General features: G+C 67.1%; 64 protein-coding genes. 57 read left to right on the top strand and 7 right to left on the bottom strand.

What is annotated here, in order from left to right:
• Positions 1-303 (bottom strand): helix-turn-helix domain-containing protein (locus ACLJPD_RS32905; RefSeq protein ID WP_410877408.1); only part of this gene is annotated, 303 nt, incomplete at its 3' end.
• Positions 304-384: 81 nt separating this feature from the next.
• Here ACLJPD_RS32905 and ACLJPD_RS32900 point away from each other — a divergent pair.
• The 56 genes from ACLJPD_RS32900 to ACLJPD_RS32625 all read left to right on the top strand — a co-directional run bounded on the left by ACLJPD_RS32900 (position 385) and on the right by ACLJPD_RS32625 (position 36,778).
• The gene (locus tag ACLJPD_RS32900; protein WP_410877406.1) at positions 385-666 is read left to right on the top strand and encodes a helix-turn-helix domain-containing protein; all 282 of its coding nucleotides are present in this window, start codon (positions 385-387) and stop codon (positions 664-666) included.
• Entirely contained in the window at positions 663-959 is a 297-nt protein-coding gene (locus ACLJPD_RS32895; protein ID WP_410877405.1) for a hypothetical protein, read from the top strand. Before ACLJPD_RS32900 ends, ACLJPD_RS32895 begins: the two co-directional genes overlap by 4 nt.
• Positions 953-1,246, top strand: a complete 294-nt coding sequence (locus ACLJPD_RS32890) for a hypothetical protein (protein WP_410877403.1) — start codon at positions 953-955, stop codon at positions 1,244-1,246. Before ACLJPD_RS32895 ends, ACLJPD_RS32890 begins: the two co-directional genes overlap by 7 nt.
• Before the next feature lie 34 nt (positions 1,247-1,280).
• Positions 1,281-1,610 (top strand): hypothetical protein, encoded by a 330-nt coding sequence (locus ACLJPD_RS32885; protein ID WP_410877402.1) that lies wholly within the window; start codon positions 1,281-1,283, stop codon positions 1,608-1,610.
• Entirely contained in the window at positions 1,607-1,846 is a 240-nt protein-coding gene (locus ACLJPD_RS32880) for a hypothetical protein (protein ID WP_410877400.1), read from the top strand. Before ACLJPD_RS32885 ends, ACLJPD_RS32880 begins: the two co-directional genes overlap by 4 nt.
• On the top strand, positions 1,846-2,454 hold the full coding sequence (locus tag ACLJPD_RS32875) for a hypothetical protein (protein ID WP_410877399.1): 609 nt from the start codon (positions 1,846-1,848) through the stop codon (positions 2,452-2,454). The genes ACLJPD_RS32880 and ACLJPD_RS32875 overlap by 1 nt, the downstream gene beginning before the upstream one ends.
• A gap of 518 nt (positions 2,455-2,972) precedes the next feature.
• Positions 2,973-3,239, top strand: a complete 267-nt coding sequence (locus tag ACLJPD_RS32870; RefSeq protein WP_410877398.1) for a hypothetical protein — start codon at positions 2,973-2,975, stop codon at positions 3,237-3,239.
• A gap of 2 nt (positions 3,240-3,241) precedes the next feature.
• A complete protein-coding gene (locus ACLJPD_RS32865; protein ID WP_410877396.1) occupies positions 3,242-3,487 on the top strand; it encodes a DUF6011 domain-containing protein in 246 nt (81 codons plus the stop codon).
• A 33-nt stretch (positions 3,488-3,520) separates the two neighbouring features.
• On the top strand, positions 3,521-4,681 hold the full coding sequence (locus ACLJPD_RS32860) for a hypothetical protein (protein WP_410877395.1): 1,161 nt from the start codon (positions 3,521-3,523) through the stop codon (positions 4,679-4,681).
• Positions 4,617-5,429, top strand: coding sequence for a hypothetical protein (locus ACLJPD_RS32855; RefSeq protein WP_410877394.1), 813 nt, complete (start codon positions 4,617-4,619; stop codon positions 5,427-5,429). Before ACLJPD_RS32860 ends, ACLJPD_RS32855 begins: the two co-directional genes overlap by 65 nt.
• Complete coding sequence (locus ACLJPD_RS32850; RefSeq protein WP_410877393.1) at positions 5,429-5,725, top strand: hypothetical protein; 297 nt, start codon at positions 5,429-5,431, stop codon at positions 5,723-5,725. The genes ACLJPD_RS32855 and ACLJPD_RS32850 overlap by 1 nt, the downstream gene beginning before the upstream one ends.
• Complete coding sequence (locus ACLJPD_RS32845) at positions 5,722-6,918, top strand: hypothetical protein (protein WP_410877392.1); 1,197 nt, start codon at positions 5,722-5,724, stop codon at positions 6,916-6,918. The genes ACLJPD_RS32850 and ACLJPD_RS32845 overlap by 4 nt, the downstream gene beginning before the upstream one ends.
• Before the next feature lie 26 nt (positions 6,919-6,944).
• Positions 6,945-7,250 carry a hypothetical protein gene (locus ACLJPD_RS32840; RefSeq protein WP_410877391.1) on the top strand — a complete coding sequence of 102 codons (306 nt, stop codon included), beginning with the start codon at positions 6,945-6,947 and terminating at the stop codon, positions 7,248-7,250.
• Positions 7,247-7,450, top strand: coding sequence for a hypothetical protein (locus ACLJPD_RS32835; RefSeq protein WP_410877389.1), 204 nt, complete (start codon positions 7,247-7,249; stop codon positions 7,448-7,450). The genes ACLJPD_RS32840 and ACLJPD_RS32835 overlap by 4 nt, the downstream gene beginning before the upstream one ends.
• Positions 7,447-7,857, top strand: coding sequence for a hypothetical protein (locus ACLJPD_RS32830; RefSeq protein ID WP_410877388.1), 411 nt, complete (start codon positions 7,447-7,449; stop codon positions 7,855-7,857). Before ACLJPD_RS32835 ends, ACLJPD_RS32830 begins: the two co-directional genes overlap by 4 nt.
• The gene (locus ACLJPD_RS32825) at positions 7,854-8,816 is read left to right on the top strand and encodes a hypothetical protein (RefSeq protein WP_410877387.1); all 963 of its coding nucleotides are present in this window, start codon (positions 7,854-7,856) and stop codon (positions 8,814-8,816) included. The genes ACLJPD_RS32830 and ACLJPD_RS32825 overlap by 4 nt, the downstream gene beginning before the upstream one ends.
• Complete coding sequence (locus ACLJPD_RS32820; protein WP_410877386.1) at positions 8,813-9,013, top strand: hypothetical protein; 201 nt, start codon at positions 8,813-8,815, stop codon at positions 9,011-9,013. The genes ACLJPD_RS32825 and ACLJPD_RS32820 overlap by 4 nt, the downstream gene beginning before the upstream one ends.
• A 2-nt stretch (positions 9,014-9,015) precedes the next feature.
• Complete coding sequence (locus ACLJPD_RS32815) at positions 9,016-9,348, top strand: hypothetical protein (RefSeq protein ID WP_410877385.1); 333 nt, start codon at positions 9,016-9,018, stop codon at positions 9,346-9,348.
• Positions 9,338-9,712: a hypothetical protein gene (locus ACLJPD_RS32810; RefSeq protein ID WP_410877384.1), complete on the top strand. Its 375-nt coding sequence runs from the start codon at positions 9,338-9,340 to the stop codon at positions 9,710-9,712. The genes ACLJPD_RS32815 and ACLJPD_RS32810 overlap by 11 nt, the downstream gene beginning before the upstream one ends.
• Positions 9,709-10,032 carry a hypothetical protein gene (locus ACLJPD_RS32805; RefSeq protein WP_410877383.1) on the top strand — a complete coding sequence of 108 codons (324 nt, stop codon included), beginning with the start codon at positions 9,709-9,711 and terminating at the stop codon, positions 10,030-10,032. Before ACLJPD_RS32810 ends, ACLJPD_RS32805 begins: the two co-directional genes overlap by 4 nt.
• 156 nt (positions 10,033-10,188) lie before the next feature.
• On the top strand, positions 10,189-10,491 hold the full coding sequence (locus ACLJPD_RS32800; RefSeq protein ID WP_410877382.1) for a hypothetical protein: 303 nt from the start codon (positions 10,189-10,191) through the stop codon (positions 10,489-10,491).
• A 164-nt stretch (positions 10,492-10,655) separates the two neighbouring features.
• A complete protein-coding gene (locus tag ACLJPD_RS32795; protein WP_410877381.1) occupies positions 10,656-10,985 on the top strand; it encodes a hypothetical protein in 330 nt (109 codons plus the stop codon).
• Positions 10,986-11,302: 317 nt separating this feature from the next.
• The gene (locus ACLJPD_RS32790; RefSeq protein ID WP_410877379.1) at positions 11,303-11,491 is read left to right on the top strand and encodes an HNH endonuclease; all 189 of its coding nucleotides are present in this window, start codon (positions 11,303-11,305) and stop codon (positions 11,489-11,491) included.
• Positions 11,492-11,502: 11 nt separating this feature from the next.
• Complete coding sequence (locus ACLJPD_RS32785) at positions 11,503-11,787, top strand: hypothetical protein (protein ID WP_410877377.1); 285 nt, start codon at positions 11,503-11,505, stop codon at positions 11,785-11,787.
• Between the two features lie 97 nt (positions 11,788-11,884).
• Complete coding sequence (locus tag ACLJPD_RS32780) at positions 11,885-12,370, top strand: phage terminase small subunit P27 family (protein ID WP_410877376.1); 486 nt, start codon at positions 11,885-11,887, stop codon at positions 12,368-12,370.
• Positions 12,345-14,093 (top strand): terminase large subunit, encoded by a 1,749-nt coding sequence (locus ACLJPD_RS32775; RefSeq protein WP_410877374.1) that lies wholly within the window; start codon positions 12,345-12,347, stop codon positions 14,091-14,093. The genes ACLJPD_RS32780 and ACLJPD_RS32775 overlap by 26 nt, the downstream gene beginning before the upstream one ends.
• The gene (locus tag ACLJPD_RS32770) at positions 14,090-14,335 is read left to right on the top strand and encodes a hypothetical protein (protein WP_410877372.1); all 246 of its coding nucleotides are present in this window, start codon (positions 14,090-14,092) and stop codon (positions 14,333-14,335) included. The genes ACLJPD_RS32775 and ACLJPD_RS32770 overlap by 4 nt, the downstream gene beginning before the upstream one ends.
• A complete protein-coding gene (locus tag ACLJPD_RS32765) occupies positions 14,335-15,651 on the top strand; it encodes a phage portal protein (protein ID WP_410877370.1) in 1,317 nt (438 codons plus the stop codon). Before ACLJPD_RS32770 ends, ACLJPD_RS32765 begins: the two co-directional genes overlap by 1 nt.
• A 6-nt stretch (positions 15,652-15,657) precedes the next feature.
• Positions 15,658-16,449, top strand: a complete 792-nt coding sequence (locus ACLJPD_RS32760) for an HK97 family phage prohead protease (RefSeq protein WP_410877369.1) — start codon at positions 15,658-15,660, stop codon at positions 16,447-16,449.
• A 22-nt stretch (positions 16,450-16,471) separates the two neighbouring features.
• Positions 16,472-17,785, top strand: a complete 1,314-nt coding sequence (locus ACLJPD_RS32755; RefSeq protein WP_410877367.1) for a phage major capsid protein — start codon at positions 16,472-16,474, stop codon at positions 17,783-17,785.
• A 29-nt stretch (positions 17,786-17,814) separates the two neighbouring features.
• Positions 17,815-18,018 (top strand): hypothetical protein, encoded by a 204-nt coding sequence (locus tag ACLJPD_RS32750; protein ID WP_410877366.1) that lies wholly within the window; start codon positions 17,815-17,817, stop codon positions 18,016-18,018.
• Complete coding sequence (locus tag ACLJPD_RS32745) at positions 18,015-18,560, top strand: hypothetical protein (protein ID WP_410877364.1); 546 nt, start codon at positions 18,015-18,017, stop codon at positions 18,558-18,560. Before ACLJPD_RS32750 ends, ACLJPD_RS32745 begins: the two co-directional genes overlap by 4 nt.
• Positions 18,557-18,877 (top strand): hypothetical protein, encoded by a 321-nt coding sequence (locus ACLJPD_RS32740; protein WP_410877363.1) that lies wholly within the window; start codon positions 18,557-18,559, stop codon positions 18,875-18,877. Before ACLJPD_RS32745 ends, ACLJPD_RS32740 begins: the two co-directional genes overlap by 4 nt.
• Before the next feature lie 3 nt (positions 18,878-18,880).
• A complete protein-coding gene (locus ACLJPD_RS32735; protein ID WP_410877361.1) occupies positions 18,881-19,144 on the top strand; it encodes a hypothetical protein in 264 nt (87 codons plus the stop codon).
• Positions 19,141-19,548 carry a hypothetical protein gene (locus tag ACLJPD_RS32730; protein WP_410877360.1) on the top strand — a complete coding sequence of 136 codons (408 nt, stop codon included), beginning with the start codon at positions 19,141-19,143 and terminating at the stop codon, positions 19,546-19,548. Before ACLJPD_RS32735 ends, ACLJPD_RS32730 begins: the two co-directional genes overlap by 4 nt.
• Positions 19,549-19,636: 88 nt before the next feature.
• The gene (locus tag ACLJPD_RS32725; protein WP_410877359.1) at positions 19,637-20,470 is read left to right on the top strand and encodes a hypothetical protein; all 834 of its coding nucleotides are present in this window, start codon (positions 19,637-19,639) and stop codon (positions 20,468-20,470) included.
• Positions 20,471-20,564: 94 nt separating this feature from the next.
• Positions 20,565-20,894: a hypothetical protein gene (locus tag ACLJPD_RS32720; protein WP_410877358.1), complete on the top strand. Its 330-nt coding sequence runs from the start codon at positions 20,565-20,567 to the stop codon at positions 20,892-20,894.
• Positions 20,863-21,417, top strand: coding sequence for a hypothetical protein (locus ACLJPD_RS32715; protein WP_410877357.1), 555 nt, complete (start codon positions 20,863-20,865; stop codon positions 21,415-21,417). The genes ACLJPD_RS32720 and ACLJPD_RS32715 overlap by 32 nt, the downstream gene beginning before the upstream one ends.
• A 152-nt stretch (positions 21,418-21,569) precedes the next feature.
• Complete coding sequence (locus ACLJPD_RS32710; protein WP_410877356.1) at positions 21,570-21,830, top strand: hypothetical protein; 261 nt, start codon at positions 21,570-21,572, stop codon at positions 21,828-21,830.
• Position 21,831: 1 nt separating this feature from the next.
• Complete coding sequence (locus ACLJPD_RS32705) at positions 21,832-26,361, top strand: hypothetical protein (RefSeq protein WP_410877355.1); 4,530 nt, start codon at positions 21,832-21,834, stop codon at positions 26,359-26,361.
• The gene (locus tag ACLJPD_RS32700; RefSeq protein ID WP_410877354.1) at positions 26,361-27,203 is read left to right on the top strand and encodes a hypothetical protein; all 843 of its coding nucleotides are present in this window, start codon (positions 26,361-26,363) and stop codon (positions 27,201-27,203) included. The genes ACLJPD_RS32705 and ACLJPD_RS32700 overlap by 1 nt, the downstream gene beginning before the upstream one ends.
• Before the next feature lie 4 nt (positions 27,204-27,207).
• Positions 27,208-28,815 carry a hypothetical protein gene (locus ACLJPD_RS32695; RefSeq protein WP_410877352.1) on the top strand — a complete coding sequence of 536 codons (1,608 nt, stop codon included), beginning with the start codon at positions 27,208-27,210 and terminating at the stop codon, positions 28,813-28,815.
• Positions 28,815-29,252: a hypothetical protein gene (locus ACLJPD_RS32690; protein ID WP_410877350.1), complete on the top strand. Its 438-nt coding sequence runs from the start codon at positions 28,815-28,817 to the stop codon at positions 29,250-29,252. The genes ACLJPD_RS32695 and ACLJPD_RS32690 overlap by 1 nt, the downstream gene beginning before the upstream one ends.
• Before the next feature lie 5 nt (positions 29,253-29,257).
• A complete protein-coding gene (locus ACLJPD_RS32685; RefSeq protein WP_410877349.1) occupies positions 29,258-29,800 on the top strand; it encodes a M15 family metallopeptidase in 543 nt (180 codons plus the stop codon).
• Positions 29,797-30,741, top strand: a complete 945-nt coding sequence (locus ACLJPD_RS32680) for a hypothetical protein (protein WP_410877347.1) — start codon at positions 29,797-29,799, stop codon at positions 30,739-30,741. The genes ACLJPD_RS32685 and ACLJPD_RS32680 overlap by 4 nt, the downstream gene beginning before the upstream one ends.
• Positions 30,741-31,106: a hypothetical protein gene (locus ACLJPD_RS32675; protein ID WP_410877345.1), complete on the top strand. Its 366-nt coding sequence runs from the start codon at positions 30,741-30,743 to the stop codon at positions 31,104-31,106. The genes ACLJPD_RS32680 and ACLJPD_RS32675 overlap by 1 nt, the downstream gene beginning before the upstream one ends.
• A gap of 52 nt (positions 31,107-31,158) precedes the next feature.
• On the top strand, positions 31,159-31,410 hold the full coding sequence (locus ACLJPD_RS32670; protein ID WP_410877343.1) for a hypothetical protein: 252 nt from the start codon (positions 31,159-31,161) through the stop codon (positions 31,408-31,410).
• Positions 31,400-31,996, top strand: coding sequence for a hypothetical protein (locus tag ACLJPD_RS32665; protein ID WP_410877341.1), 597 nt, complete (start codon positions 31,400-31,402; stop codon positions 31,994-31,996). Before ACLJPD_RS32670 ends, ACLJPD_RS32665 begins: the two co-directional genes overlap by 11 nt.
• Before the next feature lies 1 nt (position 31,997).
• Positions 31,998-32,747 (top strand): hypothetical protein, encoded by a 750-nt coding sequence (locus tag ACLJPD_RS32660; RefSeq protein ID WP_410877339.1) that lies wholly within the window; start codon positions 31,998-32,000, stop codon positions 32,745-32,747.
• Positions 32,747-34,036 (top strand): hypothetical protein, encoded by a 1,290-nt coding sequence (locus ACLJPD_RS32655; protein WP_410877337.1) that lies wholly within the window; start codon positions 32,747-32,749, stop codon positions 34,034-34,036. The genes ACLJPD_RS32660 and ACLJPD_RS32655 overlap by 1 nt, the downstream gene beginning before the upstream one ends.
• Before the next feature lie 16 nt (positions 34,037-34,052).
• The gene (locus ACLJPD_RS32650; protein WP_410877336.1) at positions 34,053-34,445 is read left to right on the top strand and encodes a hypothetical protein; all 393 of its coding nucleotides are present in this window, start codon (positions 34,053-34,055) and stop codon (positions 34,443-34,445) included.
• Positions 34,442-34,684 (top strand): hypothetical protein, encoded by a 243-nt coding sequence (locus ACLJPD_RS32645; protein WP_410877335.1) that lies wholly within the window; start codon positions 34,442-34,444, stop codon positions 34,682-34,684. Before ACLJPD_RS32650 ends, ACLJPD_RS32645 begins: the two co-directional genes overlap by 4 nt.
• Before the next feature lie 19 nt (positions 34,685-34,703).
• Positions 34,704-35,420, top strand: coding sequence for a hypothetical protein (locus ACLJPD_RS32640; RefSeq protein ID WP_410877334.1), 717 nt, complete (start codon positions 34,704-34,706; stop codon positions 35,418-35,420).
• Complete coding sequence (locus ACLJPD_RS32635) at positions 35,420-35,905, top strand: hypothetical protein (RefSeq protein WP_410877333.1); 486 nt, start codon at positions 35,420-35,422, stop codon at positions 35,903-35,905. The genes ACLJPD_RS32640 and ACLJPD_RS32635 overlap by 1 nt, the downstream gene beginning before the upstream one ends.
• A complete protein-coding gene (locus ACLJPD_RS32630; RefSeq protein WP_410877332.1) occupies positions 35,902-36,558 on the top strand; it encodes a hypothetical protein in 657 nt (218 codons plus the stop codon). The genes ACLJPD_RS32635 and ACLJPD_RS32630 overlap by 4 nt, the downstream gene beginning before the upstream one ends.
• A 13-nt stretch (positions 36,559-36,571) precedes the next feature.
• Positions 36,572-36,778 (top strand): hypothetical protein, encoded by a 207-nt coding sequence (locus ACLJPD_RS32625; RefSeq protein WP_410877331.1) that lies wholly within the window; start codon positions 36,572-36,574, stop codon positions 36,776-36,778.
• 165 nt (positions 36,779-36,943) lie between these two features.
• Here ACLJPD_RS32625 and ACLJPD_RS32620 read toward each other — a convergent pair whose 3' ends face one another.
• From ACLJPD_RS32620 to ACLJPD_RS32610, 3 genes are read right to left on the bottom strand one after another with little or no spacing between them, the layout of a single operon-like run.
• Positions 36,944-37,228, bottom strand: coding sequence for a hypothetical protein (locus ACLJPD_RS32620; protein ID WP_410877330.1), 285 nt, complete (start codon positions 37,226-37,228; stop codon positions 36,944-36,946).
• Positions 37,229-37,263: 35 nt separating this feature from the next.
• Positions 37,264-37,455: a hypothetical protein gene (locus ACLJPD_RS32615; RefSeq protein WP_410877329.1), complete on the bottom strand. Its 192-nt coding sequence runs from the start codon at positions 37,453-37,455 to the stop codon at positions 37,264-37,266.
• On the bottom strand, positions 37,452-37,781 hold the full coding sequence (locus ACLJPD_RS32610) for a hypothetical protein (RefSeq protein WP_410877327.1): 330 nt from the start codon (positions 37,779-37,781) through the stop codon (positions 37,452-37,454). Before ACLJPD_RS32610 ends, ACLJPD_RS32615 begins: the two co-directional genes overlap by 4 nt.
• A 713-nt stretch (positions 37,782-38,494) precedes the next feature.
• Here ACLJPD_RS32610 and ACLJPD_RS32605 point away from each other — a divergent pair.
• Positions 38,495-39,742 (top strand): helix-turn-helix domain-containing protein, encoded by a 1,248-nt coding sequence (locus ACLJPD_RS32605; protein WP_410877325.1) that lies wholly within the window; start codon positions 38,495-38,497, stop codon positions 39,740-39,742.
• Positions 39,743-39,887: 145 nt separating this feature from the next.
• Here the strand turns inward: ACLJPD_RS32605 and ACLJPD_RS32600 are convergent, their stop codons facing one another.
• The 3 genes from ACLJPD_RS32600 to ACLJPD_RS32590 form a co-directional block, all read right to left on the bottom strand.
• Positions 39,888-40,178 carry a hypothetical protein gene (locus ACLJPD_RS32600; RefSeq protein ID WP_410877324.1) on the bottom strand — a complete coding sequence of 97 codons (291 nt, stop codon included), beginning with the start codon at positions 40,176-40,178 and terminating at the stop codon, positions 39,888-39,890.
• A gap of 232 nt (positions 40,179-40,410) precedes the next feature.
• Positions 40,411-41,202 carry a hypothetical protein gene (locus ACLJPD_RS32595; RefSeq protein WP_410877322.1) on the bottom strand — a complete coding sequence of 264 codons (792 nt, stop codon included), beginning with the start codon at positions 41,200-41,202 and terminating at the stop codon, positions 40,411-40,413.
• Between the two features lie 92 nt (positions 41,203-41,294).
• On the bottom strand, positions 41,295-42,245 hold the full coding sequence (locus ACLJPD_RS32590; protein WP_410877320.1) for a tyrosine-type recombinase/integrase: 951 nt from the start codon (positions 42,243-42,245) through the stop codon (positions 41,295-41,297).
• Positions 42,246-42,471 lie beyond the last annotated feature (226 nt).

The raw sequence follows: 42,471 nt of genomic DNA, 5'->3' as shown, positions 1-42,471 counted from the left end.
GTAATGAAAAGGTCGGGGGTTCGATTCCCCCAGGCGGCTCAAGTACTGCGGGGGGTCCGCTGTGAGTGATTCCAGCGGAACCTCGAACATGAGCGCGATCGCGTCCAAATCCTCTATGTCCCAAGCGGTTTTGCCGCTCATCCGGCGTGACATGTACGCCTGAGACCACCCCAGCACGTCCGAGACGCGTGCGGCACTCACGTTGTGGCGCGCGAACAGAGCCCGCACATTGGCCGTGACTTTGTCGGTACGCCGCGCCGGTGCGACATGGTTATTCCGGCGAGGGATCTGCGTGACTTTCATGCGACCAGCGTAAGGCCCATTGAGCGACACGGCAATAGAACATGCTTGCGGATAGTCGCTCAGCGCCTTACTGTGACGTCCATGGGAACGTCTCAAACGTCATCGCTTCGCCGGGTCGGTAACCGCCGACACCTGGCGCCTATCGTGCTGGGCGAGATCAAGGCGGAGATGGCGCGGCAAGCCCGTAGCCAGGCCTGGCTCGCGCATGAGCTCAACCTCACCCAAGCGGCGATCTCGCGCCGATTCCGCGGTGAGGTTTCGCTCTCGCTCGACGAACTCGACTCGATTGCTGACGTGCTCGGATGCGCGCCGGTGGACTTCGTTCTGGCCCCCGAACGCCACTCCGGACAGGTTGCGTCATGAGCGCCCCGGCCCCCGAGGTTGGCCAGGTCACTTTCAGCGGCCCGATTCCTGGGTTCCTGGTCGCGTTCGATCTGCGCCACGAGCACCGGCACCAATGGGAGGGGACCGACCTAGCGTTCACGGACCGCGCGGCCGCCGAGGCATTCCTGGCCGACCGGTTGCGTGCCTTGCCTGAGAAGCCGTTTCGGGTGTACGCGCTGGTTGCCCTGCCCGATCATCGGGAGGGGCTGACCGTCACGTCGATGCGTGCCAGCGTCAACGCCGAACCCGTCGCCAGTGGTGGCCCGTGCTGACGCCGGTAACCCTGCCGCTGGGCCTGTGGATCGCCGCGGGCATCGCGTGGATGGTCGAATTCGCGCTGATGTGGCGCGCTCAGTGGCGCTACCGCCGCACGATGCGGGACTACCGGGCCGCATCCAAGCGCCTGGACACCGCGGCCGCGGCCGTCGACGACAGCCCGCCCGGCACCGTGACCCCGCTGCGCTCACCCCGCGATCACCGCGTGCGCCCCCTGCACGAACTCGGTTACGCCGACCAGTCCGGGGGAGTGCGACGTGACTCGCGCGACGAAACCTACTGACGCCGGTGCCCGCTCCCGCTCCGGAAGGAATCCCATGCTGACCTACCCCCAAGCCACCCAGCGCGCGCTACGCGCTTTCGTACTCGCGATCGTGTTCGGGTTCGCCGCCATCGCCGCCACCCGCCTGCAGCTCGCCGCGGGATACTCCACCCCGCTCGCGTTCGACATGGTCGTGTGGACCGCCATGTTGGTGGTCGCGATGACCGCGGTCGCCGGCGCCGGGGTGTGCGCGTGGATGCGTGTGTCGGACCTGGTCGCGTTGCGCCGGTACCGGCTGCGCATGACCACCGACCCCGACACTGAGCCTTTGATGATCGCTGTCCGGATGACCGGCGGCCGCCACCGGACCGAGGCCGGGCTGTGAGCCGCATCGCGCCGCGCTCAACGTGGCTCACGCTGACCAGTCCCACGGCCAGGGCGGCCGCCCCGTTGACGCTGCTCGCCGGGTGGGTCGGGTTCCTCAGCGGCTGGATCGATGTCGGCGCGTTCCTCGGCGTGAGCCTGTGGGCGATCCTGCTCGGTGCCGCCGTCGTGGTCGCGCACCTGTACCTGTTCGCGCGGCGTGCGGTGATCCAGCTCGCACGGAGGTGGCGCGCGTGATGGACACCCACGAGCTGCAATGGATCGGCGAGCACGCCCCGGCGGCCGCCGAGATGGCCGCGGTCGTCGACAAGGCGTTGGCCGCGCATACCCAGTGGGACAGCCTGCATCACTTCATGGTGCTGGGAGCCGACAAGACCACCGGGCGCGTATCGCCGATCGAGATTGCCGCGATCCACACCGCCATGCGTCCAGAGCTGTATCCGACGCTGATGGATCGGCTGATGCGTACCCACCTGGCCACGATCACCAACACCAACACCAGCACCCACACCACGGTCGGTGCCCTGTTGCAGATCGAAGGCCACATGGTCGTACATAGCCCAGCCGATCCGCTGACACTCGGCGAGCAGGCGGCGATCGAGCGGCGCGAGATGAAAACGGTGGACCGCAGCGTCGAACTCGCCGTCGTGTATGCCGCCGATCCCGGTGGTCGTATGTGGATGGCACGCAAGGCCCGCGAGGGCGACATAAACGAGCCCGCGGCCATCGTGGCGAACTACTCCGGCGGTTTCGCCGACGGCTTGCGCCGGTGCGTGGACCTGATCGCACCCGCCTACCTCGCCGCTCAGCGCTCGCCCTGGGCACGACCGAAGGGGAGGGGGTGATTCCTGTGTTCGATCTCGACGTATGCGCGTGGGTGCGTTCTCTGCTGCACCTGACCCCCCAGCCGATCCCCTACGAGACGCCGACCGGGTTCTGGTCGCAGCCTTGGTGATCGCCTGAGTTTCCTCACCGCGGGATGAATCCCGTGCTCGCGGTGAGGCGTCCGAGGGGGCGGCCCCGCGAGCCGCCCGAAAGCGGCTGGAAGGCCCAGTTTCCGGGCTACCCCCTCGGCTCCCAACCTCGCTCGCGCCAGCGCGAGCCGGGGCGAGTGTAGCGAGCAAGAACCCCCGGCACGGTATCCGGCCGACCGGGGGCTACCAGCGAACAGAAATAACCACTACGACCAGGAAGTATACCCGTGAAACGCGAATCACACTACCGCGCAACAGGATTCACGAACCGGACGGTCGGTAACGCGCTGTGAAGCACCCAGCCACCACCGCCCCCGCCCACTGCCGTACCGGCCGCGTGGCCGCACCGAGCCGGGCCGCACCCCGGCACTGATCCCCAGGAGGCCCCAGTGCGTGCAGTGATCGCCGGTCCCGACGGCCCCGAGCCGCCACCGGTGAGAGTGATCCGCACCCCGAGGGCCCCCGTACCCCACCGGTACCGCGTCGGCCGCCACGGCCCGCTGGTGCTGATGGAGTGCCGGACCTGCCGCGCCCCGTTTCACCGCGACGCACCGGTACCCCGAGACCTGCTGTGCCGGACCTGTCGCCCCGATGACAACCAGTTAGCCCTGTTCGACGTCGCCGACGCCGACGAGGGCACAGACCGAGACGAGTAGCGATGCACGCCGATGAGGCCGACGACACGACCCTCGAGGACGGGACGCCGGTCCGGCTCGCCGTGCAGTGCCGTCGCTGCCGCGGCTGGATGACCTCGCCGGCATCGGTGTCCAACCGGATCGGCCCGGTATGCGCCCGGCACGAACGCGCTGCCGCCCAGCGGGCCGCGCGTCGCGCCGAGCCCGGCCTGTTCGACCTCGAAGACACGGCCGCGCCAGCGGCCACCACCGCGCCGCCGCAGCAATAGCCGCGGCCCACACACATCTTGGAAGGGGCACCCATGGGACGACCGATCGAATTCGGCAAATCGTGGAAGGACCTGTTTCGTCGTGACGATTTCTGCGCGCAGCCACTGCTCGACAAACTGCTGTTCACGCTGCTGATCCACCCCGACGAGTGCGACCACGCCGGGCTGGGGCGGATCACCATTCGCCGCTGGCTCAAGCCTCTGGCACCGGCCACCGAGGACGAGATCAGGGCCGCGCTCGACCGCCTCGATCGCGCGGGTTCCGTCATCGTCGACTGGGACACCGAAGAGTACTTCGCGCGTGAGTTCATGGTCCGCGACCAAATCGGCAAGATGCCCAACACGCTCGCGAACGCCGCGAAGTCGGCGGCCGCGGTATGCAGCCCCAAAATCGCGGCCCGCATACCGGCCGAACTCGCCCGCGCCGATGTCTACCCCCGGTCCGGCAACGCAGCGACCGCCGAGCGTCTGCAAGCCGCGCTGCTCGCCGCCGAGGAGCACTGCCGCAGCCTCGCCGACCGCTCACCGACACCCCCGCGCGATCCCATCCCCGATGGGATCACCGATCCCATCCCCGATCCCATCGCCGCCGACCACGAATCGGGGCCCATATCGGCCGAAATCGATCCCATCGCCGATCCCATCGCCGATCCCTCAGTTGTAGTTGCAGTTGAAGTTGCACCGTCCCGTTCTGTTCTTCAACCGACTAAAGAAACTGATTACCTAACGCAACCAGTTACTTGTGCTGGTGGCCGCGAATCGAACGAACGGCCCTCGGTGTCGGTTGTCGAGCTCGATCCGCCGCCGACCCCGCCCGCGCACGTCCCCGGTCCCGAGTGCGCCACCGCGCCCTGTGGCCCGTGCGCCGACACCGCCCGCGCCACGATCACCGACCTGGCCACCCACACCGCCGAACGCGGCGCGTGCGGGCTGTGCGACCACCACGGCCGCCGCATCGAGCCGCCCGCGCTCGTGAGCCTGAGCCTGCCCGCGATCCGCTGCGACCACACCCCGCTCTCGCTCGACGACTGGCGCCGCCGCGCCACCGCTCCCGTGCCGGTGCGCCCCGGCGACTGGCAGTCTCGCGCATCCCGCAAATCTCGCAACTCGACGAAATGGACCCGCACCCATGCCGCAGCAGCAGCACACGACGTTCCTGCACATCGAAACGACCGCGAACCACTTGCGTCGTAGGCCCTGGGAAATCGCGATGATCCAGCGCGTCACCGACGGGCACGCCCCGCCCGTCGACCGCGAAATCCTGATCCAGATCACCGGCGTCGACCTGACCGACGCCGACTTCGCCACCCTCGAGAGCAACCGGTTTCACAAGCGCCACATCGAACACCGGTTCGACGAGGACACCGCCCCCGCGGTGTGGTTCCCGCCCGCCGCGCCCCACCCGGTGATGAACCTCACCCACCGCGATGCGATGCGTAGGCACGCCGGGGCACTGGTCGACCTGGTCTACCAGCTCACCAACACCTGCGAGCCTGGCACGGTCATCGCGGTTCCGGAGTCCGACGCCGCCACGATCGTGGCGGCCTGGACCGGGGGCACTAACGTGGTCGGACTCGATCCGGAGTTCGACCTGTTGACGCTGTCGCTGATGTTGGACCGTCACGGCTACCGCCCCCAGCCGTGGAACCAGCACCTGACCAACATCGCCACCGAGGCCGCCGGGTGGCTGCGCGCCAAAGTGTTCTACGCGACGGGTTTCATCGCGGCTACCGCCCGGGAATTCGATGTCCAGACCAATGCCGAGACCATGGGCGGACGACTGCTCGGCGAGCTCACCCAGCTCCCGCGCCACACCGGACGCCTGGCGGAACTGTGCGACGTCGCCGCCATCACCGACGAGGAAACCCAGACCGCCCTCGGTGGTGCGCGATGGATTCGCCGCTGGTGGGACGCGATCACCCCGCAGCAGGTGAACCGCTGATGACCGAACCCGCACCCACCTACGACGCCGGTGGGGTACTTCCGCGCGGCGCGTGGGTTCCGTACCGCTCCGACTGGGTGGCGCACGGAGTGCGCTGGACCGACGAAACCGGCGCCGTTCGCGTGCACCAAACCCATACCGCGGCCATCGCGCCGCCCCTCGCGTCGATGCTGCGCGCGATCCAAGCCGACCGCGGTGCCGTCCCCGACGCCGGTGTCATCACCCGCCAGATGTCGGGAGACCAGCCGATCGGGGAATGGGTCGCGGCCGGACCGAGCACGGGGCCGACGGCATGAGCACCGACAACGTCGTCGACGACCTGGCCCAGCGCGTCACCCGGGCCCGAGCCCAGGTCGCGCACCAAGACGATCCGGCACTGACCGCTGCCTACAGCCCCGCCGAACTCGACGCCGAGCGCGACCTGGCCGAGTCCATTCGTCGGCTGGACCGCGAACAGCGCCGCGCCGAAGCGACCACCGCGGCCGCGGCCGCCGCCCGTGTCCGCCGCACCGGCGACGCGATCGCCGCGATCGAGCTGCGCGACGAACTCGCCGCCGCGGCCGCCCTGGCCGCGCACCGCCGCGCCGCCAGCCCCACCGCCCAACTGGCCGACCTGCACCGCTACCGGGTATGGGCTGGCCGGGCACTCGGTGGTGTCGTCGCCGCGGGCATGGCCTGGTCCGCGGTCAACGTCCAGCAGAACATCGCCGGCGGGGCGCCGGTGACTGACCCGCTGTTCTGGTTCAGCTATCTGATCGAGGCCATGATCAGCGTCTGTTTGATCGTGGTGATGGCCGGTGCGCCCCGGCTCGCTGGGCACGGAATCACGGTGTCACGGCGCACCCTGACCGCGGCGGAACTCGCGCTGCTCGCGCTCACCGTCGTACTCAACACCTACCCGCACCTATCCGACGGCCATTTCTACGACGCCGCGGTGCACGCCGTCGCACCCGCCATGATCGCGATCGCGCTGGCCATCCATCACGCCATGTCCACCCGCGTCGCCGCCGCACTGGCCAACGCGGCACCCGCCGCGACGACACATGCCGCCGCCGCTCCCGCTGCTGCGACGGCACCCGCTCCGGCACCTGCCGCAGCACCCGCCGCAGCTACGTCACCCGCTACGGCACCCCGCGCGACGACGGCACCCGCCGCAGCATCCGCCCCGGTCACGGCACCTGCCGCAGCACCCGCCGCCACCACGGCACCCACACCCGCCCCGGTCCGCGTTCACGCACGCCCATCGGTACGTGAGCTCGCCGAACAACTCATCCAAGGAGGCATCCGCACACCCATCGACCAAGTCACCGCGATCATCGCCGCCGCCGACGCCGACATCGAGGCCGGGCACACGCGCCCCCGCGTCACCCGCATCGCCACGGCGAACGGCGTAGGCCACAACACCGTCAAACGCATCCTCACTGCCGCCGCGGACATCCGCGGTGCAGGCGCCCAGGTGATCACCCTGCACGCCGCCTCTCAACCCTGACCACGCACACACCAGAAAGCCGCACCATGAGCAACTTCGCCCTGATGATCCCCACCGAACTGCACCCCGCCGACACCATCCGACTCAACGCCGCCCTGTCCGCCCTCGGCGCCGTGTTCGGGCCCATCACCGTCGCCGCGCGCGCCGCCCGACTCAGCCACCCCACCACCGCGACGGAACCCGTCCCCGACCGCGAGACCCGCCTCAACGCCGCACTGTCCGCCCTCACCGACACGTTCGGACCCATGACCGTCGCCGCGCGCGCCGCCCGACTGAGCCACCCCGCCACCATCGCCGCGGCCGCCGCCCACACACGAGAAATCCCCGCATGACCTACGGCTACCGGTACCGCCCGGGCTCTCGAGTATTCGAGCTGCCCGGGCTGGGCCCGGACCAAGCCCACGCCGAAGTCGAGCGGTGCCGCACCGCCCAACGCAAGTACGGCGGGACGGCCACCGTCGAACTGGTGCAGCACACCCCCGACGGCTGGCACCCCGTACCCGAGTCCGCCCACACCCAGGAGAACCCATGACTTCGCGCGATCACCTGCACGATGGATTCGCCATCGACGACCCCCTGGGCCGCGGAATCGACGGGCCCTTACTGAGCCATCTCATGGGCGCTGCGTTCGACCGCTGCGCACCGTGCCAGGCCGACCTACTCGCCGCGGTCGCCGATCACCCCCCGACTGCCGCGCGCGCCGTCGAGCTGGCGTGCATCGCGGTGCACGAGAAGGTAGGCGGGTTGCCGGGCAACCTCACCGAACCCGACATCCACGCGATTGCGTCACGGGCATTTCGTCACCTCGCCCGAACCGGCGTGAACCACGGAAACGAACAGATGTTCGAAGCGGCCGCGGTGATGTCGATCACCGACCGCGCCGCCGCCGTCGACAGCGCGCTGGATCTGCTAGTCGGCATCCTGTCGACCCCGGCATGAAGACGAAATGCGGTCGCGTCCCGTGCAAGGTCCGGGGCCCGGCGACGCTGTGCCAGCGGTGCGCCCGCGACCTGGTCGAGCGCCTGCAATCGATACCCGGGCTGGTCGCCGACGTGATCATCATGCGATCCGGCGAGCAGCGCCTGGGCGCACCCGACACCCCGCGCGTACACCTGACCGCCACACCCCGCATCCCGGTACAGCTCATGCCCCGCAACGGCGCCCCCGCGCTGCGCGGGGACCGCGAACTGACCGGGCTACGGGATGCGGTGATCGACACCACCCAACGCCTGGCCGCTGCGCTGGGTGTGGCCGGCGCACCGGTCGGGCACGGCCTGGCCCAGCTGGTGCTCAACAACCGCGGCTACACCCGGGCCGGTACCGACCTGCTCCGGCTCGATTCCACCCCGGCGACGCCGATGGAGATGGCCGCGATCTGGTGCGCGTGCCACCTCAAGGACCTACGCAACCACCCCGACGCCGCCGTCATTTACCGGCGTATCAGTAACGCGGTAAGCCGCGTGGAAGCCGCGATAGATCCCGAACGGCGCCGCTACCTCGGACCGTGCCCCACCGAGGTCGGCGACGCGGGCCAAACCTGCGGCGCCCGGCTGCTCGCCGCACCGGACCGGGCCACTGTGCGCTGCACCCGATGCCATACCAGCTACGTCGTCGCCGATCTCGAGGCGGACGCGATGCGCCGCGCCGAGGACGGGCTATGGACCGCCGCCGAGCTGCTGGAACATGTGCTGCCCAGCATCGGCCACCACATCCCCCGTTCGACGCTCTACTGGTGGACCCGCAAGCGCGTCGTCCCACCGCGCGGGCACATGAGCAGCGACGGACGCATCACCGACCACCAGCGCTGGCCCGGCGACCCCGAGGTCTACCGCCTCGGCGACGTCCTGGCCGCCGCCGCCCGCGATACCAACCCCACCCCACGAAAGGCCAACCCATGACCGTCCCCGAACTCACCGCCAGCGAAACCGCCCAAATCCGCCAGCACACAGTCGATCTCGTCGTCACCGCGTGGTTCACGAACAAGTCGGTGACCCCGAAAACCGCCGTCGAAGTGGCCGAGGTGTTCGCCAACTTCATCATCAACGGCAAGATCGCCGACCCCATCGGCACCAACGACACAACCCAGGAGAGCTGACGATGAGCCGCGGCCAACTCGCCCGCACCCCCGAGCACTTCCCGAACATGAAGTACCGGGCATGGAAACGCCACTGCGTGCGCTGGATATCGACCGTCATAGCAGTCCGAGTGATGCAGACCCTGTGCATCGAGCTGCCCGCCGCGCTCGCGACGTTCGCCGCCCGTATGCGCGTCGCGCTCGCCCGCAGCGCCAACCTCACCGCCATTCCCCGCCGACCCTGGTACCTCGCCCTCGACCAGGCCCATGCACGCGGCGCCCGAGGCCGGACCAACCCCTACTACCAGGCCGCACTCCCCGCCGCCGACACCGAAAGGTTGCACGATGACGCCTGACATCGAAATGGACCAGGACGCATTCGACGCCGCGGTCAACCTGATTCCCCGCACCGGCGCCCGTGAGCTCGAGATCGGCTACCTGCACGACGACGTACCCATGAAAGAGGCAGGCTGGTACGCCCACGCCCAATACCAGGGCGCCCGCATCATCGCCGAGGACCACCCCGGCCCCCTCGAGGCCGTCGAGGCGCTGGCTCGTCGACTGCTCGCCGGCGGACAGTGCACCCATTGCAAGCGCACCATCACCCTGTCGGGATCGAGTCAAAAGCCGAAGCCCGGCAAGTGGTGCCGATGGACCAGACAGGGCGACCGGTGGGAACGCGGGTGCGCATCCGCCACGCCCCCGAAGGCAACCCCATGATCAACACGACGGAGCAGTTGACCCCGTTTGTGAGTGGCTACTGCGTGCGCCGCCTCGACGAACACCGATGCCTCGACGTAGTGGAGCAGCTGTACAACCAGCGCCTGGTCGTCACCGAACGCCCCGCCGACCAACCACACAGCGGGTACGAGTCGATCGAGCAGGGCTGGTGCTACTACGGATTCGGCACCGACGACAACGGCACGCCCCGCACCAAGCGAACCGCGTTCATCGCCGCCGTCGCGGCCGCGAGGGTGTGGGACGGCACCGGCAACCCGCCCGGCGCGAACAAGCGTGCCGGTGCCGAGAAAGAGAGCTGACGATGATCGTGTGGTGGTTCGTGCGTGGTCTGCTGTGCAAGTGGGGCCTGATGGGGTGCAAGCCCGTGCCTACCGCGCCCCCATGGGATCAGGAACTAGGCCCGAAAATCTGCGCCTACTGCTGGGAACCCACGCGCTGATGGAACCATCAGCGGTATGAGCTACGTAACCAACTTCCTGCTGTACGCGCCCATCGACGATGAAGGCACGGCCGGATTTCTGGCCGCTGTAGGCGCCCTGCCGGGAGGTGTTGTGCCAGCGCGCGTTGACGATGCGGCATTCCCCGGGTCGAAGGGGTTCGAGGGAGAGGTATACGCAGCAGCCGGAAACCGCTGGCACCTCGACGAATTGCAATCAATGCTCGATCAGGCCGAGTGGGAGGTTCCGCACCAAGTCGCGGTGATCTGCTGCACCGAAGATGAACCCATCGAGGTGTACCGACCGAGCAAGGGAACATGAATCCAGCGGGGTGGTACGAGATCCGTTGCCCCTGGTGCGGCGTGAAGTTCACGCCGTACGAGTGGAGTCATCACTTGCCCGGTTGCCCGCATGGACCTGAGCCTGCAGACGTCAACGACCCGGATCGGAATGAGTTGTAAGTCCGAACAGGAAAGGCCACACCCATGGGATACGGCATCTGCATCGTTCTCGAACCCGACTACCTGATCACGCAGAACAGCAACCCTGAGCACACGGCGGTTCTGCTGCGCCATCTCGCCTCCGATGCCGACCCTGTCGTCACCCCTCACGGCGGCCGCACCGTCATCTCGCACACACCCAGAGCGGTACCACCGATCGCACATGTGAACGTCTGGGTGGACCAGGCCGGGCCCGACCTACGGACCGCGATGACGACCGCGGCAGACCTATCGGTCACGCTGCAAGACCGAGGGCTGATCGTGTCAGTAGTCGAGGTACTGGACTGGCGACACAATCCGATCCATGCAGGATGAAACGCCCCATCTACCAGGCACAACACATCTAACAAACCGACCGGTTGCTATAGTCGTTAGACAACCGCCGCTACTGACGACCCGACCCCGGAAGTCGCCAGTGGCGGTTTTTTCATGCCCGAAGCAGACCCACGGGAAGGCCGACAACGATGCCCGTTCGGCCACCCCGGGTGTGCAACAAGTGCCGCAAGACAGTGCCCGCCCGGCAACGGTGCTCGTGCTCGCCAGCGTGGAACAGCAACCGCAACGACTACACCGGCAGCGGTAGCACTCGACGATGGCGCGTACTCCGTGCGGCCAAACTCGAGGCTGACCCAGTGTGTGAGTCGGCCCGGTGTCGGCGCCTGGCCGTCGAGGTCGACCACATCACGCCGGTCTCACAAGGTGGCGACCGCTACGACTGGGCCAACCTGCAGTCGCTGTGCCACGACCACCATGAGCACAAGTCGCTGCTGGAAGCCCAGGCCGCGGCGGCGGCCGCACGCGCGGCCGGACCGACTACGTGAGGTGAACCTGAATGCCGTTGCCTGACCTGACCGCCCGCGAGCAGCAGGTGGCCGCCGACGAGTGCGACACGATCGCCGCCTACCTCGACAACATGGCGGCGACGGTCGACGGTCTGCACTCCGTCATCGTGGGCAGCGCGTACCGGCGAGCGGCGATGGCCGTGCGGAACCGTGCGGCACGGCTTCGTGAGCTCGCCGAGCAGCAGGCCGGCGAGCTGTACAACCGCAACGCCGTCACGATCCGCAACCCTCACGCGGACGAACCTGGCGAATCGCCCTTCATCCGCCTGCCATAGGGGTAGGGGGGTCCGCATCACGAGGGATGCGGCCGCCGGACCACGGCCGGGTAACTCCATTTTTCCGCGCTCAACTCGCCACACATGGGGGGTATCGATGCCAGCACCGTCACCGCAGCCCGCCAACCTGCGATTACTGAACGGCCGCGCCCCCGGGCGCGACTCCGGTGGCCGAAAAGTGGTGCCACCACCGGACTTTCGGCGCATCCCGCCGAAACCGCCGACGTGGCTCAGCCGTGAGGCCAAGGCCGAGTGGCGGCGCGTGGTGCCCGGCCTGGCCCGCCTCGACCTGCTGAAAGAGGAAGACCGCGCGGCGCTGTCGAACTACTGCGAGACCTGGGCCACCTACGTCGACGCGATCCGCCAGGTGCGCGAACAGGGCATCGTCGTCGAGAACCGCTCGACCCGCAAGGACGGCACCGAGTCGGTCTGGCTGACCAAGAACCCCGCCGTCGCCGTCGCCGAAGCAGCGTCCAAGATCCTGCGATCGTGGTGCCACGAATTCGGCCTGACACCGTCGGCCGAAGCGCGCGTAACGCGCGGTGCCGGTGGCGAAGATGACCCGGACAACCCGTTCGAGTAAGGCCGGGCCCGATGTCGAGCTACCCGATGCCGCCGAGCTAGACCGGCTGCAACTCAGTCCCGAGGTCGCCTGGTACCTGCTCAGCCGCGGCATTCCGTTGCCGGATTGCCCGCCTCGGTGGAAGACACCGGAACCGCGCGACCAGCCTGGCGCACGGTTCGATCCGGACCGGGTCGACCGGGTGCTGAGCACGTTCCGCAATCTTCGGCACACGAAAGGTCGGCTAGCTGGTCGACCGCTGGTGCCCGACCCGTGGCAGGTCGCCTACGTGATCGCGCCAGCTTTCGGGTGGGTCCATCTCGACGAGGATCTGGGCATCTATGTCCGGATCGCGCGAACGATGTACGTCGAGCTGCCCCGCAAGAACGGCAAGAGCACCCTCGCCGGTGGCATCGGGATCTACCTCACCTGCGCCGACGGTGAGGAAGGCGCCCAGGTGATCGCCGCGGCGACCCGGCTGGAACAGGCCGCGTTCGTCTTCGCACCGATCAAGCAATTGGCCGAGCGATCGCCAGCGCTGGCCAAGCACGTCAAGCCGTACAAAGCCAAGATCGTGCACGGCCGGACCGGTTCCTACTTCCAGCCGGTCGCCTCCGCCGGCGACGCCCAGCACGGCGCCGACCTGCACGGCGGCATCGTCGACGAACTGCACCTGCACAAAACCAACGACCTGGTCGAGGCGATCGAGACCGGCACCGGTTCACGTAGCCAGCCGCTGATTCTGTTCATCACCACCGCGGATGCGAGCCGAAAAGAGACGCCGTACGACCGCAAGCGCACGCTGGTCGAGCAGCTGGCGCGCGGTGCGCTCACCGATCCCTCGGTGTACGGGGTGATCTGGGCCGCCGATCCGGAGGCCGATCCGTACGCCGAGGAAACCCAACGCGCGGCGAACCCCGGTTTCGGGATCTCGCCGACGCGGGCGTATCTGCGATCGGCGGCGACGCGCGCGGCACAGTCACCCGCCGATCACGCGTCGTACCTGCGTCTGCACCTGGGCATCCGGACCAAGCAAGAGACTCGATACCTCGATATCGCGGCGTGGGATCGCAACGCGTCGATCGTCGACGAGTCGCGGCTGGTCGGGCGGGCGTGCTTCGGTGGGCTCGACCTGGCATCGACGAGCGACCTTACGGCGCTGTGCTGGCTGTTCCCCGACGACGACGCCGGATTCGATGCGCTATGGCGGCTGTGGGTGCCCGAGGGTGCGCTACCGGATCTGGACCGGCGCACCGCCAAGGCCGCCAGCCTGTGGGCCAAACGCGGGCTACTCACCGTCACGCCCGGTGACGTCACCGACTACGGGTACATCCGGCGAACGATCGGCGAGGACGGCGCGAAATTCGACGTCCAGGAGATCGCCTACGACCGCTGGAACTCGTCGCAGCTGGTCAACGATTTGGTCGCCGACGGCGCCCCGATGGTGACCATGGGCCAGGGCTACGCCTCGATGTCGGCGCCGACCAAGCAGCTACAGCGGCTGATCCTGCTGGGCACCGAGGAAAAGCCGGTGATCCGTCACGGTGGCAATCCCGCTGTGCGATGGACCATCGACAACTTCGCCATCTCGATGGACCCGGCCGGAAATGTGAAGCCGGACAAGAAGAACGCCGCCGACAAGATCGACCCCGGGGTGGCTCTGATCATGGCGCTGGGTCGGGCGATCGAGTCCGAGCCGCCCCAGGAAAGCGCATACGAGCACGACGGACTGTTGGTCGTGTGACCAGGAATCTGACGAAAGGATGGTGGCCGTTGCGGTACCTACGGCGCGATATCGGCTCGCGGGTTGTGGTGCAGCTCGACGATGTCGTCTGGTCCGGCACGCTGTCCGCGTGTGGACGTGACCACCTCGAGCTGACCCACGCATCCGCGGGCGTAGTCGGTCCGACCCCGGCCGATGGGCGCATCGTCATTCCGGCGCTGCAGGTCCACTACGTGCAGGTGTTGGCCAAGGTGTTGGGCTGATGGTTGCGTTCGCCACGCTGGGCCAACTCGGCGAGTACGTCGCGAGCGCGAACCCCGCGATCGAGCTGGTCGACCCCGGCTACCCGCTGGGCCAGGCCCCGGATATCAATGCTGAGAACGTGTTGCGCAACCAGCCCTCGGTGCGCAAGGTGACCGGGTTCATCGCGCGCAACCTGTCATCGATCCCGCTTCACCTGTTCGAGCGGATCAGCGATACCGACCGCCGACGCGTCACCGATCACCCGCTGGCCAAGCCGTTGGGTCAGCCGCGGCCCAAGGTCAGCGAATACAAGTTCTGGTTCGACACGATCATGGACTGGCTGTTGCACGATCGGTACGCCATCACGTTCACCCTCGATGACCTCGGTGACCTGGTGCTGACTCGCCTGCCGGCCAACCGCACCCGGTTGATCGGCAACGATTTCGATGTCACTGAGATCCGGTACACCAACCTGCGCGGCGAGCGCGTCACGTTCGATCCGGCGGTGTGTATCTATGACGCCGGGTACGCCCCGCGCGGGCACAACGGTTTGTCGCCGATCGACACGTTGCGTCACCTGCTCGCCGAGTCCACCGAGGCTGTGGAGTACCGGCGTTCGGTGTGGCGCAACGGGGCCAGGGTGCCCCAGGTGATCGAGCGTCCCGCCGGGCCGAAGTGGGAAGACTACGCGCGCGACCGGTTCAAGGCTGACATGGGCAACTTCCGGCGCGGCGGCGGCGCCGAGGGCGGCATACCGGTACTCGAAGACGGAATGACGATCAAGGAAGTGACCAGTTTCCGCCCCCGCGACACTCTCGACTTGGAAGGCCGCCGCCTCACCGATGCCGAAGTGGCGTCCGCGTACTTCATCGCTCCGGAACTGGTCGGCGCCCGTGAGGGTACGTACAGCAATCTCGAGGCGTTCCGGCAAATGCTGTACCGGGATTCGCTGGGCCCGTGGATCACCGCGCGAGATCAGGCGCTCAACATCCACTTGGTGCCCCCGTTCGCCGAGGACCGCCGTCTGTACGTGGAGGCCAACATCGAGGCCAAGCTGCGCGGCAGTTTCGAGGAGCAAGCCCGGGTGATGCAGACCTCGACGGGCGCGCCGTGGCTGACCCGCAACGAGGCCCGGGCCCGCGCGAACCTGCACGCCATCGACGGCGGCGACGAACTGGTGGTGCCGCTCAACGTGCTGATCGGCGGGCAAGCCTCACCGACCGATTCCGCGCCCGAACCGAAGTCCATCGACGAGGCGCTACGGGACCCCGATTTCGCCGACTACGTGCTACGCGGACTGCGAGCGCGCGGCGTGCTGGCCACTAGGGAGGACTGAAAAGCCATGCATATCAAGCAATTCCGATCCCAGGTCAAAGCCGCCGGGGCCGCTGATGGGCTCAAGGAGGGCCAGGTGCGCGCGCTGGTGAGCGTGTTCGGCAACGTCGACAGTGTGGGCGACATCGTCATGCCCGGGGCGTTCACCGAGGATCTGGCCGCGTGGGCGGCCAAGGGTGACCCGATCCCGGCGATCTGGTCGCACGACTGGCGCGACCCGTTCGCCCACGTCGGTGTCGTGCTCGACGCGAAAGAGACCGACGCCGGGCTGGAAACGCTGTACGAGATCGACCTCGACAATCCCAAGGCGGCCCAGGTGTACCGGCTGCTCAAGGGCCGCCGGGTCACTCAGAGTTCGTTCGCTTACGACATTCTCGAGCACGGCTGGGCCAAGCGCACCGATGCCGCGACCGGCAAGGAATACGAGGTGTTCGAGCTGCGCAAGCTCCACATCATCGAGGTCGGGCCCACCCTGGTCGGCGCGAACGAAGAGACGGAATTGCTGGCGGTCAAGTCGGCCGCGCTCGCCCGCGGACTCGGCGGCGGGCGGATGCTCTCGACCAAGAACATCGAGGAATTGACCACCGCGCACGACGCGATCGGCGAGATGTTGGCCAATGCCGCACCGCCCAAGTCTTCCGGCTCCACGCCGGACGCGCCCGTCCAGGGCGCACCCACCTCCACCGGCACCGGCCAGCCTGGCGCCGACGCGGCCGCCGACTCTGAAAAGTCGGCCGCTCAGTCGTCGGTGATCAGGTCCGCCCAGGCGCGCGGGTGGCTCGAAATGGTCACCGTGTGACGATGAAAGGACCTGGTACACAATGAATCCCAAGCAGCAACTCGCGGCATTCCGTAAGCGGGCCGGTGAGCTGGCCAAGCTGGGCGCCGAGCGTGAGTTCACCGAGGACGAGCTCACCGAGATCGACACCCTGAAATCGTCGATCACCGAGCTGGAAACCAAGATCAAGCGGATGGACGCGGCCGCGGCCGCGCTCAAGTCGGTCACCGACGACGACCCCGGCGACGAGGACGACGACGAGGACGACCAGCCCGCCGGCACCAAGGGCGGGGCCCGCTCCCGTCCGCGTGACGAGGCCGACGCGGTCAAGACATTCGGCGAGCGCTTCACCAAGTCCGAGGCGTACGTGGCGTTCCGCAAGGAACACCCCAGCGGGGTCGGCACCGGCACACCCATCGAGATCGGCCGCGTCAAGGTCGGTTCGATGGGCGATTGGATTTCGCGCCGCGGCGGGCGCAAGGCGACGCTGGGCACACCGGTCGCGCGTATCCAGCCGATCCGGATGCCCACGATCGACATGGTCGACCGCAACCGGCTCACCCTGCTGGACCTGATCGACCGCGGCAACATGGACGGCAATTTCGAGTACGTCCAGATCACCGGCGTCACCCGCAACGCCGCGATCGTGCCGGAGTCGACCGGGCCCGCCGACGCGGCGGCACTCAAGCCGGTGTCGGATATGACTACGACCCTGGCTGACTGCAAGGCCTACACCTACGCCGACGGCTACGACGTCACCAATCAGTTGCTGTCGGACGCGGCTGCCTTCGCCACGTACATGAACGCCGAACTTGAGTACTCCCTCGACAACGTCGTCGAGGAAAAGCTGTTGAACGGCACCGGCACCGGCGGCGAGCCGAAAGGCATTCTCACCACCACCGGTGTGCAGGAACAGACCTACATCAACGCCACTGCCGTGGTGAACCCCACCACCGCGATGGCATTCGTCAAGGCGGTGCGGTCCGCGATCACCAAGGTGGTTCGCCTGCCCGGCGGCAAGGTCGACGCTGTCGTTCTGTCGCCGGAGATGGACGAGGCCATCGACCTGTTGCAGGACGCGAACGAGCGGTTCTACGGTCAGGGTCCGTTCGGCGCCGGTCCGGGCACGCTGTGGGGCCGCCCCCGCGTGACGTCTGAGCGCCTGGTCGACGTCCAGGCCCTGCTCGGTGACTTCAAGCAGGTCGCGCTGCTCGACCGTGAGGGCCTGTCGGTGCTCGCATTCAACCAGCACAAGGATTACGCACAGCGGAACATGACCTACGTGCGCGCGGAATTGCGTGCGGGACAAGTCATTTGGAAGCCTAACCGCCTGGTCATCGTCAAGCCCGCCGCCTGATCGTCGAACCGATACGAGAGGAATTCGCCATGGCAAACACCCCCGACGAGCACGGCATGGTTGTCGTTGACGGTGTCCGGTACCGGCCCGAGGACGCACCGAAAACGGCCGACGGTGACGCCCCGGCCAAGAAGGCCCCGGCCAAGAAGGTCGCCCCGGCGGCCGAGAACAAGGCCAGGGTTCCCGAGACCGGCACCGGCGCCGGTGAGTCCGGGACGGTCCCGACCAAGTGAGCACCCCGGGGCCGCTGCTGTCGGTCGACCAGTACGACGAACTGGGCGACGCCGACACAGTGAAGGCGATGCGGCTCGACTCCGTGATCCAAGACATCCGCGACTACTGCGGCTGGCACATCGCGCCGTCGATCACGCAAACGCTGACGCTCGACGGTCCCGGCCGCCGAACGCTGCTGCTGCCGTCGCTGTATGTCACCGCGATCACCGCGGTCACCGAGGACGGCACAGCAGTACCAGCGGATCAGTTCGACTGGTCCGAAAAGGGGATGCTGCGCCACCGGTCCGGGTTGTGGACGGACCGGTGGCGCGGCATCACGGTCACACTCACCCACGGTTACGACCAGGCCCCGGCCGGTGTCATCGGTGTGATCGCCGACGTGGTCGCCGACGCGCTGTCCGTACCGCTGGGAACGGTGCCCGAGAAGATGGGCCCGTTTGAATTCGGCGGTGGCGGAACAGCTTTCAAGGGCCACCAGCTGGCAGTGCTGTCGCGATATCGCGCCGCGACATCGGGCCCGGCGTCATCGGGGTCGCTGTGAGCGAACGGCTACAGGTCCGCACCCGCGCCGGTGTCGACGACGCGGGCAACGCCACCCCGGCGGGCCCGGCGTCGCCGATCACCGCCCGCGGTGTGGAACCGGGTGCCAGTGCGTTCGTGCTGGGGTTGGGCCACAACGGCGATCAGGTGGCCTACACCGTGTATTTCGTGCCCAGCCCGCCGGCACTCATCGACGGCGGCCCGCACGATCTGTACGTGCGCGGTGACTGGTACCCGGTCCGTGTCCATGACTGGCGCTCCCCGTACGGCACCGGACGGTCCGGTGTCGTCGCGGTGTGCGAACTGGGAAGGGGATAGACCATGCCGGCGATCGTGTCGTTTCGCCTCGACCGCAAGGGCGTAGGCGAGATCTTGAATTCGCGCGAGGTTCAAGCGTGGGTGGCCGGGGTCGCCGCCGAGCTCGGCGACCACATCTACGCGTCCACCGGGGTGCGGGCCCGGGTGCGGACCTACCGCACCGACCGCGCGGCCGCGGGCGTGTCCGTCCCGGCTCGACTGCAAGCGAGCAAAGGCGCACTTACCCGCGCGGCCGCGGCCAAACAGTTGATCGTGCGCCCGACATGAGCGACCCGGTTGTGTACCTGCCCGCCGACCCGGCGGCCGCGGTCCGGGTGTTTCTCGCCGAGCGGGTGCCGGTCCGGTTCGCCGGGGTCCGGGTGGCGGCGAACTTGTCGCCGACTTGGACGCCGACCGCGGCGCCCGAGCTCGTTGTGTTCGACGACGGCGGGCCGATGAACTGGCCTGTGGAGACTCGCCCGCAGATCCGGTGCACGGTCTGGGGCAACGGGCGCGACACCGCTAGGGGCATCGCCGGATACGCGCTCGGGTTGCTGCTGTGCCACCGGGTGCCCGGGATCGCGAAGATCCTGCCCGGTACCTCGCTGCTCGAGGCGCGCGACGAGCACAACGGCGGACTGATGGTCAGTTTCACCGTCAACACCCGCGCGCGCACCGTCCCGGCTACCTAGCCGGGCCCCCACCCAATCCACCACCCCGTCACCTCGGCGGGGTGGAAATCCGCGTGCCTTCCACACCACCACCTGAGAGGGGTTCACCATGGCCGGAAACCCGTTGGCCGTAGACATCTGGGACAACGCAGACGTTTGGATCCACCGTGCCACCAAGGAAGACGGCACACCGTGGACGCTCGACGAGATCAAACCCGCCGATGTCGATGAGGCGTTCGAGGACGTCGCCGGCGCCGACTGGGAACTGGTCGGGCTGCTCTCCGGCGAGGACGGTTTCCCCGAAACCGTCGAGTTCGACGAGTCCAGCTACAACGCCTGGGGCTACGGCGAGATCAAAAAGAGCTACCGGAACCGGCGCCTAGAGCGGAAGTTCACCGCGCTGGAACGCAACGCGGTTACCGAGTACCTCGAGTCTCCGGGCGACACCGTCGATTACGTCATCGACGCCAAGCCGGCCGATGTTTTCATCGGGTTCGAGGTCCGCACCGATGACGGCAAGGTCAAGCGCCGTATCAGCACGGTCCCGGCCAAGGTCAAGTCCGGTGGCCGCACCGACAACGAGCAGGACATGGCATCGGTGGAATACACCGCGTCGATCTTCCCCGACTCCCAGAAGCGCCGTTTCCTCAAGCAGGAAACCGGGGTCAGTGCCGAGAACGACTACACCGTCACCATCACCGGCAGCGCGGGCACCTGGACGGCAACGGTCACCGTGGCCGGGGATGCCCAGACCGCTACCGGCCTGGCCTACAACATCGCCGCGGCCGCGCTGAAAACGGCGATCGAGGCTCTGTCGAACGTGGGCTCCGGAAACGCGTCCGTCACCGGCACCGGCGGCGTGTTCGCCGTCACCGTGCCCGGCACGCTCACCGCGAACGGCGCCGGACTCACCGGCGGCACCGCGGTCGTGGCACCCGCCTGAGCGATGACCCCCCGACCCCCGTCCGCCTGGGTGCCCGCGCGGTGCACCCGGCGGGCGGGCCCTGCCCGCACCGCGCCCCCAGGAGTGACCCCGTATGCGATTGCCCAACGACGACGAAATCAACGCAGCAGCGAGGGAACTGGGCTGCGCCGACGACAACGGTGTGTGCCCGCCGTCGTCGCGTTCTCGTGTGGCGAAAACGCTGCTCGAGGCCGTCGTCGAGGAAACCCAGCAGGCCGCCCGCGCCGATGGCATCGCCACGGTCGTCGCCGACATCGCTGATGTGCACCACCGCCTGGTCGACGCCCTCGGCACCAAGGCGGCCACCGCGATCACCGCGGCAATCGCACCCGTGATCTACCAATCCGCGCACCCCGAAAGGACCGACGACCATGCCCAACCGCGACTCGATCAGCCTCGATGACGGCTACGACCCCGCCGCCTACAGCCCCAACGACTCCCGCCCGGTGGACCGCTCCGCCCCGTTCGTCGCCTACGCCGACGGCGACGCCGAGCGGGAGGCCGAGGCCCAGGCGTGGGCCCGTCGGTCCGCGTCCGGAGTTGTCGACGCCGTCGAGGCCGAACAGGCTCCGGCACGGCGCATTCCCGCGAACGCGCCGCGGCCCCAGGATCACCTCAAGGCGCGCAAGGCGAAGAAGCCCAAGCGCGACCGGGCGCGTAGTGCCGTCGAGCGTGAGGCCCGGGGCGTCGAAACCGCCGCGGTCGACTACGACGGCGAGACGTACGAGATTCCCGCCGACGTCCTCGACTGGAGTCTGGACGCGACCATCGCTTTCGAGGAAGGTCGCGCGGTCACCGCGATGCGAACCCTGTTAGGCCCCAAGCAGTTCCGCACGCTGATGAGCAAGGGTTACACCAATCGCGAGTTCCAGGCGCTGTTCGACCTGCTCGCCAAGGCCGGCGGATTCGAGACCTCGGGAAACTGAGGGGGCTGCTGATCCTGCTCCGGGATAAGCCGAACCTTCTCGAGGCCGACTTAGACCGCTTCTGTAACCGCGATCTGCGCGATCTGTGGCGGTTCGACGAGCAGGGCCAGCGCCGCCTCACCCTGCGCATGGTCTACGTGCGGGTACTCGAGATGCCCGCGGAATCTGCGCTGGCCAAGGACGCCAACGGCGGCAAGACCCCGTGGAGTCTGACCGATCACCTGCTGGCTGATTTGTGGGTTCTGACCGCCCGTAAGTCGCTGGGCAAGAAGGCACCCCGCGATCTCGACCACCCCGGCCGCCCCAAGGGATCACCGAAACCGATGACGCCCGAACGCGCCGCCGCGGTGCAGAAAGCCAAGCGGCGCCGCGCCGCGATCCAACAACGCCGACAACGCCGAAAGGAGGAGTGAGTTGGCCACGATCGGTTACGCCACGCTGGTCATCATCCCGACCGCGCGCGGCATCTCGTCGCAGGTCAGTCGCCAGATCGTGGCACCGGTCGCCAAAGCGGGGCGTACCGCCGGTGATCAGGCCGGTACCGGGATCAGCACCGGGATCAACCGCACCAACTACTCCCAGGCCGGGCAAGGCATGGTCGGCCCGGTCGCCCGAGCAGGGCGCCGGGCCGGGATCCAGGCCGGGCACGCGATCCAACAGGGAATCGACGACCGCGACTATGAGGCCAGCGGCCGCGACGCGGGCGGGCGATTCGTCTCCGGATTCAGTACCGGATTGCGGGGCCTGGGCGCCGCTTTCAGCGTGGGCACCGCGGGATTGCGGCTGTTCGTGGTCAACGCGGGCACGATCGCTACGGGTTTCGGGATCGCGGCCAAGATCGTCAAGAGTTTCAGTGCGGCCACGTTCATCTCGGCGGTGCTGCTCAAGCAGGTGGCCGCGACCGGACTGGCGAAGCTGGCCGGCGCTTTGCGGATCATCGCCGCGATCGCCAGCCGGGTCGCCAAGGAAATCGGCCAGATCACCAGTGCGTTCCTGGTGTTGCAGGGTGTGGTCAAACTCGTGGGCGCCATGACCGGGTTCGCGAAGAACCTGGCGAAAATGACGGTCGGTGCGGCCGCGGCGATCGGCGTCGTGTCCGGCCTGGCGACGATCGTCGGTGGCGCGCTGTCGGCGGCGCTGTCGGCTGGCGTGATGGCCCTCGGTGCGTTCGCTGGGGCGGCGGCCGGTCTTGGTGGTCCGGCGATTTTCGCGCTGAAAATCGGTATGAAGGGCCTGGCCGACGGCGCCAAGGATTTCAATAAGCAATTCTCCGATGCCGACGAGACTTTCAACAAAATGGTCGGGCAGCGTATGGGCCCGATGCTGACGGCATTCCGCACGATGCGTATGGAAATGGTCGACCGATTCTCGAAAGAGCTCGAACCTGCTTTCGCTCGGGTCGGTGTCGGGATCGATCAGGTGCGCGGCAAGTTCGGGTGGATGTCGGTTTATCTCGGCCAGCTCGGCCAAGACATCGGCATGTCGCTCACCGGGCCAGCGACCATCGAGGCGTTCCAGAAAATGGGTGACGCCTCGGGTGTGTTCTTCCAGCATCTCAACAAGGCAGAGTCCGGCCTCGGTGGTTTGTCTTCTGGTCTGGTCACTTTCGCCAGCACGGCGGCGACCACGTTCCAGGATTCCAGTGCCGGGCTCAATGAGATGTTCCTCGGGTTCGGCGAGAAGCTGCGCAGCATCACGCCCGAGCAGATCCGGGGCGCGCTGTCTCAGTTCAAGCAGGTATTCGAGAACATCGGCAATGTCGCCGGTCCGCTGCTGAACCTTTTTGTGCAGATGGGCCGGATTTCAGCGCAGGCGCTCGCACCCGGATTCGTCGCGATCGGCAATGGAATTCGTGAGGCCACGCCCGCGCTGCTGAATATGGCGAGCATCATCATGCCCGCGCTGGGCCGCGTGATGCAGGAGCTGGCCCCGCTGATCCCGAGGTTGGTCGAGGCCTTCACCCCGTGGGCGACAATGCTCGCCACGATCGCACCGCCCCTCGCGTCACTCGTGGCCAACCTGGCACCCCTGGCCCCGTACCTGCTGCTCATCGCCACCGGGTTCAAGATCGCAGGCGCGGTCATGCTGTTGTGGAACGCAGCAGCGTTCGCCGGTGCCGTGGCATCCGGCGTACTCGCCGCTGCGATGGGGCGCACGCTGCCCGTGACCCACGGCAGCACTGTGGCTTTCGTGGCCAACAGGATCGCGATGCTCGCGGGCTCAGTCGCCGCGCACGCATTCGGTTCCGCGATGACATTCGCGTTGAGTCCGATCGGCCTGATCATCATCGCCGTCGCCGCGATCGGCGTCGCGCTCTGGGCATTCTTCACCAAAACCGAAGTCGGCAAAGCACTCTGGGACAAGATCTGGAACGGTATCAAGACGGCCGTGTCGGCGACGTGGGCCTTTCTCAAACCGATCTTTTCGGCAATCGGATCGTGGTTCACGCAAACGCTCGTGCCTGCCGTGATGGGTTTCTGGCACGGCGCCATTGCGCCCGCGTTTTCGGCAATCGGCTCGCTCATCTCGTCCTGGTGGACCGGAATTGTGCAGCCAGCTTTTGCGGGGCTGAAAATAGCTATCGGCGTGGTCGGCGACGTCATCGGCTGGTGGTGGAACAACATCGTCAGCCCGGCATTCTCGGCGGCGGGTACCGCGATCTCCTATTTCTGGGAGACGGTCGGCTCGCCGATCTTCAACAACTTCAAGAAGCTGATCGGCCTGGTCGGTGACGCCATCATGTGGTGGTGGAACGACGTGGCAACGCCCGCGTTCCAAGCCATCGGCGCCGTGATTTCCTGGCTCTGGGACTCCGTCGGATCGCCCGTATTCGAGAACATGAAAACCGGCGTGAGTGTCCTCGGTGAGGCGTTTACGTGGTTCAAAGATAACGTCATCACCCCGGTATTCGACACCATCGGCGCAGCGATTTCCTTCGCCTGGGACAACGTTATGTCCCCGATTTTCGACAAGGTCAAGAGCGGTATCGGCCTGGTGGGTGATGCTTTCGGTGCCGCGGGGGGTGTCATCAAGTCGATGTGGTCCGGGGTCGCTGACACGCTGCGCCCGGCCGTGCACTTCCTCGGCGGGCTGCTCGTCAAGGTTCCGTCCTCGATCGGCGGGTTCGAGATCCCGGGTGCCGGTGCTGCCCAGGATCTGGGTCGGGCCATGCAGAACTTCCGCACCGGCGGCACCGTCGGTCCCGCCGGTCGCACCTCCGCTGGGGTGTTGTGGGGCCCGGGCACCGGCACATCGGACTCGATCCTTGGTGTTGATACCAAGGGGTTCCCGACGGCGCTGGTGTCCACGGGTGAGGGCGTGGTCACCGAAGCGGGCATGGACGCGGGCGGCAACCGCCTGGTGGCCGCGCTCAACGCCGGGTGGACCCCGTCGGCGGCCACGTTGGCGGCGATGTTCCCGGAGCTCAACGGCTACGCCACCGGCGGCAAGGTCAGCCGTTCTCAGTTCCTCGACCAGCTGCGCGGCATCGAGGGCGCTACCTACGATTTCGGCGGCTGGGGTAACGGCTGGGTGACCGACTGTTCCGGCGCCCAGGCCAAGGCGGCCAATTTGATCGCCTACGGCGACACCGAAACCGGCGGCCGGTTCGGCACCGGCACGATGGCCAAGGCCCTGGCCGACCGTGGCGCGCTGCCCGGCCTCGGCGGCCCCAACGACTACAACCTGGGTTGGTATAACGGCGGCCCCTATGGTGGCCACACCGCGGGCAGTGCGCCCGGTGGCACCGGGTTCGAGATGGGCGGCGCCCGCGGCAACGGCCAGTTCGGCGGGGGCGCGGCGCTGGCCACCGGATCGAAATTCACCGACCACGCGCACTTCCCCGCGCGGATGTTCACCGACACCGCCGCGGGCACGTCCGCGGCCACCAGCCCGCCGAGTACCACCACCGGACCGAGTTCGACAGACACCGGCGACTCGAGCGACGCCACCACGAGCTCGACCGCCACCAGTGTTTCCAGGCTCAAGACGTTCGACGAACTCGGCGCGGACTTCGCGTCGATCTTCCGCGCGGGGCTGCTCGAGACAGTGGGGCTCGACGGGGAGCTGTGGACCGATCCGAGTGCATGGCTCAAGGGCGACACCGGCGACAGCGTGCGCACCACCGACAACACCAGCGCCACCACCGGGGCCACCCCGTCCTCGCCAGCGGCGGAAACCGTAGCCCCTTCGTCGTCGACGGGTACCGGCACCGGTGACGCGAACTCCGCGGTGCCGGTCGATCCGGCGTCATCGCTGAAAGGCTCGGCGCTCTACAGCTACGACATCGCCAAGGTTGCCCGCGATATGGGTATGGGCGAGATCGGCGCGGTCATCGGCAACGCCGTCGGGCTCGTCGAAACCGAACTCAAGATGTACGCGAATTCGACTGTGCCCGAGTCACTTTCCTACGCGCATGATGCTGTCGGTTCGGCCGACGACAGTCTCGGTGTGATGCAACAGCGCGGGCCGTGGGGATCGGTCGCCGACCGGATGACCTCGCAGATCTCGGCGCGACTGTTCATGAAGGCACTCGGCGACATTCCAGGCTGGGAATCGATGGACCCCGGCGCGGCCGCCCAGGCGGTGCAGCGCTCGGCGTTCCCGCACAAGTACGCCGGGCGCATGGACGAGGCGAGCGACTGGGTTCGCAAGGCCGGCCTTTTCGACACCGGCGGCATGTTGATGCCCGGCGGTGTCGCGGTGTCGATGCTGTCCAAGCCCGAACCCTTGTTGCCCGCGGACAAGTGGGACACCGCGGCCGCCAACATCGACGCCGTCGACCGGCTGCTGTCTTCCATGGCCACCACCGGCGGCGGCCGCGGCAACGTGCAGCGCGGCGGGGACACCTACATCGCCCATGGTTACACCGCTGGCGAGATCGCCAGCGAGTGGTCGCGTCGCCAGTGGGCGCGCACCGGCGGCTACGACGGGAGGGGCTGGTAATGGTCGCTGGGCGCAATATCCGCTATATCGGCGTTGACGATTCGGTCTGGCCTTTGCACGGGCACCTGATGGGCGAAAAAGGCGTCTACCTGACCAGCCTGGCCGGTTTCTATCACCCGGTGCGGGTGCCGATGACCCAGACACCGGCCTACATGCGCGGCGCGATCCCGGGCCCGTCGAAAACCGACCCCTCGATCATCGACATGAAGATCTTCACCAGCGCCACCACCGAGGCGGAATGGGAACAGATCGAATCCGAGTGGTGGAACGCCTGGTCGGATGAAGCCGACGGGCTGCTGGTCGCCGCGGATCGCAACGGTAACGAACGCAGCCAGCCGGTCCGGTTGCAGACCTACCCCGCCGACCCGTTCGACTGGGAACCGGAATGCGAAATGGAATGGACCATGCCAACGGTGGCCTACAGCCCCGGATGGCGCGGCCCGCTGCTCACCTCCAATTGGACCAACACCAGCGGATCTGGTTCCGGCACAATCAATTTGGCCAACCCCGGCGACCTCGAGATCTGGCCACAGTTCGCCGGCTGGGGGCAAGCCGGCGCACGGGTCACCCTGCCCGACGGCATCGGCACCGACACCCGCCAACTGCCCGAGTTCGCCGACGGCGAGCACTGGCTAGTAGACCCCGACATGACAACCGGGGTGCAGCTCGACACCGTCACCAACACCCAGGCCGCCGCCCGCATGGCCGGGTTGCTGTTCCAGAACACGATCCCCGCACGGACCACCGTGCCGGTCTCGCGTGCGGTGAGCGTGACCGGCGGCGACACCGACACCGCGGTCACTGCGTATATGACCCCGCTCTATCGACGGCCGTGGGGGTGAGCTCGTGACAGCACCGGAGTTCTTGACCCTCGACGACGTGCGCGCCCACATCCTGGGCCGCCGCCGCCAGGAGGCCGCCGACGCCCTCGCGCGCCCGAAAATGGTGGTGTGCGACAAGTCCTGGGATCCGGTCACCACTCTGCGCGGTGAGCTGGCGTGGGACTTCCAGGAGATCGCCAACGACACCGGCGAAGGCGAATTCACCCTGCCCGGCGATCATCTGCTGGTTCCGTGGCTGCTGGACCCGGCCAACCGTCGCGCCGACGTCCATATCCTGGTCGACACCCCGCATTGGCGGTGGGGTGGCAAGTGCGACACCATCCAGCGGATCTACAAGGCCGGTGAAATGGTCGCGGTCCGCGTCCATTTTTTGCATGACTACCACGCCGCGAAACGCCTGATCTGCTTCGCCAACCCCGCCACCCCGGCCGAAATCCAGATCCCCAAGGCCATGCCCTACGCCGGGCCCTCGGCGACCGGCGTCGCGCTCTACGCCCTGAGCAACCTATGGCGCGTCCAGAGCCTAAATGCCATCCCGGACAACATATTCAACCCCGACCAGTGGGCGGGCATGTTCGATCCGTCGCACTGGTGGACCACCATGGTGCCGATCAACCCGCTGACCGACACCAGCCAATGGACGGTGCTCAACGCGCGGTTCCCCTACCTGCACGACCTGGTCGCGCCCACCATGGCATCGGCCGGGCTGCTGCTCAAACCCGAACGGTGGATGCCCGGCGACCCCCAGCCGGCGGGATCGTTCTACACCCTCGAGCACTCGACGCGTGTATTCCGTGTGCTCGACAAATCGGGGTACGCCGGACCGACCGGCACACTCGTCGACGGACTACTCAACCTGGTCGGGACCGTCGCCGAAGACTTCATCAACGAGATCATCACCGAACTCTCGCGGGAAGAACCCGACGAGTACAAGCTGCCCGGCTGGTTCGGCACGGTGAAGACCGCGCCCTGGGTCGTTTTCCCCGCGGGCAAACACTCCACCGTGCGCTCGCACACCATGACCATCCACAAGGCGCTCGCCTACGCGATGGTCACCGGCGGCAAGTCCCCGCAGTGGGTCAACAGCGCGGCCAAACTCGCCGCGAACGCGGTGCTCGGCTACCTCGGCATGTTGATCGGCAACCCCGGCCTGGCACTCGGTGTCTTCGACTTCCTCATGGAAGACACCCTGCTGGCGTTCCACCGCATCCCGAACCCGATGCGCAAGTCGGACATGGGCCCGGACGCGTGGATGGAGAACTGGGTACAAGGCCCCGGCACCGGATTCACTCTCAGCACGCTGCAAGCGCTGATCACCGGGTTTCACGACACCCGCGGCTACACCAGCTACACCGCCGAAATCGACGCCTACGCACCGTATGTGCCGGGCAAGCATTTCCAGCTCATGGACCGGATCGCGTTCGACTTCGGCGGCGGTGACTTCTACGTCGACCACGTCCACGCCATCCGCAACAAGGGCGATCGCGCAAGCCTGCCGACATGGGAAATCTCGATCGGCAACGACCAGGCCGAGGAAGACCCGGCGGCGAAATTGATGCGGTACAAGGAGGACATTTTGTCTCTGTTGCAGATCCAAGGGGTCGGTGTCTGATGGCCGACTACCCCGACGGGACCAGCTACGACGACACCCCGTTGCACCCATGGACTGAGCTGTTCCGCGATATCCCGATCTCGGGGACCTGGGTCACCGTGCCACCGCGCCCGGGCAGCAGGGACCCCGCGACACGGCTGTGGCGCCCGACCGCCCGCGGGGCGATCACCCTGCCCTCGACCGCGTCGCGCATCGCTGAGCACGCCGACCTGGTCGGGTTCGAGCTCAACCCGGACAAGGCGCTGATCAAGCGGATCGACCCGCTACGCGGTGGCGGGTCGATCACCAACCCCGGCAACTGGGTCGACATCACCGCGCCCGATCCGCCACCGAACCCGGTGGCTGTGGTGTCGGCGGCCGCCGACGCGCTGATGCCGTCGGAACTGCTGGCGCTACGCGCCGAGCTCGACGCCAAGATCGAACAGGCAGGGGGATAAGGGATATGGGATTTCGTACCTACTCCGGCTATGCCCGCAGCGAGAACGGGTGGCGAATCTGCGACCGCGACATGTGCGAGCTCGTCGACGGGCCGTTCATGAACACCGCGCCGATCCGCTCCGGAGCGCCCGCGGTCATCCTCGGCGACTTCGTGCGCCGCTATCACGCCGAGTGTGCGCCGATCATCTCGCCGGTGTGGGGCTGGTCGCCGACCAACGCGGTGCCCAACTCCAACCATCTCAGTGGGACCGCGCTCGACATCAACGCGCCCCAATGGCCGTGGGGCTACTTCCAGATGCCGGCGGATCTGATCGCCCGGATCGAGGCCTTGGTGGACTGCTACGACGGGGCCGTGTTCTGGGGTCGCGAGTGGCTGCGCCCCGACGAGATGCACTTTCAGATGGGGTTGCCCGAGGGCGATTCGGCACTGGACGACGTCGTCGACCGGATTCTGAACCCGGCCCCCACGCGCCCGGACCCGCGCACTGATCCGCTTGTGCGGCAGGCATTTTCGCAACTGCTACCCCCGAGGAGGCGGCCGCGATGACGACCACCTGGGCCGATGTGAGCCACCATCAAGGCCGACCGATCGACGACACCTACCCGCACAAGGTGTTCGCGTTCCGCACCAACAGCGGCGACACCCCCGACCGGCTCGCGCTCGACAATGCCCGCCAGGCGCGCGCCATGCTCGATTCCGGCGACCTGGCCGCGGTGTTCCCGTACTACTTCTTTCGCCCCGGCCAGGCCAATTGCGACCTGCACCGCGACCTGCTCACCGAGGCCGGGCTGTGGCTACACCCACGCACCGCCACCATGGTCGACGTCGAGGACGCGGGCGGGGTGATCCGCGGCGACCAGTCCGCCGAAGTCAACGACGAGGTGGCGCGATTGCGCGGCTGGTACGGCGACGACCGGCGCGTGTTCGGCTACCTCAACGCCGTGGCGAACGCCGACCTGTGGAAGAACAGACCGCCCGGTCTGCGATGGGTGACCCCGTCCTATTCCTTCACGCCCGGCGAGTGGGCATCGACCCCGCCGCCGGTGTGGATGCGCACCGCCGCGTTCGCCCAGCAGTACACCGACCGCGGCCAGTGCGACCCCTGGCCCGCCGGGGTCGACCTCAACGTGTCCGGCCTCGACATCCCCGAGTTGCTGACGCTGCTCGGTATCGACCAATCAGGAGGAAACCCCGTGTCCGACCCCGTCACCGCTGGCGCCGGCCAGCTCAACCCGTTCCCCGCCAAACTGCGCCAGATCCGCCACCCCGAGCACGTCAACAGCTCGACCGGATCACCGGATGAGCCCTGGCCCTACGACATCTGGGCCGACCTGTGGAACGAAATGGTGTGGGACGGGTTCCAGCTCCCCGGCGCCACCGAGGAAGACGACGCGAAATCGCTGGTGGGCTGGGTACTCGACATCGCCGCCAACACGCGCGCGATCGACGCCAAGCTCAATCGTCTGCTCGGCGAGCGGGAGCAGTGATGCGCGCGCTGGCGTGGGTGCGCGCGAACGAGCCGGTACGCCTGCTCGTGTACCCGGTGCTGGTCGGGCTGGTCGGCTACCTGGCCATCCGGGGCACGATCGACGGCGACATGGCCCAGCTCGTCACCGCGGCGATCGCACTGGTCCTCGGTGTCCCGGCGGCCGAGGCCGCACGGGGCCGGGTGACCCCGAACACCAAAGTGCCGGCGGCAGCGGCCGCGGCCGCGCGCACCGCACTCGATGAGCTCGAACGTCTGGCGGCCGAACGGATCGGGCCCGCGGGCCTCGACATCCTCAACCAGGTGCGCGGCCAGATCGGACTACCCGCACGAGACGACACCAGCCCTCGGCACCGCGGTGCCTGAGCGCTGGGCATGAGCCGCGCGGACCAGGACATCGGAAAGGTGGTGCGGCGACGTGAACGACGAAAAGTTACTGGTGAAGGCCCTGGCCTTCATGGCGTGCACGGTGACCACGGGTTGGTTCATCGCGTTCATCATCCTGCCCGCCGTCCGACCTCCCGAGTATCAACCGGCCCCGGAAATCACCATGCTGATGGGCACGGTCTTCACCGGCCTGGCCGGTTCTCTCGCCGCCGCCTACTACAAGGCGCGCAACCCCAAAGACGACTCCACCGACAAGGAATCGGGTGACCGCGATGCCGACTAGTTACTGGACGGCGCTGTTGTTCGGGCTGGCTGCGGGTAGCGCCATCACCGCGTGCAGCATGTACCTGCTCGGTTTCCGCCGCGTCCGTCGCGGCGAGCGCACCGTACTGGTGCCTGAAATCGACCGCACCCCGCTACGCCAGCGGTTCGGCTGGGTGCGCGACGTGCGCGCCTGGCTGAGCCGGGCCAGTGGCCAGCCCGCCACGGTGGTCGTGCTGGTGATGGTGATGGCGGCCGCGGTGATCTACGGCCAGGCACAAATGGTGCTGTTCACGTCCCATCAGCGCGAGTGCAACGCGCAATTCCGTTCCACCAGTTTGGAATTGCGGCGCATCGGCAACGAGGACCGCGACCTGGAAAAACAGGACGACAACCTACGCGACCGGCGAGACATCGTGTGGAGTGACCTGGTCAAGGCCCTGGCCACCCCGCCGCCACCGGGTGAACGGATCGACGCGCGCGCCCTGCTCGTCGAGTACAACCGCACGGCCGCCGGAATCGACGTGCAGCGTGATCGGCTGATAGCCGAACGCGCCGCGCTCGAGGAACGCCGCCGGGCACAGCCGATCCCGCCCGAACGGTGCTGACATGACCTCACCCGACCACGCCCCGATTCCCCCCGAAAGCCAAGGCCAGACTGTCGGGCAGTGGCGCCCCGACGACGTGCTGGGCGCACTGTTCGACGGATTCCGCGACTTCATCTTCGGGTGGATCGCCGGGGCGCTGCGTGACCTCGCCCTGATCCTCAGCGGCATCCCGGTCGTGGGCGATGCCCTCGAGGACGCCCTCAACGGTGTCGCCGATTTCATCCACCAGGTGGAGGTCACCGCGGAAACGGCGCAGGCCTCCGCCGATGTGGCCTACGGCAACGCCAACGCCGCCCACGTGGCCGCCACCGCCGCGTCGACCGCCGCGAGCAACGCCGCCAACGCCGCGGCCGCCGCACAGGAAACCGCCGACATCGCCTACGAGAACGCGCAGTACAACAAGGATGAGTTCTCGGTGTCGACGGCAGCTGTCCTCTACGGCGAGAACGAGGAAAACCTGGGGATCTTGATGACCACCCCGGATGGTCGTATCCGCAAGCTCACCCGCGTGATCTACACCCTCGGATCGAACACCGGGACCATGACTGTGCAGCTCATCCGGCGGACCGTCGCCGGTGCTGAGTCCGTCGTGCTGACCACCAACATCACTTCCGGCGCCACTGTCTACCCGGACAACTCGATCGACTACCAGACCACCGACCTGGACCACTTCAAGTGCAACGTCACCGCGATCGGTGGCGTAGCCAGCGTGCTGCACTGCTGCATCGAGTCCGTCATTTTGGAGCCCTGATGCCGTGGCTACTCAAGCGAAGCCGCCCGCTGTCCAAACAGGGCAAGCTCGACCCGTTCGACCGGGCAAACGAGAACCCACCTAAACAGCCTTGGCGGCCATGGGGCGACAGCACCCCGGCCGAAATCCTCGACAACAAGCTGATCATCCGCGACAGCGGCAGTTTCTGGAGCCTCGGACCGCGCGGCGGGTGGGGGTCCGAGTACTACCCGCTCACGGCGAATTGGGGGATCGAATGGTCGATGAACATGAACCCCGTCGGTGTTCTGACCCCCCGCGTATTCAGTCTCTTTCTCGGTAAGAACTGGATCAACGGCGGTGACCCCACCGCCGTGAAGTACCAGGTTCTTTTCCGGTGGGAGCACTACACCACGACAAACAACGACGACGAAACAGAGCATCACTACGCCGTCAGTCTGTGGCTCGACGACAAAGACTCAGCCATCGATCAGCCGCGCAAAGTCAGCTATGACATGGGCAATAGCGCCAATCTCATGGCGCCCCACACCTGGCGAATCAAATGCGTCAACGACAACACATTCATCCTGTGGATGGATGGCATTGTCCGCTGGGTCTACACCATTCCCGCCGGTTTGGAAGGTGGTGGTTTCCTGCGCGGTCCGGGACTCCGCGCCCAAGCGATGCGCGCAACTTTTTGCGAAGCCGAGATAGAGGACTGGTTTGTCTATGACTATGTCGCACCTCCACCCGTGTGGAGTTCCGATGTCTTCTACGACAACTTCAACCGGGCCAACGGCGCACCGGCCAACGGGTGGACCACCGTAGGCAGTGACGTCGTGATCAACTCCAACTCGCTCGGGCTCGCGGGTGGCCTGCTCAGTGACGGAAACCGCGGCGCCTGGCGCAGCGGCGCCCCCCTGAGCACGGGGAACATGCGCCTGTCGGTGACCCTGGGCGGTGCTCATGGCCTGTCGAGCTCGCAGGACTCATCTGTCGTCGGCCGGATTAATTCGGCTGGCACGCTGGGGATCTGCCTGAACATCTTCAGCAACAAGATCTACATTGCCAAGTTCACCGGGAGTCTGAGCAGCCCGACATTTACCGACCTCGGCATGGATGAGCTCACCCTCAACAACGGCGACGTCCTCAACTACGTCATCACCGGCGATGAGGCATGGGTGGAGTACGCCGGTGAGATCTTGCTCTACGTCGACGGCATCAACGCCCATTCACCGGAGAGCAACCGCGGTTACGGCGTGAGGTTCAAGCGCGCCGCGTTCGTGAACTCCGTGGCGTTCAACGACTTTCGCGTGCAAGTGAAGGTATGAGAGGAAGTGACCGACTGTGACCAGCCCACTGATTCCACCGACACCGGCGCGTATGTTGCCGGTGTCGCTCGACGGCGACCTGGTGGTGGACTTCCGCCGCCGCGCCCCGGCGACGACTCCCGGCGGCCCGCCCGGCGATTACATCGACTACCCCGAGGGCGTGACGGCGCGGTTCGTGATCTACGCCGACCGCAAATCCGCCGACGCGCCACGCATCACGGTGCCAGCGACCCCCGTCGGTAGTCACTGCGTGGTCAAGGTCGACGCCACCCTGATCAACGCTCTGAAAACGTCGACGCTCTGGTCGTTCCGGCTGATCTACCCCGACGGCGAGCTGGTCGCCGGCTACGACCGCATGGTGGTCAACGGGATCATCGAGCGGTTCGACGGTCTGGCGGCCGCGCTGTGACCGACCTGGTGATCGAGGTGACGGTGCCCGATTCGGCCGACATCGTCGCCGAGGATGAATCGGTCGATATCGTCGCCGACCCCAGCGGCGCCCAGGTGATCGTCGTGGCCACCCCGGGCCCGCCGGGCCCGCCCGGTGAGCTCTCACCCGAGGACATGGACCAAGTCGTCGACGACGTCATCGACGAACTCGAACCGCCGGTATCTCTCACTCAGCTGTTCCTCAACGGAATGGCCTGAACAGCAAAGGAATTCGACTATGTCTCTGGTCACCCAGCTATCCGACGTCATCACCCGGATCGGCACCGAATTCAAGGCCATTCGCACCGAGCGTGCCGCGATCACCGGCGCGCTTGCCTCACTGTCGACCACCGATAAGTCGAACCTGGTGGCCGCGATCAACGAGGTGTTGGCCGCGGTCGGGTCCGGTGGCTCGATCGACGCCGACTCGATCACCGACGCCACCACCATCGGCAAGGCTCTGATCCGCGCCGTTGACCCCGCGGCCGGGCGCACCGCGATCGGTGCCGGCACTTCTAATCTGGCGCTGGGCACGACATCGGCGACGGCGAAGGCCGGCGACTACGCACCCACCGCCGCGAACATCTCCGATTCGACGACGACCGGTCGCGCGCTACTCACCACCACCAGCGCCACCACCGCCCGCACCACCCTCGACGTCTATTCCACCGCCCAGACCGACGCCGCGGCCGCGGCCGCGGCCGCGGCACTCGTCGCCAGCGCTCCGGGCACACTGGACACCCTCGACGAACTGGCCGCCGCACTGGGCGATGACCCCAATTTCGCGACCACGATCAGCACGGCTCTGGGTAACCGGCTGCGCGTCGACGCCGCCCAGACCCTGACCGGCCCCCAGCAGACCCAGGGCCAGGACAACCTCAGCGTGTACAGCCGCACTCAAATCGGTGACCCCACAACCGATTTCGTCACCACGTTCGAGGCGGCACTGGTCTGATGTCGGTTGTCAGCAAGGTCACCGCGCTGGCCACCCGCATCGGCGCCGAGATCAAAACCGTACGTACCGAGATCGCCGCCAGGTACGCGTTGCCCGGCGGCGGCATCCCGGTCGCCGATATATCCAACGCCGCCAACACAGTCGGGTTCATGCTCTGGCAGAGCTACGGTTTCCACGCCGTCGGCATCGGCCAGCAAGACATCGCGTACGTGGTCCCGTTCGCCATGCGGGTGACCTCGGTGCGGTACTGGTGCAAGACGGCCGGGACCGGCGGCACCGCCGCTGTCGAGCTGCGCAAAAACGGGATCGCGGGCGGCAACACCATCAGCTCGTCGAGCGCCGCCCCGGCCGCCAGCTCGCCGAGCGCCGCCACCCCGAACGCGGATCTAGCCGCCGGTGATCTGATCTGGGTCTACCAAACCGCGATCAACACCACCACCGCCGGTGTGCAGCTCGCCGCCGAGATCGTCGGGCGCCGCATATGAGTCGCCATGCCACGATCTGGCAACCGCCGATGGCCATGGGCGGCGACGACTTCAATCGGGCCAACGGCGCGATCGGCTCGCTGTTCTCCACCGACACCGCCCAGCCCTGCGTCATCTCCGGTAACAAACTGCAGATCACCCCGCAGGGCATGGGCGCCGGCCTCACCACATACGTCAACACCTGGCGCGGTGGCGGCAACGACGGGAAGATGCACACCGACAACCACGAGGTGCGGGTCCAGCTCATCGCGAGCTCGTACGCGCTCGCCAACAACAACCCGGTTCTCATCTACTTGGCCGGGGACAACGGCAACAACGCGACGGGCATCAACGTCGCCGCCTCGCTGTATTCCGGCGGGTCGACTGCGTGCACGATCGCGACCGGTTCCGGCGCGACCGGCACCACGCGAGCCAGCACCGCCACCCAGGTTCCGACCAACGCTCTCGTTCAATTCCGGCGCCGCGGCAACGTTTTCACGATCCTGGTCAACGGTGCCACACACCTGACCTGGACCGACACCGGCGCCATCGTCCCCATCGGCGCGACTCAGCGCCGGGTGCGTATCGGGCTGAGCGGCAATTTCCCCACCTTCCAACAGCAGTTCCAGAGCCCATCGATCGATTCGGTCTACGCCTACGACCTCGCAGCATAGGAAGGTTCCCACCATGGCCCGAACACTCGATATCACCACGTTCTACAAGGCGCGATACGCCTTCATGCAGTCGCTGGCCTGGGAGAACTGGTGCGCCGAACAGGGCATCGACACCGAGCCGTACCCGCCCGGGGTGGTGCCGTCATCGACACTGGCCGCCGACCTCGAGGCGATGGAGCAAACTTGGCACGCCGAGATGGCACCACCGCCGACCCCCTGACACGCGAAACCCCCGGGGCATCCGGCAAGGGGGGGGAGTTGCCGGTGTTCCCGGGGGTACGCGCTCTACCAGCTCAAACCAGACGCCAGCTCACACGGTCGAAATGGTAGCGGCCGCCACCGACAAAGTTGGCGCGTCCATGGTTTGACGCGCCGACCAGCTCGATCATCGTGTGGGATCCCATCCGACGCGCTTGACCGTGCCCGCCCATGTCTCGAGGGTGACCGCGCGCGCCAATGCTTCGACGTGCTCGCCGAAATGGTGGCTCGACGGCGCGACGACCGCCACGGCATCACGGCTCAACGCTTCGTGGGCGATAGCCGTGATCGGCATGTACGTCTGGGGGCCGATCGTGAGCAAGTACATGAGTCGGTATCCGCGTTCCCGCGCGATCGCCTGAATCGCCCGCACGTCACGGTCGCGATCCTGCTGGCCTACAGCGATATTCACCAAGCCGATCGCCCGACGAGGCGGCTCTGTTCCTGTCACGGCCGCGGCCCTGGATCGGTGCGGGTAAGCCATTCGTCGATGTCGTCGAGCGAGCCGCAGGCCAGTACGTTGAATCCGTTGTCCAACTCCCAGCCGTACGGCGGTTCGGGCCCGGGCCGAAGGCCAAGCGAGCGCTGCGCGGCCCGTTCTTTCAGTTCGTCCGCGCGGGACTTGGTGGCTTTGCTCACCGCTGCGCACCCCCCGCCCCGACGGCATTCCAGGAGCTCTCGCCCGACCACTGTTTCAGCGTGGCGATCACGCGCCGCAGTACGTCGGGCCGCTGCTCGCACCGCGGCGTGTACCGCGCGGGAAAACACGCCGCGGTGATCGCCTGGGCCCGCTGGGCTCGCCGGTTGGCCGGAACCATCCCGCCTACCTCCGACCAGGACAGGGCGGGATGGTCGTCGACATACCAGATGATCGCGGGTAGGTACGGGGTACCGCCGTCGCCGATCACCTCACGAATCATCCGCTCACGCAATGTTTTTCGTACCCGGGTAGGTAGGACGGTCATGCCTGCACCCCCGGCATCCGGTACACGGCGTACCACTGGCCGCACCGGTTCCGTGCCGCGAGCCGCTGTGCCCGCAACGATTCCAATGCCAACTCGATCTCCCCGAGCGGGCGCCCCAAGACCGCGCAGAGCGTCGCGGGAAGTAGCAGCCGCCCGGACGGTTCCAACGCGGTCAGCACCCTCGATTCCAGTGATGCCAGGGCATCCGCTTCTATCCGTATCGTGGACGATTGATAGTGGGAACCGCCGATCACGCCGCGAATCATTTGCCGCAGAGACGATTTCCGTGCACGAGGCGCCGTGATGCTCATTCGTAGACCTCGCAGTCCGCCGAGAGGAACGCCGACGCGGCCATCCACGTCGCACACGGGTTCTTGCTGTTCGAGGTATGCGGCTGGTGCTGCCCGAGAAGCAGTTGGGCAACGTACAGGCTTGGAATCGGCACTTCCTTGCACGCCGACGGCGGGGGATCGGGCGCCGGTCGTGGCTGCGTGCACGGTGCGATCGTCGTGGTCGCCGTCGAGATCATCGTTCCCCCAAGAGGTCTGCTGGGTTAGGGTGGCGCCCCGGACGAGGGGCGGGGCGCCTGATCTGAGCGTCCCAGGTGCCAAAGCGAATGTTGTCCCACAGCGGGACAAAATCGGCGGTGTGCGGATTCGGTTCCTGCGTCTACCATGGAAAGCGGTTCATACCCTGTCCCAGGAGAGCGCATCATGGACGACCCAGACCGCTACATCGGCCACAATGTGGCCACCATCCGCGTCCGTCGGGGCTGGTCTCAACAGCAGCTCGCCGATAAGACGATTGTCGACGGCAAGGCGATCAGCCGCAGTGCCCTAGCCAACTACGAGAGCGGCGATCGGATCGTTGATTCTCGGAAATTGCTCTACGCCTTGGCGACCGCGCTACAGGTCTCGCTTGCCGAACTCACCGGTCACGCCGAGGATCGTCACCTGAGCGCGGCCAGCGCGTTTCACTTGGCGGCGCCGCGTATCGAGGCCGCTCTGATGTCGGCCGGCCAAAGCGATGACGACCACGAACCCGCCGCCGTCGACCTGCTCGCGCGTGACGCCAACCGCGCCATGGATCTGCGTATGGCCGGTGACCTGAGCTCTCTCGGCGCGATTCTGCCCACCCTGATCACCGATTGCTACCGGCGTACCACCCTCGGCGCCGCCGTCGAGCGAGAGGCCGCCTGGGCGGCCCTGTCGCGGGCCGCGTTTGCGACCGGCCTGGCGTCCAAGGGCCTCGGACTGGTCTCCCTGAGCTGGAACGCTGCGCGGGTTACTGCCGAGGCCGCGCTGGCGTGCGGCGACCGCGTCGCCCTGGCCGCCAGCGAGTTCGTTTCCAGCCAGGTACTGCTCGCCATGCCCGGATCGGTGACCGCGTCACTGGGCCGCGCACAATCGGCGATCGACTCGCTGGAAGGCGACCTCACCGGCTCGCCCGAGGGGATGCAGCTGTACGGAATGCTGCACCTGCAGGCCTCCCTTGCCAGCGCGGCGACCGGCCACGAGTCCGCGGGGCACCTGGACGAGGCTCGCGACATGGCCACCCGCACCGCCGCCGTCGGTGACGCGTTCCGACTCGATTTCGGGCGCCCGAACGTCGACATCTGGGGAATGTCGGTTGCACTCGAGGAAGGCCGCGGCAGCGACGCCATCGAGATCGCGGCCACCGTCGACCACGAGCAGATCGCCACCGCCGAACGCCGCGCGCGGTACTTCATCGAGCTGGCCCGCGGCTACAGCCAGGAAGGCGAGTACCCGCAAGCGATGGCCGCGCTGCTCAATGCGGAATCTATTGCACCGCAATATGTTCGGTCCCGGTCGATCGTGCGCGAGCTGTCCGGCTACATGCTCCGGAAGGCAAAGCGCGAGCTGGGCACCGGCGAGCTGGCCCGGTTCGCCGAACGCGTCGGCGCGCTCGAATCGCACGGCCTGACGTCGTCGCGGCTGTGAGACGCGCCGATCGCTGATCAACTGAACTAGGTTCGCCGCCGGGTATCCTCGGCGGCGTTCAACTCCGTGCCCAGCAGCCGGGGAACGACACAACACCGGCCCCGTCCTGCGACCAGGACGGGGCCGTTGTCGTTTCGGTGGCCGATCAGCCGGTGAGGCTGACCGCCACTATGCGGGCGATCCTCGCGGCGAGCGCGGCCGCGGCGGGGTAGTCGTGCCGGAATCGGGCCAACCATTCGGCGGACCGATCAGACGGCAACGGCTCGACTTCGGGTGTGCCCTTGGCGTCGTGGACGAACCCGTCATAGGCGACGGAGTAGCTGTCCGGCCCGCGCTGTTCGATCGTGACGATCGACCGGCGGTAGCCCGCATGGTCTTCCGGTAGGCACGACACCGCCCACCGGGTCGCGACGAACTGGGGTTCGAGGACGGTCACGGCTCGTGCCGCATCGGGGGCACGGACCCGCCCGGGGTGCCGAAAATCAACAGGTACATCGCGTACAGCCAATCCATGGTCATCAGTCCTTCGTCTCGGCGGCCGCGGCCGCGAACAGGTTCATGTAGTCGTGGAACTGGTGGCAGACGGCGCAATAACGCTGCGCGATGTCGGCGCGGTGATACGACACGCGACCGCACTGGGGGCACGTGATAGTCGGGCATTCCACCGGCTAGCCCAGCCTCTCGTGCGCCGCGGCGACGGTGGCAGCCCAGCGCACCGCGTCCGAGACCCACGTAAGGCGCACGGGGCCCACTGGGGTCTCGCCGGTGTACGCACTGAGCCCGTCGTACTGCTGGGTGAGATCGGTGATGCCGAGCGCGGCGGCCCACAGGCCGGCCATGGTGTGCTCGTCGATACCGGGATGATCCATCGCGTGCCCGGACAGCTCCCGGCTGGTGCGTGACCAGGGAATCGGGGGCAGATCAGAACCGACCTTGTGCAGGAAGTCGGCGGCGTCGTCGCCGATCTCACGCCGCATTCGCTCGACCGACGCCGCGGAAGTCTTTCCCAGCAGTACGACCTTCACCCCCTCGATCACTCCGGACCAGCGCCCTGGCTCGTCGCATGGCCGTAGCCGTAGCCGCCGCGCACTCGGCTCTACGGGATCGGCCAGCGCCCACGGCGAGGGGGTGCCGCCGATGTGTCCCAAGCTGCGTTCCCAGCTGATGCCGGGGCACTGACGCCGTAGCGTGCCGAGCAGTTCGGTGCCGGTGCGCCCGAACACGGTGAGCTCGTCGACGAGCTGCTGGACGTCGATGCGCAGTCGGATGCCCTCGATGATGTTGTGCGCTCCGGGTTCTGCGGCCATGCGAGCGGCGGCGGTGAGCGCCAGGCGTAGCCGGGTGGCCAGGTAGTCGGCATCGGTGGCTGTGGTCTCGGTGACCGGCGGTACAAAGTCCTCGCTCATGTAGACGCGTTCCCAGTACGGCACCGGCTCGACGACGGGTTCGGTGGTTGTCATGTGACTCAATCCTGTTTCGTATCAGTAGGTTTCGAGCGATGAGGTTCTGACCGCCGATAACGTTCCCTTATCGGGTGTCAGATTTGTCCGTATCAATCCGACTCGTCGGCATCCTGGTCGGCATTCTTGCGCCGTTTCCGGCTCGCGCGGGTGCCCGCCGTCAAGGGGTCGATCCGGTCGATTCCCTTGCGCTTGCGACGTTTTGACACCTTCACGTAGATCTGGGTGCTGGCCACGGACTCGTGCCGCATCAGTTCCTTGGTGGTGATCAGATCCACATCGGAGTCGATCAGCGACGTGCCGAACCAGTGCCGTGCAGAGTGGCCGGTTCCGGTGATCCCTGCCCGGTGGAACAGACCGGACAGTGTGGAACTAACGGCCTTGCGCGACACCGGTTTACCGGTCCGGCCTGGCGATGGAAACCAGTACCCGGCGGGCATCTCGGCGGCCAGCTCTCGGATGCGTGGATGCAGCGGCATCACGGCCGTTCGACCACCCTTTCCCGTAACGGTGAGCTCGCCGGTTTGCATGTCGATGTCCTCGGCATGGAACTTTGCGATTTCCATGGCGCGTAGGCCCTGGCACAAGGCGAGCAGCAGCATGGCCCGAGTGCGCCGGCGGTTCGCGTGTGCGATCAGCGTGGGCAGGTGCTTGTCATCGGGCGGCCGCGGCAGGTTCTTGGGTCGCCGCGGCGCCTTCATGCTCGCCATCGGGTGATCGTCGCGGCGGCCGGTGTACTGCAACCAGGTGAACCAGGCGTTGAGCCGCGTGTAGTACGTGTGTCTGGTCGACGGTAGCCACTTGCCTCCCTTGGCTAGCCACCGGGATACCTCACGATCGCTAGCCAGATGTGCGGCGACGCCGCACCATTGCGACATCTGGCGTACGGATGTGAGCCGTTCGGTAACTGTGCGCACCGATAGTGACTGTGCGTACTGCGCCGTTTCCCAGTCTTCCAGCAGGATCGCTGCCACCGAGACGGCGCTGTCTCGTTGCTGCCCCATAGAATTGGGATCAACTTCACGAAACAGACTGTTACGCAATGGAAGTAGCTGAGAGTTTGTTGCGCGATAGCTCGAAATTACGCGCTTCGCCGAAATCGATGTGACAGACAGTGTTTCAGTGTCACGCCCCCCGCCGATCGCGGTAGCGGTCGAGCCAAAATTTCCCCCGGTGAACATGCCCCCGCCGCCCGGTTCAGGCCGTCAAGCCCACGGGCGCAACGATTCCCAGTCGAGTAGAACCCCGGGACTTGTAATGAAAAGGTCG

The sequence above is a fragment of the Nocardia sp. A7 genome (genome assembly GCF_046549215.1).
Taxonomy (GTDB): Bacteria; Actinomycetota; Actinomycetes; order Mycobacteriales; family Mycobacteriaceae; genus Nocardia.
The sequence above is the reverse complement of the archived record's forward strand: the minus strand, read 5'-3'. Positions and strand labels throughout refer to the sequence as shown.

Coding starts and splice junctions, on each gene's coding strand:
- ACLJPD_RS32900 (WP_410877406.1), top strand. CDS start 385: ATGGGAACGTCTCAAACGTCATCGCTTCGCCGGGTCGGTAACCGCCGA.
- ACLJPD_RS32895 (WP_410877405.1), top strand. CDS start 663: ATGAGCGCCCCGGCCCCCGAGGTTGGCCAGGTCACTTTCAGCGGCCCG.
- ACLJPD_RS32885 (WP_410877402.1), top strand. CDS start 1,281: ATGCTGACCTACCCCCAAGCCACCCAGCGCGCGCTACGCGCTTTCGTA.
- ACLJPD_RS32875 (WP_410877399.1), top strand. CDS start 1,846: ATGGACACCCACGAGCTGCAATGGATCGGCGAGCACGCCCCGGCGGCC.
- ACLJPD_RS32865 (WP_410877396.1), top strand. CDS start 3,242: ATGCACGCCGATGAGGCCGACGACACGACCCTCGAGGACGGGACGCCG.
- ACLJPD_RS32860 (WP_410877395.1), top strand. CDS start 3,521: ATGGGACGACCGATCGAATTCGGCAAATCGTGGAAGGACCTGTTTCGT.
- ACLJPD_RS32855 (WP_410877394.1), top strand. CDS start 4,617: ATGCCGCAGCAGCAGCACACGACGTTCCTGCACATCGAAACGACCGCG.
- ACLJPD_RS32850 (WP_410877393.1), top strand. CDS start 5,429: ATGACCGAACCCGCACCCACCTACGACGCCGGTGGGGTACTTCCGCGC.
- ACLJPD_RS32845 (WP_410877392.1), top strand. CDS start 5,722: ATGAGCACCGACAACGTCGTCGACGACCTGGCCCAGCGCGTCACCCGG.
- ACLJPD_RS32840 (WP_410877391.1), top strand. CDS start 6,945: ATGAGCAACTTCGCCCTGATGATCCCCACCGAACTGCACCCCGCCGAC.
- ACLJPD_RS32835 (WP_410877389.1), top strand. CDS start 7,247: ATGACCTACGGCTACCGGTACCGCCCGGGCTCTCGAGTATTCGAGCTG.
- ACLJPD_RS32830 (WP_410877388.1), top strand. CDS start 7,447: ATGACTTCGCGCGATCACCTGCACGATGGATTCGCCATCGACGACCCC.
- ACLJPD_RS32825 (WP_410877387.1), top strand. CDS start 7,854: ATGAAGACGAAATGCGGTCGCGTCCCGTGCAAGGTCCGGGGCCCGGCG.
- ACLJPD_RS32820 (WP_410877386.1), top strand. CDS start 8,813: ATGACCGTCCCCGAACTCACCGCCAGCGAAACCGCCCAAATCCGCCAG.
- ACLJPD_RS32815 (WP_410877385.1), top strand. CDS start 9,016: ATGAGCCGCGGCCAACTCGCCCGCACCCCCGAGCACTTCCCGAACATG.
- ACLJPD_RS32810 (WP_410877384.1), top strand. CDS start 9,338: ATGACGCCTGACATCGAAATGGACCAGGACGCATTCGACGCCGCGGTC.
- ACLJPD_RS32805 (WP_410877383.1), top strand. CDS start 9,709: ATGATCAACACGACGGAGCAGTTGACCCCGTTTGTGAGTGGCTACTGC.
- ACLJPD_RS32800 (WP_410877382.1), top strand. CDS start 10,189: ATGAGCTACGTAACCAACTTCCTGCTGTACGCGCCCATCGACGATGAA.
- ACLJPD_RS32795 (WP_410877381.1), top strand. CDS start 10,656: ATGGGATACGGCATCTGCATCGTTCTCGAACCCGACTACCTGATCACG.
- ACLJPD_RS32785 (WP_410877377.1), top strand. CDS start 11,503: ATGCCGTTGCCTGACCTGACCGCCCGCGAGCAGCAGGTGGCCGCCGAC.
- ACLJPD_RS32780 (WP_410877376.1), top strand. CDS start 11,885: ATGCCAGCACCGTCACCGCAGCCCGCCAACCTGCGATTACTGAACGGC.
- ACLJPD_RS32775 (WP_410877374.1), top strand. CDS start 12,345: ATGACCCGGACAACCCGTTCGAGTAAGGCCGGGCCCGATGTCGAGCTA.
- ACLJPD_RS32765 (WP_410877370.1), top strand. CDS start 14,335: ATGGTTGCGTTCGCCACGCTGGGCCAACTCGGCGAGTACGTCGCGAGC.
- ACLJPD_RS32760 (WP_410877369.1), top strand. CDS start 15,658: ATGCATATCAAGCAATTCCGATCCCAGGTCAAAGCCGCCGGGGCCGCT.
- ACLJPD_RS32755 (WP_410877367.1), top strand. CDS start 16,472: ATGAATCCCAAGCAGCAACTCGCGGCATTCCGTAAGCGGGCCGGTGAG.
- ACLJPD_RS32750 (WP_410877366.1), top strand. CDS start 17,815: ATGGCAAACACCCCCGACGAGCACGGCATGGTTGTCGTTGACGGTGTC.
- ACLJPD_RS32735 (WP_410877361.1), top strand. CDS start 18,881: ATGCCGGCGATCGTGTCGTTTCGCCTCGACCGCAAGGGCGTAGGCGAG.
- ACLJPD_RS32730 (WP_410877360.1), top strand. CDS start 19,141: ATGAGCGACCCGGTTGTGTACCTGCCCGCCGACCCGGCGGCCGCGGTC.
- ACLJPD_RS32725 (WP_410877359.1), top strand. CDS start 19,637: ATGGCCGGAAACCCGTTGGCCGTAGACATCTGGGACAACGCAGACGTT.
- ACLJPD_RS32720 (WP_410877358.1), top strand. CDS start 20,565: ATGCGATTGCCCAACGACGACGAAATCAACGCAGCAGCGAGGGAACTG.
- ACLJPD_RS32715 (WP_410877357.1), top strand. CDS start 20,863: ATGCCCAACCGCGACTCGATCAGCCTCGATGACGGCTACGACCCCGCC.
- ACLJPD_RS32710 (WP_410877356.1), top strand. CDS start 21,570: ATGCCCGCGGAATCTGCGCTGGCCAAGGACGCCAACGGCGGCAAGACC.
- ACLJPD_RS32700 (WP_410877354.1), top strand. CDS start 26,361: ATGGTCGCTGGGCGCAATATCCGCTATATCGGCGTTGACGATTCGGTC.
- ACLJPD_RS32690 (WP_410877350.1), top strand. CDS start 28,815: ATGGCCGACTACCCCGACGGGACCAGCTACGACGACACCCCGTTGCAC.
- ACLJPD_RS32685 (WP_410877349.1), top strand. CDS start 29,258: ATGGGATTTCGTACCTACTCCGGCTATGCCCGCAGCGAGAACGGGTGG.
- ACLJPD_RS32680 (WP_410877347.1), top strand. CDS start 29,797: ATGACGACCACCTGGGCCGATGTGAGCCACCATCAAGGCCGACCGATC.
- ACLJPD_RS32675 (WP_410877345.1), top strand. CDS start 30,741: ATGCGCGCGCTGGCGTGGGTGCGCGCGAACGAGCCGGTACGCCTGCTC.
- ACLJPD_RS32665 (WP_410877341.1), top strand. CDS start 31,400: ATGCCGACTAGTTACTGGACGGCGCTGTTGTTCGGGCTGGCTGCGGGT.
- ACLJPD_RS32660 (WP_410877339.1), top strand. CDS start 31,998: ATGACCTCACCCGACCACGCCCCGATTCCCCCCGAAAGCCAAGGCCAG.
- ACLJPD_RS32655 (WP_410877337.1), top strand. CDS start 32,747: ATGCCGTGGCTACTCAAGCGAAGCCGCCCGCTGTCCAAACAGGGCAAG.
- ACLJPD_RS32640 (WP_410877334.1), top strand. CDS start 34,704: ATGTCTCTGGTCACCCAGCTATCCGACGTCATCACCCGGATCGGCACC.
- ACLJPD_RS32635 (WP_410877333.1), top strand. CDS start 35,420: ATGTCGGTTGTCAGCAAGGTCACCGCGCTGGCCACCCGCATCGGCGCC.
- ACLJPD_RS32630 (WP_410877332.1), top strand. CDS start 35,902: ATGAGTCGCCATGCCACGATCTGGCAACCGCCGATGGCCATGGGCGGC.
- ACLJPD_RS32625 (WP_410877331.1), top strand. CDS start 36,572: ATGGCCCGAACACTCGATATCACCACGTTCTACAAGGCGCGATACGCC.
- ACLJPD_RS32610 (WP_410877327.1), bottom strand. CDS start 37,781: ATGACCGTCCTACCTACCCGGGTACGAAAAACATTGCGTGAGCGGATG.
- ACLJPD_RS32605 (WP_410877325.1), top strand. CDS start 38,495: ATGGACGACCCAGACCGCTACATCGGCCACAATGTGGCCACCATCCGC.
- ACLJPD_RS32595 (WP_410877322.1), bottom strand. CDS start 41,202: ATGACAACCACCGAACCCGTCGTCGAGCCGGTGCCGTACTGGGAACGC.